Genomic DNA, 48,004 nt, shown 5'->3' with positions numbered 1-48,004 from the left:
TCTCCAAGCTCAGGCACAATGCCACGCCAAGGAGATCCCTCATTGCATTCGGGATGACGTTACCATTCCAACTACAAGAATATCGTCATCCTGAACGCAGTGAAGGATCTCCAAGCTCAGGCACAATGCCACGCCAAGGAGATCCCTCATTGCATTCGGGATGACGTTACCATTCCAACTACAAGAATATCGTCATCCTGAACGCAGTGAAGGATCTCCAAGTGCGGGCACAATGCCACTGCAAGAAGATCTCTCATTGCATTAGGGATAACGTGTTCTGGATTATTTGAAGTTACAGCAAGCCCATAAGGCCAAGGCAGCCTTATAAGCCTGAGTCTGGAGTTGTTTTACTGACGGACAATAATATTATTTTCTACAGTCTGTACCCCGGGAACCTGACGCGCTATTTGCTCCGCGGTGTCGCTTTGGCGAATTTTCTTAACATATCCACTTAAGATTACTGTGTTTTGATTGGTCACAACATGAACCTGTGCTATCAGAGGATCAGGATTACGCATTAATGCATCCTGTACTGATTGCGCCAAAGTCATACTTGACTGATAAGGGCTGAATACAGTGCCGCTGCCTGTATTATTCATACAACCAGTCAATAAAAGAAATAAGCCTGCCAATACGCCATTTACTAAAAATTTTTGCATTAGATTCTCCAATAGAGAGTAAGTACAGTTCATCCTGAACATCATGATTTACAACCCGATAAGCCCTCAAATCAGACTTATTCTATAACCACATAACACAACACTGCAAAGAAATGAAAAATACTTCCGGCTAAAACGAATAGATGCCAAAGCACATGACTGTATTTTAATCGTTCCCATGCATAAAAAATAACGCCGACAGTGTAGCATAATCCACCAGCAACAATACATGCCAAACCACCAGCAGGCAATAATTGATATATTGGCTTGATAACAACCAGACTCATCCACCCCATCAATAAATAGAGTAATGTCGATAAGAGTTCAAATCTATGTACAAAAAAAAGCTTAAAGATCACGCCTGCAACGGCAAGACACCATATAATAGTAAACATGGTCCAGCCCCAGGGGCCTCTCAGGGTGACTAACATGAATGGGGTATAGCTGCCAGCAATCAATAAATATATCGATGCATGGTCAACGATACGAAAAAAATGTTTTAACCTGGGATTTGTGATGCTGTGGTATATAGTAGAACTGACATACATCAAAATCAGGGTACAACCAAAAACAATCCCGGACAATAATTTGAATCCGTCATTTTGAGTTGCAGAAAAAACAATGAGCAAAGTAATAGCGGCAAGACTCAGTAATGCGCCCATAGCATGAGTCGTCGCATTTCCGATTTCTTCACCTCTGGTTTGAAGTTTATCAGGTTTAATCCATGGCATAACAGTCTCTTATTCTGGTTAGAACGCATCAACTCATGGGTTTACTTATTTGAAAGAATAGTAACACATGTGTCAAGAATTCTACAGTCAGGTAGTTATAATGGAATACTGCTATACTACTTTTTATAAATCAGCCCCTACAGGATGTAGTGTATGAAAAAAGAGAAGAACATCACCCAATCAGATCCGAATCAACAACAGGATACCAATGGTGATTCCAATGAGCAGGATACTATTTTTAGCATTATTGATAAACTATACCAAGCGAAGCTGGGGAAACTCACTGCTGGCATTAGTCCTGCTGCTTTGTTAACAGCTCATTATTCTTGGATTGCCCAACTGTTACAATCCCCAGGAACAATGACTCAACTGACTCTCTTCCCCCTGCTTCATGCACAGGATATGATCTCGAATCTTGTCACCCAAGATAAACCGGAAAATGGGAAAGACGTTCGATTTCATACAGAAAATTGGAGTTATTATCCGTGGCGCTTGTGGGCAGAGCTCTTTCTTCAGCTTGAAGAATGGAGTTTACAATCAACAAACAGTGTACCTGGTTTACCAGCACACGTAAAACGCACTGTATCATTTCGCTTGAGACAAATTCTGGATGCTTTATCACCATCTAACTTCGTCCTGACCAATCCTGATCTACTTCAAGAAACTATGCGTACGATGGGGGCAAATTTAATTCGTGGAACTGAGCTGGCCATACAGGATTTTACTGAAAAGTTGACGGGTTCCCCTCCTGCTGGAGTTGAGCATTTTATTCCAGGGCAACGAGTTGCTGTAACTAAAGGAAAGATAGTATTTAAAAATCATCTGATTGAGTTAATTCAGTATGAAGCTCAAACCGAGAAAGTATATAAAGAACCGATTCTTATTTTACCCGCCTGGATAATGAAATATTACATCCTTGATCTGCTTCCCGATAATTCTATGGTGAACTGGCTCACCAAACAAGGGCATACTGTTTTTATCGTATCATGGCGAAATCCAACCAAGGAAGATAGAAATCTGGGATTAGATGATTACTACCGCTTGGGTGCGATGGCAGCAATTGATGCTGTATCAAAAGCCAGACCAAATATAAAAATTCACTTAATGGGATATTGCCTGGGTGGTACCCTGGCCATGATCACCGCTGCTGCGTTGGCACAAAACCATGATGTTCGTCTTAAAAGCTTGACACTTCTCGCGGCACAGGGAGATTTTACTGAAGCAGGTGAATTGCTACTTTTTATTACTAAAAGTGAAGTATCCTTCTTAAAAAGCATGATGTGGGATCAGGGCTATCTGGATACAAAACAAATGGCAGGAACTTTTCAGATGCTACGATCCTATGATTTGATTTGGTCTAAAATGGTTCAGGATTACATGCATGGTACTCAAAGAGGAATGATAGCCCTACTTGCCTGGAACGCTGATGCAACTCGAATGCCCTATAAAATGCACAGCGAATATCTGGAACAATTATTTCTTAACAATGATTTTGCTGAAGGACGATTTTCAATTGAAGGGAAACATATAGTCGCAGAAAACATTCATTTACCCGCATTTGTAGTCAGCACAGAAAAAGATCACGTAGCGCCCTGGAAATCTGTTTATAAAACTCATCTATTAATTAATAGCGACATTACCTTTGTCTTGACCAATGGCGGTCACAATGCTGGAATCGTCAGTGAACCGGGGCATGAAGGTCGATCCTATCTGATTCGCGAAAGGAAAAAAGATTCAACCTATCTTGATCCGACAACCTGGTTAAATGAAGCGGCAACTGAAACAGGTTCATGGTGGACGGCATGGCATAATTGGTTAATACAACATTCATCGCCTCAACTCGTGACTCCTCCCAAACTCGATAAAAAACTCCCTGATGCTCCAGGAGAATATGTCTTACAGAAATGATAGAGGATAAAATGGATAACGAATTTCTTGAAAACGTCACCTTTGATGAACTCACTTTAGGACGAAAAGCGACATTAGTGAGAACTTTAACACAAAATGACATCAATTTATTTGCGGCGATGTCCGGAGATGTGAATCCCGCTCACATGGATCCTAATTACGCTCAAAGTGATATTTTTCATGGAGTAGTGGGACATGGCATGTGGTCTGGAGCACTTATATCCACTCTATTGGGCACAGTATTACCAGGGCCAGGAACAATTTATCTGGAGCAAGACATCCAATTCAAACACCCCGTACGTATTGGTGATGAATTAACCCTGACTATAGTAGTACGCGACAAGGATGACACAACAAAAATTGTCAATTTTGACTGTACGGGCGTCAATCAAAAAGGAGAAGTTAGCGTTGAAGGACTTGCTAAAGTAATTGCTCCCGTTAAAAAATTGAAAGTACCACGTATCTCCTTGCCTCATGTTGAAATCCTGAGTCACGATCATTTTAACGCCACCATAGAATCCTGTCGCGATCTCCCCCCTATCAAGACGGCTGTAGTTCACCCGGTCACTGCCAATGTATTGGAAGCAGTCGATGATTCTGTCAAAGCGGGGTTGATCACTCCTGTTTTAATCGGTCCTATAAAAAAAATAAAAATTGCCGCAAAGGAAGCCCACATAGATCTGTCTCAATGGGAGATTATTGATACAGAGCACAGTAATGCTGCGGCTATTAAAGCGGTGGAGCTTGCTTCCGCATGTAAAGTGGATGCAATAATGAAAGGAGCGCTGCATACTGATGAATTAATGTCCGCTATAGTTCCTGTAACATCCGGATTACGTACCAAGTATCGAATCAGCCATGTTTATGTGATGGATGTGCCTACCTATCACAAGCCTCTCCTGATTACCGACGCGGCAATCAATATATCTCCTAATGCCGCAGACAAAGCGGATATTTGTCAAAATGCCATCAACCTTTGGCGGATTTTGTTTGGTAATGAACATAAGCCCAAAGTCGCCATACTTGCTGCAGTTGAAACCGTAAATCCTAAAATGCAAGCTACTGTAGATGCGGCTATTCTTTGTAAAATGGCTGATCGAGGACAAATTTGTGACGGTATTTTAGATGGGCCCCTGGCTTTTGATAATGCGATTAACAAACAGGCTGCTATTGATAAAGATATACTATCCCCTGTAGCGGGTGATGCTGATATATTGCTGGTACCAGAAATTGAATCTGGAAACATCCTTGCGAAACAACTGTCCTTTCTGGGCCATGCCGATGCCGCGGGTATTGTGTTGGGAGCGCGCGTCCCGATCATCTTAGCAAGCAGGGCTGACTCATTAAGAACTCGATTGTTATCTTGCGCAGTAGCGGTTAAAATTGCAGCAGCCAGAAAAGCAGGAAAAATAAAATGACGGATTCCGTTTTATTAATCCTTAACTCAGGATCTTCCAGCGTAAAATTTCAGGTATTTACCAATACGTCAGAACTGACATCACTGGCTCATGGTAAAATATCCGACTTAGGTACAGAACCCCAATTTTCCGCTTGCAATGAAACTCAACCCGAGCAAAAAACAGTTAAATCACTTGCGATTGATTTTAACCATATACAATCAATTCAGGAAATACTCGACTGGATAAATCACCAAAACAACTGGACAGTCAGTGCTGTGGCTCACCGTGTTGTGCATGGTGGTGTTCAATTCCCCCAAAGTGTCCTGGTTACAAAGGATATATTCAACCAGTTAAAACAACTTAATCCTTTGGCACCGCTGCATCAACCGCATAACCTGGTCGCTATAGAAATTATTCATCGTATGTTCCCCCAATTACCCCAAATCGCCTGTTTTGATACAGCGTTTCACGCTCAGCACAGTCCTTTATTTACAGTATATGCCCTGCCTCAATATCTCCAGGAACAAGGGATCAGACGGTATGGATTTCATGGTCTTTCTTATGAATGGATAGCCCATACCTTAAAAAATAAACATACGCAATTGGCTCAAGGTCGGATTATAACAGCTCACTTGGGCAATGGTGCCAGCTTATGTGCCATGCATAAGGGCGTCAGTATAGATACCACTATGGGATTAACGGCACTGGATGGGCTACCCATGGGCACACGATGCGGCAGTCTGGATCCCGGCGCGATTACCTACATGATCAGGGAATTAGGTTTATCTCCTTCTGATGTTGAACAAATACTTTATAATGATTCAGGTCTGCTTGGATTATCCGGACTAACCAATAACGTCAAGGAATTACAAGAAAGTCAGGATGAAAAAGCTCAATTCGCACTGGATTATTTTTGTCTTAAAACAGCTCAATTTATGGGAATGATGGCAATTTCCCTTGGTGGTGTTGATGGTATTGTATTCACTGGTGGAATAGGTGAAAATTCAGAAATAATTAGAACGAATATCCTTGCTCGACTCGAAGTTCTGAGACCGTTTTCTGTCCTGATTATTCCGGCAAATGAAGAGAAAATGATGGCTATGCATGCATTAGACCTCTTGCGTACAATGTAAGTAAAGAGAACAATAATATGGATAAAGACTATTACAAAATTATGGGTGTAAGCCCTGATGCCTCTGATAAAGACATCAAAACAGCGTACCGAAAATTAGCTCGTAAATACCACCCTGACATCAGTAAAGAAGCTGATGCTGAAGAAAAATTTAAAGAAATGGGTGAAGCTTATGAAATTCTAAGGGATCCTGTTAAAAGAGCCGAATACGATCAATACATAAAAAATCGCGAATTCAATCAAAGATCCTATCAATCTACAGGTCATGGTGGAGCAGGAAGACAGCATCAATATCAAGATGTTCAGTTTGACAGTGATTTTTTTGAATCTTTATTCGGTCATTCCCGATACCAACATCAACCAATGACTGGTCAAAATTATCAAGGCAAAATTACTATCAGTCTGGAAGAAGCCTTTAATGGTGCGGTAAAAAGTGTGCAGGTTCCGGTAGATCAAGGTTCAGAAACCAAATTACAGACTTTAAATGTTAAAATTCCCGCAGGAATAAAATCCGGTCAGCAAATACGTCTGGCAGGACAAGGTGGCTCTGGTATCAATGGCGGTCCCAGAGGTGATCTGTTTTTAACTATAGATGTAATGAAACACTCTCTTTTTGATGTAATGGAGAATGACATTTATCTCACTCTGCCCATTACTCCCTGGGAAGCCGCTTTAGGCACTACAGTAGTAGTACCCACATTGAGTGGAAAAATTGATTTAAAAATTCCCCCAGGCTCCCAAGGTGGGCAAAAACTGAGAATTAAGAACCGTGGATTACCAGGAGCAACCCCTGGCAACCAATACGTACTATTAAAAATAATTACTCCACCAGCTACCTCAGAAGCAGCAAAAGAGATGTATAAAAAAATGGCGGAAGTAATGCCTTTCAATCCACGAGAGAAAATGGGAGCATAGCATGAGTAAAAATAATCATTTAACCGGCATGCTTATTGAAGAAACAACCACTTATACCTTCGTAGAAGTATGTCATAGATACCATATTCCTGAAGATTTGCTCATTGAGATGATTGAATATGGATTGTTTCCCGATCAACCTACAGATCCCAAAAACATCGCGATGGATCAAAAAGCCCTACGACGCATTGAATCCGCGTTCCGTTTACACCGAGATCTGGAAATTAATCTACCGGGCGTAGCACTGGCACTTGAGCTCTTGGAAAAAATTGAAAAAATGCAGAATGAACTGGATATATTACGAAAACATTTTAAATAAAAATGTTTCATCATCTGCCCGTATTATTTCACTTTAATACGGGTTATTTCCGAAGCTAACACTGACGCCTCATTATCCTTCACCAGTTCGTCACCTTCCGCCACTTCATTACTCCGCAGCCTCCCTCACCTCGTCCACCTCCGCCACTTCACTATTCCACAGCCTCCATCACCTCGTCACCCTCCGCGAAGGCGGAGGGTCCATTCCTTCGCTTTATTCTTATGCTCTCAAACATTCTATACATCATTTACTGTTATAACGTCCTTTCTTATTATTAGTTACAAAATACACTTAAGAATATAGTTCCATGTTTTTCTCTATAGAACGTACCATTCATGGACCCTCCGCCTTCGCGGAGGGTGACGAAGTAGCGAAAGGTAACGGAGTGCGAAAGGTAACGGAGTGCGAAGGGTAACAGAGTGCGAAGGGTAACAGAGTGCGAAGGGTAACAGAGTGCGGAGGGCAACAGAGTGCGAAGGGTAACAGAGTGAGGAGGGCAACAGAGTGCGGAGGGTGGCGAAGTAGCGGTGGATGACGTAGTGACTGAGTGACACGAAACGGTGGAGAGTAACGGAGTGCGAAAGATGACCGTACTGGTAGAGAGTATTATTTTTTTCTACTGCGGAATAACAGGTCGAGGCAATTATTCAACTTTTGGTTGATAATCCGGAATCTCTTTAGGTCTATACCCTTTTATCGTTCTGAAAAACTCAATAATTTTAGGGAAATCACTGTTGATATCTCCTGTAGGCCAAAAAGGTTCATGTATCCGAATTTCCCGAGTTGAATAATCTGGACCTATCATAACAATAGGTATATGTGCTTGACAGGCAATGTGATAAAAACCTTCTTTCCATCGTGTAACTGGACTGCGTGTTCCTTCTGGAGCTAAACCTAACCTAAGTTCATCGCTGGTACGAAACAATTCAACCACTTTCTCTACCTGATTTCCTTTTTTGGAACGATCAACAGGCGCTCCTCCAACGGCTTTTAAAAACAGTCCAAAAGGAAAAAAGAACAATTGGCTTTTAGCCAAAAAATTAACCTTGACACCAACAATAAAACGCGCGCACAAACAGATAAAAAAATCCCAGTTACTGGTATGGGGAGCAACGATTACCAAATATTTTTTATCCTTTGGTAATTCTCCAATAATAGTCCAACCCATTATTTTGTATATTAATTTGCACAATCTCTGCATGACAAAAATCCATTTTTGTTTTTATTTCAGTATATACAGAATAGGGCTCATTTTAATATTTTTTTCAATTAAAATTTCGACAGAAATGCTATTTTTACCGGGAGGTTTTTAATTTTTTAACAGAAATACGCTCTTTAAAGTGATCATTACATAGCCACCCTTACCTGATTAAACAACAATTGATTGACAACTCTACAATTTTCCGACATCTTGAGATCGAATCTGGATAGAGCTTACAAAGGAGTGTGTCATCATGTTTAGTAAAGAATTAAATGAACATTGTTCCTCTAAAGTGCTTCACTCTGTTTCACTCCCAAAGGACATTTGGCTGGAAATCGCATTAAACTGCACCTCGCCTAGGGATTGCTATAATGTCTTAGTCCTGAGCAAGCTCACTGCAGAACTACTTAAAGATGAAACGTTTCATAGTGAATTAAACAAAAGAAAATTAAGTTCCTTACAAGTATTCTGCGGTGGTGATGCCACCTTCCTGCTTACCCTGGTACAAGGAAGGTCTTTACTGCTTGGAACAGGAAAAAATGAGTACTATCAGCTGGGTTCACGGCATAATCGAAACCAAAAACACTACATTCCTATCACATTACCCGATGAAATGGTTCGTGTTGAAAGTGTACGGGCAAGTCATTTTCTAAGTGTCATTTGTGGTCGTGACAAGGACAATCACCCCATGGTGATTGGTTATGGAACAAATATTCAAGGACAGCTCGACACAAGTAATTCATTCAATACCACCCAGTTCACTCCAATCAAATTACCAGAACACATTGCGACATTTGACGATCTGGTCATCGGAAGTCTTCATTCTATACTCTATGGACGTACGAAAGAAAATCAATTGAGTGTGGCAGTATGTGGCTATAATGAATATGGGCAACTGGGTACCGGTGATACCGATCGAAGAAGTTATTTCACCCCGATAACTGTGCCAACAGAAATGATCTGCATCGATAAAATCTGTGCTGGTGGCTACCATAGCCTGATTAGTGGGCGGGACAAACACAATCAATTAATGGTGGCAGTATGTGGTGCAAATGGTCATGGTCAACTTGGCACCGAAGATGAACTGAACCGTAATCAATTCACCTTGATTCAATTACCAGAAGGCATAAAAAAAATTGTAGATATCCAAGCAGGAATTCGTCACAGCGTTATTTTAGGTCTGAATCAGTACAACAGGCCTATAGTATTAACTTGCGGCGCTAATAACCTGGGGCAGCTGGGTACCGGCAATCTACTAAATACTAATCGATTTACCCCTATTTCATTGCCGGAGGGCATGCAGACTGTCAAAAATATAGAGGCAGGAGGTTTTCACACCATTATTTGCGGCTGGAACCAAAATAACCAACCGATGGTAGCCTTATGTGGATATAATGAATTTGGTCAACTAGGTACTGGAGATAACATCAATCAATCCAAATTAACTGTGATTAATCTGCCTCCAGAAATGGTAACTGTTGATGATGTGGTGGCAGGAGAACGACACTCCATAATAATAGGGCGAACCAGAACCAATCAACCTGTCTTGGCTGCAAGTGGAAGGAATATTAACGGACAACTTGGTATTGGCGATTTTAAGGATAGAAATCAGTTTTGCATTATTGGTAAATTTTGGTACTTACGGGCTCAAGACTCAAATCTACTCACTTTTTTTTCCCAACCAAAGCAAAACGATGAGCAATCCCAATCAAGTTGTTTTAGTCTGAGCGGAAGATAGCTCATACTGAATAGTAGTTGTTTATCCTCACTTTTTTATACTTCATTCTCGCGAAAGTGGGGATCCATGCCAAAGGTGGCATGGTGCTAATTTTAAGGATGAATCCCCGCATTCGAGAGGATGACACGCTTATAAACTTCATACCACTAAAGAAGGGGGTTGTTAACAATTCATTCTGACAACATGCTCAAACGACTACGTACCGGGCCTTGTAGAGTAATGATTAACATCCCTTGAGAACATTGCAATTTATGCCCTGTTCTGTACACTATCCAACTGAACTATAGGAAAATAAGCCACTATGTCGAATAATCAGAGCATAATTACTGAAGAGACCTTGAATTGGGTACGTTCATTTATTATAGAACATAATATATGCCCCTTTGCTAAAGGAGCGGTTAATAAAGATCGTTTAAGAATCAGTGTCTCGAACACGACAAAAAAAGCTGACTCGCTTGAAGATTTAATGTCAGAGATTCGTTTATTAGATGAAAATCCAACTATAGAAACCACATTGCTTGTCTACCCTGACTCATTTAAAGATTTTTTTAATTATCTGGATTTTATTGATTTGGCGGAACAGCTGATCGTACTTCAGGGTTATGAAGGTATTTATCAAATCGCCAGTTTTCATCCTGATTATTTTTTTGCAGATACCGATCCCGATGATGTATCCAACTACACCAATCGCTCTCCTTATCCAATGATTCATCTGCTCAGAGAAGATTTGCTGGAAAAAGCGATTTTAGCTTATGGCGATACCACACAAATTCCAGAACAAAATATAGCCAAAATGCATCAACTTGGTTTAAAAAAAATAAAATCAAGGGATTAAAAAAAATACACCTAAACATCTCCAAATATCGGATAAATGTACTAAAATTATACATATGGAATATTCCAATATTCAGGTGCAACATGAAAAAACAGGATCCTGCCCTTTCCATGTCCAACCCACGTATACTGGCTGCGATATACTTCGGTTTATTGTCTGTGGTTGGTACTATTATCATTAATGCGTTTCTGGATTCTATAGGTGTTGATCAGATCATACCTGTTTTTCAAGCGGTCATTTTAGGTATAGTCGTTGCAGCTTGTTCTGGAGCTGTATTTGGTGAAAGTATTGTGCATTGCAAAAAACCCTATAAGTCTAAAACATTTTGGCTCGGATTTTCTATGGTAATCGCCTCATTACCTCTCTTTGATCTGGGTCTTCTGTTATTTATGAGTGAAGAAAATGCCAAATTATTTTCAATAGCCAAATTTCATGACCTGGTCTACTTCTATTTAGTTATTTTAGCCTACAGTTATATTTTATTCGGAATTGTTCTCGCAATTATCGCAGGCTTCGCTGCTATGTATTTACGAGGCCAATTAGTATACGATATCCTGCATACACAAGAACGACGCAAACGGGTGACTAAACCAACTCTGGTAAAAACAAAAGTTGCACATCCACATAAGGTACATACGACGCATCGTTAAACTTAAAATTAACAACTTAAGTAACTTGCCAATAAGTTCGGATGACGTTTTTAACGGAATTTTTAAGAAGATGCTCACTTAATAACTTTAAAATCAATATGGTTTAGCCGATGCAGGATTTAAATAATAAAAAGACACTGCTTGATTTATTAGCCCAAGGCGCGACGGTTATAACCCCTAACAATCGATTAAGTGGCGCATTACTGCAAGAATACTTCAACTATTGTCATACGAAAACCGTAACCAAACCCAAATGTTATCCATACAATACCGCATTGATAAAATCCTTTAATCAACTCATCATGCAACGCCCTGAACTGCCGCATCCTGTGTTATTAAATGAAGCTCAGTGCCAACATTTATGGCGTAAAATAATTAAAGCCGAACCAGAAATAACTTACAGCGAAGGCCTGTTAAGCGCCGTAATGCAGGCTTGGGAACATTGCCAACAATGGCAAATTGATCCTAAAAACCCTGAGTTTCAGTACACGCCGCAGACTCGTACATTTCAAAAATGGTGGCTGCATTTTAATAAGCAGTTGGACGTGTTGAATGCAATTAATGAACATCAAATAATTCCGTACATCCTGCAAGCACCGGATACTTTATTCTCACAACCGGTTATTTGGGTCTGTTTTGATGATTTTAATCCACAACAATTGACTCTGCAAAACCATCTGAGCAACAACAAAATAGCTCAATACCGTTATGATTTGAAACAACAAACAGATGTCACTCGAGTTTTTGCTGCCAAGGACATTAAAGAAGAATATCAACAGCTCATTTCATGGCTGAAATTAAAAATAGATAAAGGAGAACAAAAAATTGGGGTCGTCATTCCCAATTTGCAACAGGAGTCTCGTTCCTTAAAAAGAATCATTCAGCACCACTTTGAACCTCAATTAGTAAATATTTCCCTGGGCCAGCCATTAAGCGAATTTCCTCTTGTGGCTCATGCCCTGGTTTGGTTGCATCTGAAACCTGAGCATCTAAGCCATTTCCAGGCGGCGTTACTGCTTCAATCACCTTATCTTGGCAATGCCAAAGAAGAATTTATAAACCGATCCCAAGTACTGCAAGACAGCACGTTATTGCAAAAACCATCATTCCAGTTACAGTCATTGATCAAAGAACTCACTCACTTGGCACCTCAATTAGCGGAACGTTTAAAGACCATTAACGTATATCCTGAAAACGCATCACCTCAACACTGGATAGACCTGTTCCAAAACCGATTAAACGCGCTTGGATTTCCAGGGGATTATGGATTAAACTCCGAAAATTATCAGTGCTATAATCGTTTCAGTTCTCTTTTCGATGAATTCAGGCAACTGCATTTAATCAGTACTAATCTGAGTCAAAATGAAGCGCTTGATGCCCTGATGCAGCTTGCCGATAACACCATTTTCCAGGCTCAAAAAACTCATGCCCCAATTCACATATCTGGTTTATTGGAAGCATCCGGATGTGAATTTGACAGCTTATGGATCATGGGTTTAACAGACCAGTGTTTACCGCAGAAACCACGATTGTCTGCTTTTATTCCACCGGACATGCAACGTAAACTCCTGATGCCTCATAGCCTTCCTGCCCGTGAGTTAGTCTTTGCAAAACAAACCCTGCAACGACTCAGACAGGGAAGTGCTGAAACGGTATTCAGTTATGCACGATTTCAGGGTGATACACCCAATTTACCGTGTTCCTTAATCCTTAATTTTCCTCCTTATGACGGCATGCCAATCCCGGTTGATCCAATAAATCAAGATGAATTAATCCCTCATGATGAAACGTACATAGTTCCCCTATTAACAACGGAAAAAATATCCGGAGGCACAGCTTTACTTGCCTATCAGGCAAAATGTCCCTTTAAAGCTTTTGCAGAGCACCGGCTGAAAGCAAAGCCGTCTCAACAGACTTCAGAAGGGTTGGATGCTAAGGATAAAGGAATTATTGTTCATAAAGTCATGGAATTACTCTGGCGTCAGCTGGGAAGTCAAAAAGAATTACTGCAATTGAATGACACAATCCTGCACCAATACATTGATCAATCCATTCAAACGGCCCTGTCCAACATGAGGCAATTCCATTCCGAATCGGTGCCTGCTCTGATAAAAGATGTAGAATTCGTTCGCCTCAAACGACTGGTTCATTCACTATTAGAATGGGAAAAGCTTCGCCCTGAATTTGAGATAGCTGCCTTGGAAGAGTCATACACACTGAATCTTGCTGGGCTGGATTTTACCGTACGAGTTGATCGTCTGGATTGCGTTGAAGGTTCCAAATGGGTCATCGACTATAAAAGCAGTCTGCCTGCCAGTAAACCATGGAATGAAGAACGACCTACGGAACCACAATTATTACTGTATGCACTTCTTGATAAAGAAATTAATACTTTATTATTAATCCAATTAAAAACGGGTAAAATACTCTGCAGCGGTTTAAGCGAGAATAAACTGGATATAAAAGGCGTCAGCGCATTAAAAGCAGAAGAGTCCTGGGAGCATCGCCGTAACGAGTGGCAGCTGCAATTAACTGATTTGGCAGAAGAGTTTCAAAAAGGGTTCTGTCTACCTCAACCTGCAACCGCGGCACTCTGTGAACAATGTGATTTCCAAAATCTCTGCCGGTTCAGAGCGACTGAACACTCCAATTAAAACGGGCAAAGGTACAAAGAGAGTTTCTATTGGCAACATACCCTATAATTTAATAAACCAGGCAGGAATCATCCATGCACCATCTAATTCTTGGATACGGCTATTGCGGCTATTATTTAGCTCAGGAGCTATTAAAAAATAAACAAAACGTTACGGCTCTGTCCCGACATTTAAATCACGAGATGGCGCTTCCAGGCTTAAATCATTTAACAATTGATTTAAATCAACCCTTTAAGTGGACTGATCCTGATACAATTCTGTATTACCTGATTCCACCACCCGCTCAAGGAGACCATGATGTTTTTCTAAAACAATTTCTTGGTCACAGTTTAATAAAAGCCCGGAAGGTACTCTATTTCGGATCCAGCGGGGTATACGGTGATCATCAAGGAGCGTGGGTAAATGAAGAGTCACCCTGTCTTATCAATCATTCCCGTCAACGACGTCGTCTCGATGCAGAGCAACAGTGGCTGTCCTTTTGCACACATCAAAAAATTGACGCAGTACTGCTACGAATTGCCGGAATATATGGTCCGAATCGTTTACCCATTGATGAGGTTAAAGCCAAAACACCCGTCATGGAATTAGATAAAGCACCTTACACTAACCATATTTTTGTAAAGGATTTAGCAAAAATTGCATCACTGCTCGGCCAAAGCAAAGTGTCTCAATCCCTCTATAACATTGCTGATGGTCATCCCACGCCTATGGGCAGTTTACAACAATTGGTTGCACAATACCTGGGGGTAGAGGAAGCGCCTTATGAATCATGGGAACAAATCTGGGAAAGAGCCAGTCCAATGAAACGGGAATTTATGAAGGGATCAAAACGGCTGGACATCAAGCGTTTAAGAACAACTCTGGGATCTTCTTATGAATTAACAACGCTCAACGATGGGGTATATCAAAGCCTTCAAGATCATATTGTTTCGTAAGTCCTGATAATAATATACTGCCACTCTGGTAACGGTTCAAAAACTTCGAGGCACGTCATCCCGAGGTTATCCCGTCATTCCGAAGTGATCACGTCATCCCGAATGCAATGAGGGATCTCCTGAACGTGGTACTCTGCCTGAATGGGGAGATCATTCACTGCGTTCAGGATGACGGGATAACCTGGGGATACGTCATCCCGAGGAGACCCCGTCATCCCGAAGTGATCACGTCATCCCGAATGCAATGAGGGATCTCCTGAATGTGGTACTGTGCCAACATGGGGAGATCCTTCACTGCGTTCAGGATGACGTGATCACTTCAGGATGACGGGAGCACTTTGGGATGACGGGATAACCTCGGAATGACGTGCCTCGAAGTCATTAAAAAGTTACCCCAATGTGATTATACCCACTTAATATTTATAGAGATGAATTATGCCTTATATGAAAAATCCAATTGATCTTAAAACTCATATGGACAACTGCACTCAATGGCTCGACAGCATGTTTGCGAATTTTGAATTAAATCAATCCATCGAAGACCAATTGCGTCAGGTTAAATCGTTCTATAATCGACAATATAATAAGGCGGAAGGTAAATCAGCGAAAATCAGGGTCATTGAACACTATCAAAATTTAATTCTAATCCTGACCTCGGTCAGCGCTGGAGAACTTTCTACTGAACAAGCATTTGACAGAATAGAAGAATTAACTGAAATCAGACAGATAGAAATTATTGCCCATAATTTAATCAATGTCTGTGAATTACTCTTCTGGGCAGCAGCATCCGCTGTACTCTATATTTCCTGTGTTTCTATAGGAATTCCATTACTGCTCTGTGAACCGATCAATGGATTAATTGTTTCCATTGGTTCTGCCCTGTTAATGGCGGCTTCAATAAACAATGCATTTAATTGCTTTGAAGAATTTAAAACTTTTGATCGAGTGAATAAAGAGTCGGATCGAGAGAAAAGTCTAATCTCATTTTTTAATCCGCCCAGGGCAGGCAATGAAACCCAATCATTAAACCGTAAAAACACGCTGGATGAAACAGAAATTAATACCACCATTTTAGAACTGCATTAAAAATAAGGAATAGAAAATCGTGACTCTGGAAAACATTGATGTTCTTATTGTTGGAGCAGGACCTGTAGGGCTATTTTGTGCCAATGAACTCACGCGACATGGATTGACTTGTCGAATAATCGATAAAAAAAGCGCCTTGAGTGTACGATCCAAAGCACTGGGTCTTCATATTCGAACCCTCGATGTTTTGGAGGACTGCGGCCTTCTGGATGAAGTCATGAAACAGGGACTTCCAATCGAAGGAGTTGTCTTCAAATCCAATGGAACAATACTGGTATCCACTTCATTCGCTGGAATTGAAGCCAACAGACATTGCTTGATTGATCTTCCCCAAAACCAGACCGAAAGCATATTGTATCAAAGCCTCGAGCAAAAAGGTGTACACGTCGAATGGGATACAGAATTAACTCATGTCATTCAATCTCCTACAGAGATCACGGCCACTATCAAGAAACCCAACAATAAAATTGAGTTGCTTAACGCAAGCTGGCTCATTGCCTGTGATGGGGCTCATAGTACGGTAAGAAAACAAGTTAATGCTGAATTCAAAGGTTCCGAATACAAACAGGCCTGGTGGTTGGCTGATTTATTAATCGATTGGCATATCCCGGACACTCATATGACTGTATACATCAGTGATCGGGGACCTTTAGCCTGTTTCCCTATGAGAAACAAGCGGTATCGTCTTGTTTTAACTGCACCCCAAGAAAACACTGCCGAACCAACCCTCGACGATATAAAACGAGAATTCACACTGCGCGCCTCAGATCCCGCTATCCTTTCAAATCCCGTATGGATTAGTCAATTCAATATCCATCATCGTCAAATTCAAGAATATCGTTACGATAGAATTTTTTTCGCAGGAGACGCTGCTCACATTCATAGCCCAATGGGTGGACAGGGTTTGAACACAGGAATTCAAGACATTTATAACTTGATATGGAAATTGGCTCTGGTAGACAAAGGAAAAGCAAGACCTGATTTATTAAACAGTTATCATGAAGAGCGTTTTCCTGTAGGCCAGGGAGTCATTAATACGACCGATAAAATGACCAAACTGATGTTAATCACCAATCCAGTACTGGTGGCACTTCGTAATTTATTAATTCGTTTAATAAGTTCGATAAAGCCATTCATGAATTATATGGCTAAGAATATCGCTGAGCTTGCAATATCCTATGCCAAAAGTCCGATAGTGCATCAGTCAGGAAGCGCCAAACATCTCGCGGCGGGTGATTACTTACCTGCTTTTCAATTAATACATAATGAAACCCAACAAGCCACAAACAGTACTGTGATTACTCAGGGAGTACAACATCACGTGTTTCTATTTGAAGGCTTGAAGAATAAAAAAGTGACTGAATTGCGGCACTTTGCTAAAACTTTAGCTCAAAAATATCCCAACTCATTAAAAATTCATTGGGTCAGTTCCACTAAATCAGTACAACCCGATGATTCAATTTCACTTTGGATTGATGAGCAACAACGTGTTCATCAACATTTTGGTCTAAAAAGGCCCTCTCTTATTTTAGTAAGGCCAGATAAATACATTGGATTTATACAACAACCAATCAATATCAATAAGTTTATGAAGGAATTATATCTGTTATCTTAAATGGATTAATAATTCGTAAACCTGAAATGAAGCAGAAACCGAAGGTATCAATCCGGTTAATGACGTTTAATCGTTTAAATACAATAGAATTATTTTACATTCTGCCACTGCCAAAGTAATTATGTTGCAAGATTACCTTCAAGTTGCATTGCGAAAATTAACCAGATGCTTAATAATGATTAAATTACTGATCTAAGGAGTGGATATGTCACTCAACGCAACTAAAACACGAGTCCTCAGCATTGGATTAATGATTTGCTTATTAAGTAGTTGCTTTCATCCGCCATTTAATAATTTTCGGCCAGATCCACGCACCGCCCGTAAAACAGCCGGAGGAGCAGCAGCTGGTTCTGCAATTGGCGCTGTAGCCAGTGGAACTGTATCCGGAACGCTGCTTGGCGCGGGCATTGGCGGGGCAATCGGCGCGGCTACTGGTCTCTATAAGGATTCCAAACCTAAAATTATCAAGGATTTAAAAAAACAGGATATTGAGTTTATCGAGTACGGAGATACTAAATTACTGATCGTCCCCACGGATAAATATTTTATGTTCAATAGTCCACGAATCAATGAACTATGCTATCCCGGTTTAAATAACATCATCCGGTTATTAAAATTCTATCCGAAAAGCCGTATTTATGTAGCAGGATTTACTGACAATGTCGGATCTCGCTACCATAAAAGAATGCTTTCCCAGGCGCAGGCAGAAACCATGCTCACTTTTCTATGGGCAAATAACATACCTGCAAGTCGACTCAAAGCTGAAGGTTATGGAGACAAAAATGCCGTATCAGATAATAAACTGATACATGGAAGCGCGCAGAACAGACGCATTGAGATTCAATGGTTTAATGGATTAGTTGCACAAGCCCAACCTCCGGTGATGTATACAAAATAAGGCTGATTAATGCGTTCAAGATTTATAGGCGGCATCCTTTTAATTGTTGGTACGTCCATAGGCGGGGGCATGCTTGCCCTGCCAGTTGCCAATGCTGCTACTGGATTTTGGCAGTCGTCTATAGTCCTGTTTGTCTGCTGGGCCTTTATGACGCTTGGAGCATTTTTTATCCTTGAAGCAAATCTCTATTTACCCAGAGGGAAACACATGGTCTCTATGGCAGCGGCCACTTTGGGAAACTATGGATTATTAGCTGCCTGGATAAGTTATCTGTTTTTATTATATACCCTGCTCTCCGCCTACGTTTCTGGAGGAGCTGATGTACTCAATAGTTTGCTATTTAAAGTCGGACTACATCTCAATGAATGGCAAGCCAGCACCTTATTTACCTTGATTTTTGGTTTGATCGTTTATGGTGGCATTCATTATGTTGATTTAGCTAATCGAGCGCTTATGTTTGGTAAATTAGCCGTCTATTTTTTGCTGATTATCCTGATAGCACCCCATATTGAAATGCACCATTTTCAACATGGGGAGCTGCGATATATTGAGGGTTCAATTATGATATTGATTACCTCTTTTGGCTTTGCCATTATAGTCCCGAACTTAAGAGAATATTTTGATGATGACATCAAAACATTAAAAAAAGTTATTTTTATCGGTTCTTTAATACCATTAATATGCTATCTAGCCTGGGATGCCGTCATTATTGGTACTCTGCCCTCTGAAGGAAGTCAGGGTCTTGAAAGCTTAATGCAAAATCCCCATACAACAAGTGCTCTAGCCGGTTTATTGTCAGACAAAGTGCACAATTCAACCATTAGCGCCTTTTTTAATTTTTTCACATCCATATGCATGCTCACCGCATTTCTGGGCGTATCACTATGCTTGTACAGCTTTCTTGCTGACGGATTGAAATTGCGTGAAAAAGGAACTCATGGGGTTGGCTTGTTTCTATTAACGTTTATACCACCATTACTTATTGTTATATTTTATCCTGGCGCATACATGCATGCCTTGAGTTATGCAGGGATTTTCTGCATTATTTTACTACTACTTTTGCCTGCGCTAATGTGTTATTTTGGCAGGAAGCATTTTAGTGCGAAATTTATGGTACCAGGTGGAAGAATATCTCAATGTGCAGTGATTCTTGTATCCATAGCGTTATTGATGCATGAAATTTGGGGACTCCTGGTTTAAAAATGAACTTCATCAAACATAAAACTGATTGACTTTTATTGAAAAATAAAGTATCATTGTGTTCTATATTTGTACTGATTTGGGTAATAATTAAGTGCTAAATTCAAAATTAATAGGTGGTATTTTACTCATTGTAGGAACATCCATTGGCGGTGGAATGCTTGCTTTACCTGTATCAACAGCTGAAGTAGGTTTTGGAAACTCCATTTTCTTCCTCTTGTTTTGTTGGTTAGTTATGACTGCAGGGGCATTATTAGTACTTGAAGTGAATATGCGTCTTCCTGCTGGTAGTAATATGATATCCATGGCCAAATCGACCTTGGGTTTACCAGGACAGATCATCGCCTGGATAACATACCTGTTTCTTTTATACACTCTCCTCGCAGCATACATCTCTGGAGGCAGTGATGTATTCAACAATCTGTTGCATAAAATACACATCGATTTACCCAACTGGCTGACATCCATTATTTTCACCGCCTTATTCAGTCTAGTTGTATATAACGGGATACGTTCAGTTGATTACGTGAATCGAGGATTAATGTTTGGCAAACTGGGTGTCTACGTTTTGCTGGTAGCAATAATTAGTCCCCATGTCTCTGTTGTCGGTTTAAGTGGTGGCTCTGCACGCGCATTTACCGGAACATTGATGATACTGGTGGCATCTTTTGGATTTGCATCCATAGTACCCAGCTTACGTGATTATTTTGAAGATGATATCCGTACCTTAAGAAAAGTCATATTATTTGGTTCATTAATCCCATTGTTTTGCTACATCGTTTGGGATGCTGTGATCATGGGCGTAGTATCACGTGAAGGTGATAATGGGTTAATAGCCTTAATGAGTTCCGACCATGCCACGAGTGGCCTGACTGAAGCGCTCAATCAGTCCATTCAGAATCAGTGGATTAGTGGATTTTTTGGCTTCTTTACGTCCATCTGCATGATTACTGCATTCTTGGGTGTCTCTTTAGGTTTGTTCGATTTCCTGGCAGATGGTTTGAAACTTAAAAAATCGGGGAATCAAGGCAAATATACCCTGGCCCTTACTTTTCTTCCTCCATTAGCAGTTGTTTTAATAAATCCTGGTATTTATCTGCATGCTTTAAACTATGCTGGCATCTGCTGCGTCATTTTATTACTCCTTCTACCCGCTGTAATGGCTTGGAAGGGTCGCCAGACATGTCTATTAGCTCCGAGTGAAGGACATATGGTACCTGGTGGTAATTCAGCCTTAAGCCTCATTGGATTTATTGCTATAGGATTACTTATCATAGCGATCATGTATTGATATCGCATGCAGTTTTTGTTGTTTCGCCAAAGTGTATTGACCATTCATCCTTCATGGCTTCCAAGTCGCTGAAATGAATGGTTAACGTACCGAATTTAAAATCAGACTTTTTTCTGTTTTTTAGCTTTAAAATAAGCGATACTTCAAGCAAATAAATATGAATAGACTCCATGACAAAAATAAGACCCTTTCTTAAATGGGCTGGAAGCAAATACAATTGCCTTGATCAAGTCATCCATTCTCTCCCATCCGGCAGGCGTTTAATTGAGCCATTTTCCGGATCGGGAGTTATTTTTATGAATACGAATTACTCATCCTATGTTTTAGCCGAAAGCAACCCGGATCTTGTTCATCTATTTACAACCCTGCAAAAAAAGGGAGAGTTATTTATTGAGTATTGCAGAAATTACTTTAAACCCGAAATGAATTGCAAAGAAAAGTATTACGAGCTTCGTGAAGACTTTAATAAACTCAATAATTCTCAAAAAAAATCCGCGATGTTTCTGTATCTCAATCGTCATGGCTACAACGGTCTTTGTCGATACAATTCTAAAGGAATTTATAATGTTCCCTTTGGACTGTATACGAAGCCCTATTTCCCATATGAAGAAATGCTTCTATTCCATAAAAAAAGCATTCAAGCGCATTTTATCCATAATGACTTCAGAAAAACATTCGAGCTTGCCGAAAAAGGAGATGTCATATATTGTGACCCACCCTATGTGCCAGTAACCGATTACACCAAACCGCTGCCTTATACTCAAAGGAAATTTTCTAATGATGATCAGATTGAACTGGCTGAATTAGCCAGAGAAACGGCATCCAGAGGCATTCCAGTAATCATATCCAATCATGACACAGAATTTACTCGCAAACAGTACCAGGAAGCTCAAATTAGAAGTTTTCCTGTCTCAAGATGGATTAATTGTCAGTCCAACCTGCGACAACCTGTTAATGAGTTGATTGCTGTTTTTAAGTGACTGATTTACGCATCAGAAATGCCTCATTTCCAACAGATTGGAGATGCTGCTTGAAATGACTCAAACCCTGATTCAGGAGATCCCTCGTTTCACTCGGGATGACGAGGCAACACTCGGGATAACAAGGCAACACTCGGGATAACAAGGCAATATTCGGGATAACAAGGCAATATTCGGGATAACAAGGCAATATTCGGGATAAAAAGGCAATATTCGGGATAAAAAGGCAATATTCAGGATAGCAAGGCAATATTCAGGGTGTCGAGGTGCCATTCGAGAGGATGGTTTATTATTCGTCATCCTGAACGAAGTGAAGGATCTTCCGAAGGCAACACAATATTCGATTTCCAACTACATCAGTAAGATCCCTCATGATGTTCGGAAAGACGTCATCCCGAATGAAACGAGGGATCTCCTGAATGTGGCAGGGATTCAAATAGATTGCCATTTAAAAGATAATCCCTCACGATATTCGTTCGGAATTGACGTTTTTCCCCCAATTTATTGGAATGCTACGCCTTCACGAATTAACTGAATGATCTTTAATAAAAAAAGCAAGAATGGTTACTAGCAATAATGAAATAGGAAGTATGGATAAAGCAACCTGATAATCTTCCACGGTATATATATGTTCACCACCTACTATGCCACTGTCGCCAAAAGTATCCAGCAATTTACCCACTAAAGGTTGAAATACAACTCCACCTAAAGTAACGATCATGTTGGTTGCGGCAAATACTGTTCCAGATAATTTAGCTCCACTGCATTCTTTTGCCATAATGAAGACAATGATTTCTGTAGCGCTAAACACACCGTATAAAAACAATAAGATATTTAAACTCAGATAAGATAATCCAGGACAATAGAGCACCAGACTAATGCAAATCAAAGATAAAATTGCACCGATAACCAATGGTAAAACCCGTCTGCCAGTGCTGTCTGATAAATAACCGGCTATAGGAGCACCAACCGCCCAACCCAGGAATACAGCAGATACTGTCTTAGCCGCTTCAACTTTGGTTAAATGATGCGCTTGTTCCAAATAGGTTTTACCCCACAATTCACCGAAAACCGATAACGAGGTATAGAGACATGCCCCTACAAAACCAATTAACCAAACCTCAGGAGACATTAACACTTTTAGTACGTTATGAAAAAACTCAGGTAAAGGATATTTGTTGGGCTGGAACCCTTCGGGACCATCTCTAACAACAAAAAACATGAGTAGGCTTAGTGCTGAACCAATAACAGCGATCAATATTAAAACATGTTCCCAACCCATGCTCATCGACCATTCGGTTATTTTTACTTCGCCGTATACTAAACCTAGCATACCCAACGTAGTAATTAATCCTGCGACTAGTGAGAAATATCGTCTTGGCAACCAATGTAAGGTCAGGGATAAAACACCCACAAAAGCAAACGACGATCCAAAGCCTACCAGAAATCGGCCACATCCTACTAAAAACATGGACGAAGTCAGTGTGAACATCCAAGAACCCAAAGTACAACAAAGGCAAGCAAAGGTTAACAACCTTCTGGGTCCAAATCTGTCCATCAACATCCCTACTGGCATCTGCATTGGCGAATAAGCAAAGTAATACAATGCTGAAATCTGACCAAAAGTAGTTGCAGAAATATGTCCCAGAGCAGTACTCAACTCAGTCTGTAGGGCTCCTGGAATAATCCGGAGTATAAACTCATAGCAGTAAAATATAGCTCCGACGAAACAGACCAGAATACCGAACATCATTTGTCTTCTATTAATCATTTTATTTGTGAGCATGAGCGTGCGTTTCTTTTAAAAAGAAGGTCAATATGGCCGCAATTAGTATGCCTAAAGGTATAATAGACAATGCAAATTGATAGTCATCCACTGTGTACATCTTCTGTAAATTATCTACTGCTACTCCTGCAATGGCAGCATCCCCAACATGAGCTGATAAACTAAAGTCCAACAGATGTCCTACTAAAGGCTGCAACAACATTGCTCCTAACATCACAATCATGTTAGTTACTGCCATTGCTGTACCTGCGGCTTCTCCGGGACTTAATTCCCTGCCCACTGCAAATACAATAGCTTGAGAACTGTATAACAAACCCAATAAAAACATCAAAGATTGTATGTTTGATTCATTTAATCCGGGAAGATACAGAATCATCATCATAACAATTGCTGCGCCGCCAGCGCCTATCAGCATTGGAAATTTTCGACGATATAGTTTGTCAGAAATATACCCCATTAATGGTGCGCCCAGAATAAACCCTAAAAAGAGTAATGAATTGGCCAGACCAGCTCCCTGAGCGGATAACCCATGCGCATGTCTTAAATAAGGGATACCCCAGAGTTCTGCAAAAACCGTCGTAGGAAGATAAACCAAGCATCCATACATCCCATTGACCCAAATTTGTTTATTCCTGATAATTATTCCCAGATCGATCATGCCTTTCTTAAGGCTGGGAACAGTTCCACTGTTTCTATGATGGCCTTTTCTATCATGAATCCCAAACCATAATACAAACGTCAGCGCGATACCGAATATAGCGGTAACGTTTAGTGTCTTAATCCAACCCATCTGCTCTACGAATATTTCAAGAAAATTATCACCCAGCATGGCTCCTATGGGACCAAGTGCTGAAGTCATACCCGAAACCATTGCCAGCCTGTTTTCTGGTAACCAAATCGTGGCAAGTTTCAATACTCCCACAAAAGCAAAGGCCGAACCAAATCCAACTAAAAATCGGCCAAACGCAGCCACCCAAAATATTGAAGTACCTGTAAACAAGAAAGTGCCAATGACACAGATCAAACAAGCAAAGGTTAATAAGCGTTTGGGACCATATCTATCCAGCATTACTCCTACAGGCAATTGCATGGGCACATAGGCAAAATAATATACGGAAGAAAGCAGACCGAATCCTGAAGCGGATAAATTAAAATGACCACGTAATGAATGTTCCATGACACTGGGGGCTATGCGCAATAAATATTCATAGCTGTAAAATACAGCACCTAGTCCACAAATAAGCCATCCAATGATTGCGTAATTATTACGGTTTTCTGAATGCAAAGTTATCTCCTTAACGATCGGGTTAAGCAAGAGCACACACCTCTAGTAAAAGAGGTAACCTGTGACTCTTTTTACTTTAAATTATTTATTTGACTCACACCACTGGCAATTGCAGCTTTCGCAACAGCAGCAGGAACCCTCTCTTTCAAACGAGGATCTATAGGCTTAGGAATGATGTAGTCAGGACCAAACTCCCAATTTGTAACTCCGGGGTAATTATCCTTCACTACCTGAGGAACCGCTTCATGCACCAGTTGACGAATTGCTTCAACTGCCGCAATTTGCATTGCTTGATTAATACACGTAGCACGTACATCTAACGCGCCGCGAAATATATAAGGAAAACATAACACATTATTAACCTGATTTGGATAGTCACTTCGTCCTGTGGCTATTACCAGATCATTACGTACCTGATGAGCATGCTCTGGTCTGATTTCAGGATCAGGATTCGATAGAGCAAAAATAACAGGGTTTGGAGCCATTAAATTTAATAAATCTGCATTTAATAAATCAGGCTTGGCTACTCCGATAAATACATCAGCATCTGCAAGAGCATCTTCCAATGTGCGACAATGCGTCGTTTGCGCAAATGCGGATTTATACGCATTTAAATCTTCGCGACCGGAATGGATCACTCCTTTAGTATCCAGAAGCAGCATATTTCTCTTGTCAGCACCTAAAGCTACAAGCAGACGCATGGATGCAATTCCGGCAGCTCCTGCGCCAATACAGACAATTTTAACATCTGATAATTGTTTTTTTTGCAACTCAAGAGCATTGAGGAGACCTGCAGCAACAACTATAGCTGTGCCGTGCTGATCATCATGAAACACTGGAATATTAAGTTGCTCTATCAATGCTTGTTCGATTTCAAAACACTCTGGTGCCTTTATGTCTTCCAGATTGATGCCACCAAAAGTTGGTGATATTCGTTTGGTAGTTTCTATAAATGTTTGTGAATCATCTGCATCAATCTCAATATCAAACACATCAAGATTTGCAAACTGTTTAAATAATACGGCCTTACCCTCCATTACTGGTTTACTGGCCAGAGGACCGACATCTCCCAGACCAAGTACTGCAGTACCATTTGTAATGACAGCAATCAGATTGCCTTTATTAGTATAACGATAGGCATCCTCAGGTGTTTCTTCAATAGCTAACACCGGTGCAGCCACACCGGGCGTATAAGCCAGGGATAAATCATCCTGGGAATTAGTTGGTTTTGTAACGTGTACACCAAGTTTTCCTGGAACAGGAAATTCATGATAGTCCAACGCACGCTGCTTTAATACGTCATTATTCAAAGTGCTTCTCTCTATATCAGACCACACGAAATAAAAATTTCATCTAAAAAAATGAAACAGGGTCTATTGCTAATTCACTTGTTTAATTATCCACAAACCTCTGCGTACTGCAGCTTTTGCGTGGTACGTAGAAGTTATAGAGAAATTGTAAACATACCCTGGTTATTTACTAAAAAGGCACATCAATACTGTGCCTTTTCAAACTAACTTAACAACAAACTACTTATATTATTCTTTTGATGTTGCTTGCGCTGAACGCATATTATAACGATCACGGAATTTCTGAACACGACCTCCGGTATCGACTAATTTTTGTTTACCAGTATAAAAAGGATGGCATTGTGAACATACTTCAATGCTCAGATCTTTACATAAGGTTGAACGGGTCTCAAATACTTCACCGCAACTGCAAGTAACTTTAACTGTTTTATAATCAGGATGAACAGATGCTTTCATAATACCACTCTCTTATAGTTCTAAATGAATATCGCCACCTGGACTCTCTGCCAAGCACCATACTCTACACAAATGACGCAAAACAATAGCAGAAATGAATTTATAAATCAATTTATTCTGGAAGCATCACTTTAAAGGGATAGCACACCAATTTAAATTCATTGCGCCTGTTTTTCAGCCTTTTTATTTATTCATAAGGATATGAATAATACAGATATCAGGATCAAAAACAATCTAAACAATAGCACAAAGTGTTGTTATTTTGCAACACAAGATTGTTTTTGGTACAATTCTGATTTTTTGGAGAGACTATGAACTACTTTAAAACCGTATCAATTGCTTTTTTTTGCTTACTAAGTACCAGTGTTTTCGCTAATGACGTCTATACTAAAGTACCCCAAATTGCTTCTGAATCAGCAGTTAATTCATTAGATGGTGGTTTACAATTTATTTATAATAAATCGAATAAAACGGTAATTATTGAACTTGGTGATTTTTTTCCAACACCTTATAAACTGGCACCAGGAGAATCTACAATCGCGCTAGTGAGTAGTAACAGACAAGCCATCACCATTCGTTCCGCAGAATAAATTCTGGGTGCAATTTAATGCACCCTGCCAACTATAATTCTAAAAACGCAATTGAATCTACTCTGTTTTTTAGAATTATAATTCCAGCTCCACCCAAACTGGAGCATGATCTGAAGGTCGTTCTGCTTTTCTTGGTTCTTTATCAATTCTGGATTGCCTGCACAATTGATTTAATTCATGGCTCAACAATACATGATCAATGCGTAATCCACGATTTCTTCTAAATCCGGCAGCCCGATAGTCCCACCAGCTGAACACGTTCTCTTCCTGTTCAAAATTTCTAAAACTATCATGCAATCCGGAGGCTAACAGTTCTGCAAATGCCCGTCGTTCCGCAGGACTGACCAACACGCATCCCTCCCACTCAACTGGATCATGGACGTCTCTATCTTCTGGTGCAATATTAAAGTCGCCAACTACGGCCATTTTAGGATATTGAAGCAATTGCTGTTGAATAAACGAAGTCACTTTCTGTAACCAGCCGAGTTTATATTGATATTTATCAGAAGTAAGCTCTGCCCCATTGGGAACATATAAATTAATTAACCTAAGTTCACCAATAGTAACAGCCAGAATTCTTCTTTGAGGATCTTCCAGACCGGGTATATCAGTCATCACTTCGGTAATAGGTTGACGGCTTACTACAGCGACTCCGTTGTAGGTTTTCTGTCCTGAAAAAACGACATGGTAGCCTTTTTCAATAAAGGCGGCTGCAGGAAAATTCTCATCAATTAATTTGGTTTCCTGCATGGCAAGAACATCCGTTTGAGTTGACTCAAGCCAATCCAAAACTTGTTCCAACCTGACTTTCAAAGAATTAACATTCCAACTTGCCAATTTAAACACACCAATCCCCCTTGTATTCAATCATTAAAGGAGCATGATCCGATAACCGGGCTTCCCGAAAAATTCGACTGTCAATGACATGTTCTGTGAGTCCTGGAGTAATAACTTGATAATCAATTCTCCACCCTACATTTTTTTCCCATGCTCGACTACGATAAGACCACCAGGTATATTGTTCTTCTTCCTGATTATGAACTCGAAATGCGTCAATAAACCCCATAGTTCCAAATAGTTCATCCATCCAGGCACGCTCTTCTGGCAAAAATCCTGAATTTTTTTGATTTCCCCGCCAGTTTTTTAAATCGATTTTCTTATGAGCTATATTGTAATCCCCACAAATAATTAATTCTCGTCCTTCATTTTTTAAATTGATTAAATGCGAAGCGAACTTCTCCAGAAAATCATATTTAACTTCCTGTCGCCCATCCCCGCTGGTACCCGAAGGCAAATAAAGAGAAATAACACTTAATTTGGGGTAATCAAATTGAATGTATCGCCCTTCATTATCACAATAGTCAAACCCCATACCTTTAATAATGCGATTCGGTTTTTTCCTGGCATAGATCGCTACACCGCTATAACCTTTCTTTTGGGCATCAAAATAATCACAAAAATAATCTCTCGGATAATAGAGTTCTTCGGGTAATAACTGATCGACTTGTGCTTTTGTTTCCTGGATGCAGACAAAATCAGCATCTTGTCCAGCAAGCCACTCATAAAATCCGTTACGTGCTGAAGCACGAATACCATTCGCATTAAAACTGATTACCTTCATACTGTTTTTCACTCCTAATCGCCATAATGTAATTCCCTTCACTTACATCAAAATAAGACCCAGCCCCTAAAGTTCAAAACGAATTCTTAATTCAAAAATTTGAACAATCAGGGTGTAATGACAATCATCAAATGATACTTAACTTCGCGGGAAGTTTTAATCGAAATGGTCAACACACCCTGGTGAGTTCACTTCTTTTCGATATTTAAAGCAACTCGCCCCAATCGTTCACCCAAATGACGTGCCAAGGTGATTTCATCCTGGCTCACCGGATGATCATTTGCGACGCCAGAGACATGCGTCACCCCATAAGGAGTTCCGCCTGTAACTGTATTATTCAATGCGGGCTCAGTATAAGGAACTCCCAAAATTAACATACCATGATGCATTAGAGGCAGCATCATGGAAATCAGAGTGCTTTCCTGTCCCCCATGCATGCTGGCAGAAGAAGAAAACACACAAGCGGGTTTGTCTACCAAGTCACCAGCCAACCATAAAGCAGAAGTTCCATCCAGAAAATACTTTAAAGGAGCGGCCATATTGCCAAAACGAGTAGGACTACCCAAAGCCAGGCCATGACAATGCCGTAAATCATCCAAAGTAGCATAAGGAGCCCCACTGTCAGGGATCGGCTTATCAGTTGCTTCACAAGTAGTAGAAACGGGAGGAACGGTACGTAATCTGGCTTCAATTCCAGCCACACTCTCAACACCCCGAGCAATGTATTGCGCCAATTGAGCAGTAGAACCTGTTCGGGAATAATATAAAACCAGGATATAGGGTTCTGACATTGAGTAACTCCGCAGGATTTTTGTTCACGAAGTATATAGCAGGTAGAAAAGCTACGCGAGAACATTTACCGTTCCCAGAAAACAAAAAAGACTCTGCAGGTTGGTTAACCTGCAGAGTCAAAAACGGTTTAGTGTCCCATTACCAGTACATTAGCGGCAAGCATATGATTTATAAGCTCAGCGGAATCTGATGTTCCATAAACAGAGACCACATCAACACCACTTAATACTATTGTTTCTGGTGACGCATTAAAATGAGCGCCTCCAGTTGGATCAGTTTTGATCACCGTATCTGTTTGATTCGTTGCCTCATTACGAACTGTGCTAATTTGCAACAAGCTATCCAAAGAATTGGAACTTAGAGTAGAATCTTTAAACAGATCAGTTAAATCCAAAGTACTTTTATCTCCGGAAGCATCTCCTCCGTTACCTAATTTAAAATCAGTTATGGTATCAATTGCAGGTTCATTGCCAATATCGGCTTTATCAAAAACGAAGATATCGTTTCCACCGCCGCCTGTCATCGTGTCATTACCCATGCCACCACGAATCACATCATCTCCGGTACCACCAATAATCGTATCATCACCTTTACCACCATAAAGATGATCATTACCTTCATTACCAAAGATCAGATCATTGCCATCTCCACCATAAATGAAGTCGTTTCCAGTACTGCCATGAAGTTCCAAACCGCCCATTGATGAGGACAGATCGTGAGTGATTTCATTGGTGTTAACCTCATGAGCGATCACGCCTTCATCCCCAGAATTCAAATCAGTTAATGTATTGACCTGTTGATCATCCACAGGTTGTTGATAATCAATAGGATTAGCTGCATAAAGATCATGAGTTGAAATAAAATTATTCACAACAGTATCAATTTCATGAACAAAATCATTGGTGTAATTGTGTTCCGCATCAACTATTGGAATTCCTGAGGAGGTATTCATCCATTGATTAACTACATCTGTATATTGGGCATTAAAGTCTTTCAGTTCATCATAAGTAATGATTGAACTACTGAAAGCAAGAATAATAACGCTGATATCACTTAACACATGAGAAGGCAAATAACCGTTCATATAGGATTCGAGCGTTTGAGCATAGCTTCCTTGAGTAAGATGCTGTACTTCACTGATTGCGGCAAGTGCATTCTCTCCTGGAACCAGTGTATCAATACTGGTTTGCAATGCCCGTTGACTGGCAGCCATAAAGTCAATGACATCCTGATTGACCAGATCGCCCAAATCAAGATGCGAAGCAATATTCTGCAAAAAGGCTTTATCAGTGAAATCAGCAACAACACCTTCAGGGAGATCAAGTAAAGCCTTGCTGATCGCATCAAATACGGAGAAGGAAACATGACCTTCATCAGTAGAATAACGAATTGCAGCAATTTCCGCGAACTGAACAGCAGCAGTCATTACTGAAGCATTTTGAGCAAGAATTTCATTGGTACCCGTAATTGGATTGAGACTAATTAACTCAGTGCCTTCTGGTAATCCCAAATGAGCTACGATATTGGCATTCGCTGTTTTATAATCAAATCCTGATTCCAACTGAGCCTGCAAGAGGCTGGTAAGCGGTGAAACAACTGCTGATCCTACCGGGCCAAAGAGATTAATGTCATAACTCAGACCTGTATCAATATCAAAGCCGCCTGTTTGGACTGCTCGAGCTTCGCCCAATGTATATTGACCATCACCATTTACATCCAGTTTGGTCAGATCCAATACCCATTCGACATGACCGTATTGATCAGTAATACCAAGACGCTCACCCGCATCTTCCTGATTATTTGCATTAATATCCAGATAAAGGATAGCACCCACAATAGTTCCATCAATAGTGGCAGTTCCACCACTGACAACAACCCCAGTTAGCTGGTTATCTCCAGAGTCGTTCAAAGTAGCGCCATTTGACAAAGTCACTTTAAAGTACTCAGTAGGAGCACCTCCGGAATAATTTACGATAATAATATAGGTATTGGATACTGGCGTAGAAACTGCCACCCCTATAATATTAGTGCCTTTTATCACTATAGAATCTACATTAACCGTAAAATCAGTAACTGTATCTATTGGAGCTGCTGCTGCACTGGCGCCACCTTGTCCTTTAAGCAGAACAACCTGATCATTACCTGTTCCAGTGGTAATGGTATCATTTCCTAATCCACCGATGATCACATCATTACCACTACCAGCATTGAGTATGTCATTGCCCTCTTTACCTTCCAGCCATTCATCAGCGCTGGTACCCGTAATGGTCTCAGGAGCATAGGCACCAATGATATCCAGTTGAACTGTAGTTGTTTGTAATGCTGAATCCGCATTACTGGACTCCGTAGCGCTTATACTGGCTGTTATAGCATTGATCTGTGCGGCTGTTAGTGCTGTTGTTGATGTTATTCTAATGTCATGTCCAGGAATTACCGTCGCAGAACTCGCACTTACTGGAATGGATGTATTGGTCACTGTATCGAATAAAGTAACCCCTGCAGGTATGCCTTTTAATGATATATTACCAAGTGTCTCACTGCCATCAACATCCTTGAGGTACGCCTCAGTCTGTAAGATATATTGATAAATGGAAGGCTGATTAATATTAATATTATCCCATCGAACTTCTGAATCATTATCATAAGAATACAGCCCTAAAGTATTTAAGGCGGGAGCAGCAACTGCTGCGCCACTTATACTACCGTAAAGATAATCTAAATTTGCCACAACGCTAGGATCACTTGTATCTACTGCGGAAATAGAAATACCAAGATTACTGACATTAATCACTACATTAAACCAATCATCAGCATTAAAAGTAGTTCTTGCCAAATCAATAGGTACACCATTTACGATTTGAACCAAGGATAATTCTTGATATTGACCTGGATGCATATTAAAGAAAACGCCATTCGGAGAATATTCAATACTTGGATTTTCCCAACGAACCAAAAAATAATTCGAAGAATTTTGATAGCCAAAAACAAGACCAATTCCATTTACTCGCGGTGAATTTGCATCAGCAAACATGTCAGCAGAAATTACATAATTTGTTAAAGCACGTTCAGCAACAGACAGCTGACTGCTATTTAACAATAGAATACCTTGGGCATCATCGGAAAGGTCATTAGTGTTATAAACAATAGCTCCACCTGATTTACTCCATCTGTTATTAAAGTTAGTAACCTCTGTGGCATTAGTACCTGTTTCACCTGCCCATGAAATATCATTGAACAAAGCAGCTTCAGTGGATGTTTTGCCATTTCCACCTTGTATTTCAGCAAAAGTATTGCTGAATAAAGCAACTTTACTCCAATTACTAAAATTATTTTCATTATTATTGCTATCAAAATTTGCGGCAATAACTTCTGTACCAGCTACCAATGTAGGCAGGCTTAGATGAGCATAAATTACCGGCGCGTCTGCAACTGCCGTTACGTTGACGGTCATAACATTAGAAGTTGGATCCAAATCAATACCACCATTGGCTGTACCACCACTGTCCTGAACCTGGAATCCAAAAGTAACTGAACCATGAAGATCACTAGCTGGAGTAAATACCAACAAACCCGCAGCTATATCAGTTGCTAATATAGTTTGACCTACAGTTACCGCAACGCCGTTTAAAGTCAATGAGCCAGTAGCAGGCAAGGAAGTAATTTTTACAGCTTGTAACGTATTTGCTGGACTGTCAGAAGAATCTGTAAATGCAAAATTGCTAGTAGTAAATACTTTAGCAGTATCTTCCAAGGTAGTTACACTAGAATTTGTGTTGGTTGGGGCGTCATTAACCGGATTCACTGTCAGGTTCACCGTAGCGGTTTCAGTCACTCCACCAGAAGTTACCGTATAGGTAAAGCTGGTACTGCCGTTGTAATTGGCGGTTGGGGTAAAGCTTAAGGTGCCGTCGGCATTCAAAAGCACCGTGCCATTGGCCACACCCACTGTGCCGCCCACGGCAATGGCTGTTCCATTAATCGCGGTGATGGTATGGCCTGCGTTTTCAAAGGTATCATTGGCATTGACGTCAAGATTAGCCACTGTGTCTTCATTGAAGGTAGCTGTATCATTGACAATATCGGCCACAGGGGTAACCGTGATGGCGATGCTGTCCGTATCGCTTAAGGTTCCGTCACTGGTGACTACCGTTAAGCTGTCAGAGCCATTGTAATCCGCAACAGGAGTGTAGCTTAAACCATCCAAAGCCGCGGTAATTGCAGCAGGAGATCCCGTTAAGGTCACACTGCCCGTACCGTTATTCGTAATGGTAACCCCTGCTGTTGCCAGTGCCGTTAAGCTGCCGTGTGCCACAGAAATCGTGGTGGTCACAGAAGCGCTGTCAATATCAGTCAGGCTGATGGCATTGCCATTAGCAGTGCTAAAGACCTGAGCTGTGGCGCCAACCAGAGTCAGATTACCCGTGCCATTATTGCTGATGGTAACTCCTGCAGCTGCTGCAGCAGCCACGCCAGCGGCTGAAATAGATAACGTGCCATGAATCACAGAAACTGTTGTGGTAACCGAAGCACTGTCAATATCAGTCAGGCTGATGGCATTGCCATTGGCCGTACTGAATACCAGGGCAACGTCTTCATTGATGTTTTGAGCTACTGGTACCGTATTTATCGGCGCATCATTAACTGGGGTAACATTAATAGTCAGGGTATTAGGAGTTGGATCGAGATCCACACCACCATTCAAAGTTCCCCCACTGTCCTGAACCTGGAAAGTAAAGGTAATAGCACCATTCATATTGGTCGCAGGTATAAATACCAGTGAACCCGCATTAATATCCGCAGCGCTAATAATTTGTCCAGCAGTTACTGCGGCCCCATGTAAGAAAAGAGTTCCTTCAAGAGGTAATGTGTTAATTTTTACCGCTTGAAGACTGTCAGCAGGATTATCATTAGGATCAGTGAAACCAAAATCAGTCGTTTTAATAACTACAGGTGTATCTTCCGTAGTCGTTACATTTTTATCAGTACCTTCTGGCGCATCATTAACTGAGCGAATGTTCAAGGAAAAAGTAGTACTGTTTTCCATAGTACCATCAGACATCGTATAAGTTGTAGTGGGTATCGGACCATTGTAATTAGGTGAAGGAGTAAAGCTAAAGTCTCCATTAGCTTTAATAGCTAATTCACCTTTACCATTAATCGTAACGGTCTGTCCTGCTTGATATACAGTAGGATCACCCTCTAGTCTAAAGGTCGTAATGAATATGGGATCGCCTTCAGGATCTTTATCATTAGTTAATAGATTACCTGTCAATGTGTTATCTTCAAGGACGACACTATTTTCTGGCATTGCATTGGGAGCATCATTTGTGCCATGAATATTGACTGTTATCGTTTGTGTAGTGCCATCTACCGCAACAGCATCAAAGGTCACAACTCGTACTTCACCTTCTCTAAGTGCATCAACAATGGGACTTTTACCATGTAGTTCATAGCTCCAATTTCCGGAAGCATCCATAGTAAATGTACCTAATGGCCCGATTTTCCCACCTGGAACAAAGCCATCAACACTTGTTATTTGAGCTGAAAATTTTGGTGCTCCGGGTATTGAGTTATTTAAACCGCCTGGTTCAGTGACATCTCCAAGAAAAATTCCACTAATGACTGATGGGGGGATAACGATATCGGGTATAACAACTGTATCAGTGGGGGCTGATGTCACAGCTTCTTCTATAGTTTCTGAAATTGGTCTGAATACGATTCCTTGAGGATCCAGTTCTGATCTGTAATTATCAAATGATAGAGGTAGGGTATTGTATCCGGAGAAGACCAGTCCTGAGCCATACATAGGATCCAAATAAAAAGATTCGCTGCCTGATCCTAACACCTCAACACCAGCTGCAGTAGCTCCAAGAATATCAAGAACCAGAGAGGGATCTATGCCTTTTGCCAGTGCTTCCTGAATGATTTCCTCATTGGCGTTTAAGGCTCCAAATTTTAATGCCGGGGAAATTCCATCAAGAGGAAAAGGTTTATTCAAAGCCAATGCTTCCGGGAATCCTTGAATAAATTGGATATATGCCTCACCACTTAATAATGTAAGAATATCGCCTTGATGCAGTGGAGCACCTGACTTAACGATATGCGCTTCTCCATGCGCATTGACTTTTTCAAGTATTCCATTTAGAGCTCTTACAACACCGATGACTGCTTGAGTTAACATCTTCTGTCCCCATCAAATTGTAACTACCCAAGTTAATCATAGGACAAATATTAGGCATATTGATCAATATATTGTAACAAAACCGTTAAAATTTGAATCATCATGGATCAGTTCAAAAGTACCATTATAAGGTGTTTCATATTAACGAATTTGATATACATTTTAGCGTGGTTGATGCATTTACAGCCTATAGAATCACTAATTGTAAAATTAATGAATATCAATTTATTCCTAAATTATTAATTACAAGTATGTAAAGGAACTTTGATTTCGAGGAGGTTTATTACCGGAACTACTTTTTTAAATAATCCGTGGGAACTACTAACAATTGTCCCTCCGAGAGAAGATATATTCTCCCCGCTTACTCGACTGGTATCAGAAAAAACTTTAGAACGACTAACTGGAATATGATAAATAACGCATTTTCTGCTAGCATATTCAACATCATATAAAAAAGCATTGCAGACAACCTGCATAAATAAGAGATTAAGCTAAATAGAACAAGTACTATGAAAAAAAATCCCAAAAGAATATTAAGCTGGAAAGAGCGATTAATTTATCGATATTATGCTTGCGATCGGTTTATACGTTTCGTTATTCAACATTTTATTCAGGATGAATGTGCTTATATCGCATCCGCTTTATCGTTCACAACACTACTTGCCATTGTGCCATTGATGTCTGTGGGTCTGGCAATATTCTCTACCTTCCCTATTTTTCAAAATTTGGCAGATCCTGTGCAGAACTTCATCTTTGATAATTTTGTTCCTGCTACGGGGAAGGTAGTGCAAACCTATTTACAACAATTTGCTTCCCAAGTATCTAAATTGTCAATTTGGGGCATTGCTTTTCTGATTATTACCGCTCTGCTGGTCATGTTTACCATTGAACGGGCATTGAATAAAATTTGGCGCGTCACTTCATCACGTCATGGTGTACCCGCGTTCTTGATTTATTGGGCGATTATTTCATTGGCACCAGTCATTTTAGGATTGAGTCTGGCAGCCAGTTCTTATTTATTTTCCATGCCGATGTTCGTCGAACATCAACCGCCATTTATCCTCTTGCATTACTCACCAATAATTCTTTCCCTGATAGGGTTCACTTTTTTATATATTATCGTTCCCAATTGTCCGGTTAATATAATGCATGCCTTTTGGGGTGGTTTAGTGGCAGCAATTTTATTTGAATCGGCAAAACAGGCCTTTGCCTATTATTTGATTCGGTTTAATACTTACGAATTGCTTTATGGCGCTTTTGCTACAGTACCTATATTTTTTATCTGGGTATACTGGGTTTGGCTCATCACACTGTTAGGAGCAGAAATCAGTTATGCGTTTTCTGTCCATCATCAACGACGAGACGGAAAATCCCTGGATGGATTTTCACACGCACTACTCTGGTTGCACCAACTTTGGGTAGCTCAACAGAATGGCAAGGGTCTGAGTTTTAACGAATTGGTCGATGCCAGCAGTCAGCCGTTTACAGTAGACGTTGATGAAATGATAAATGCCCTCATTCATCTCGAACTGATCCATGCGACAGCAGAAGGTCATTACATGCTAAGCAGAGATCTGAGTCATATTACCTTATACGATTTGACTCAACTGTTACCTTATCGCCTCCCTACTCACATGGAACTTGACTATTCAAAATCATCTCTGGCAGAACAATGGCGTGCTGCATTCAGGAAAAATGATGAGGATTTGCAAAAATCTCTAAACATTAATTTAGAAGAATTGTTTAACAAAAGTGTCAATTAAAGAGTAATGGGTATTATTTAGTAAACGATGCATTGGCAACTAATGCATCGGTTTCTATAAATTCATAAGATAATCTGAATTGCTTGATTAAAGCCAGAACCTCAGGAACAAATACATAAACCTCGGGTATTTTATTAGGTCCTTTACCGTACACATAATCCAAGTAATCCTGCTCTATGAATGAGAGTCTCAGTAAAAAATTTAATGGACACGTTTGATTGCTTTTGCCATTTTCAAAGCGTTGTAAAATATTAGCCATGATCCAATAAATAAATTTCTCATCCGCCTCTATTGCAGGAACTTTAGAACAGGCGGATCGAACAGAGGAATAGGAATTATCGGTAAATTCAGTTAATAGTCCTAATTTATAAAAGGCTTTATTAATATCCTCATAGCCGTAACGAATAAACAGCTTTCTCATAGCATAATCAATTCTGTCTAAAGTACCATAATCTTCACGTATGGCGGTTTTGATCAATTTCTTCCATTTGGGCATTTCATCGCTAATCTGCGAAAAACTTTTGATTTCAACTTGCAAATCTTTAGATAAAACATAAGTTGGGTTGGTAATGAGTAATTTTGCCAATCTAAAAATACGGACAGGATCGTGTTCAAACGCGCTGCCAGGCTCTTTAATACTGGATATTATTTTTTTATTTCTTAAGTTCATCGCGTTACCGAAACTAAAAATCAAAAAATTAATTTCGGTAGTTATCTCACAATATAACGCATTTAAATTAAAATCGCGTTTTTCAAAATCAGCATTCAATAGATGCTGAACTGATTCCTTCAGCTGATTTTCATTTACGGTAAAATCCAAGGTAATACCATTACCCATATCGCAAAATATAATGGGATACTTCGTGCTTCTAATTTCTGTATATAACTGTCTGCTGTGGAGAAAATCGTTAACCAAGGACATACTTATATTAATAATCAATATGTCGTAATCATTAGGCTTAATCCCATCCAGAATATTTGAAGTAGCTGCGCCGGTTAAAAAGAATCTTGCTTCTGGAAATTGAGTTCTTAACTCGTCCAACAACTGCATCATCGGCAGTGGAAATTGGTTCCTGTTAAGATATTGAACATTAAGTGCCGCCCTCTGAGATAAAGGAACGAAGAATGCTGGGGATTGACTCATTAAGGAAGCTGATTTAGCTGCCGCAATATCCGTTGAATAGGTGGTTACTACAGCCTGTTCAGCAGATAAAGGCTTCTGTTGTTCAATAGTTTGACATTCAGTCAGGGGAACAGATTCAATAACTGGTGTTATCTTTTGAACTGGCGTTAATTTGACTATTGGCTTTAATAATAAAGTAGTATCGTGTTGAGCACTTAATTTGTCAACTGGATGTGCTACTTGAGTTGTTTCAGGGTTTGCGTGAGCACCAGAGATGTTTTTTGTTCCACTGCCTTGTTTTGAATCATGTTCCGTTATCGAATGTTCTGAGAGTACAGACAGATTCACCACAGCAGATCTTGAAGCTGGTTTAGTCGTTTTTTTATTCTTTGTTTTCGCTTTGGTTTTCGATACTGATTCAGCTGCTGAAATCGATTGTGTTCCTGCATGTCCTTTAGACGATTGTTGGATAACTGGCGCTGTTTTTTGCTTCGCTCTGGCCGTTAAAGCTCCTTCTGTATGGGAGGTAGCCTGAGGCTTGGCTTTTCCGGTACTAATGTCTGAATTAACTGATTCTGTTTGTCCTGTCGTCATGTGTTCCATTGATGAAACGTTATGATTTACTACTTCATTCCGACTGCCAAAATAATAATTAAATAAAGTGCCAAAATAATTTATAACTTGTGACAAAAAGCCAAACATCTGTTTTTTCCTCAATTTCCACTTACAACGCATTCTTTATTCGAATAAATTTCTCCTTTTTATAGTTAATTCCTTGAATCTTCTTTTTTAAATAAACCTGAGTGGTGTGAGCGAAGAGTGAATATTTATTAATTCAGTTCATCGGCTAATGAGTAACGTTGCATACTGAACCAAACTCTAAAGAGCGCATATTATACATAATAATTAATTAATGTACAATGCGGTGAATTAAAAGTAAGAAGTGTGTGTCGTTCACCAATAATAAATCAAGATAGTCTATTCCGATGACAGGTCAATTACTGATTTAATCGATTAAATCAGTTTGAGTTGAAGTCCAATATCGTTACATATTGCATCTGCTATTAACTATGCTACGCTCTCCATTTGGATTTTCACGTTCATATTTAGTCGAAGATTCAATTTCCATAATCACATGATCATTCGTTTTCTCTGTAGTTAATTCTTCTTTTAGCGTCGCATGTTCAGACAGTATCTGCTCAGCACTCTGTGTTTTTAGTGAATTTAAATAATCCAGTAATCGGTTAATGGCCTTTAATCGGGCATCAATTCCTTTTAAATTTTCCGCAGATTGTTCGTATTTGGACTTAAAAAATGAAACTACCGTACCGGTAGCTGATAATTCAACTTTATTCAATATTCTATTTTTCATTAAGGAGAGATCATTTTCAAGATGGTGTAAATAGCTATTGTTTGTAAAATGGTTGTATTTAAAAGCAGTAAGAACGCTTAAAAAACCATTTACTCTAGCCCAGGTGCAATTTTGACAAGCAATTTTAAAAGTCTCAACTAATGTTGATAATTCTAGATGGTTATAGTCTGGTATAAGCTTGTTAAGATTGACACTGTCTGTAAACAAGTCATTAAATAATGTTAAATAAATTTCAACCAAATTCTTTGCTCTTAAACTCGGAGACTCCAGCATTTTGGTCCAGATGGATCTCACATCGCCCAGAATTCGAGTATCATTTAAAGTCTTTTTGGGATTTACGCCACCAATCATCCAATACAATAGAAACTCATAAGCCTTATCACCGTCGAATCGTTGGAAACCAATGGATATTGAGTACATATCTTTTCTATCTAAAAAATCAGTGAGTGATTTATATGCGGCGGTTTGTTGTTCTGAAAGGAGTGAATCACTATTTAAGATAAAGATGATTCTCATACAGGTTGATACTTTTACAACATCGCAATTTTTTTCAATTAAGGATAGAGGATCTTGCTCCCCTCGAGGTTTAGAATAATTATATAAATGCAGAACAACTAATTTATTAAGGTTAAATTGAGGCATAAATTGCACTAATTAAACAACGTGTAAAACAAATAATACATAAATAAGCCATGGTGGACAATAACAAAAACCCTGGATCATAACTTTTTCGTTAAATAATATTAAAGTCATGATCCAAAAGTCGTTATTCCAACCATTAAAGAATATAGCGAGCTAAATCCTCATCCGCGACCAACTGACCAAGATTTTTATCCACATAGGCTCTGTCTACATGAACAGATTCTCCTGATTTATCAGTTGCCTCAAATGAGACCACTTCTAACAAACGCTCCATCACTGTATACAATCGACGCGCGCCAATGTTTTCCATACGCTCATTAACTTGCCAAGCTACCTCGGCAATACGACGAATACCGGTTTCATCGAATGTCAGGGTTAAACCTTCGGTTTCCATCAAAGCAGCGTATTGCAGAGTCAATGAAGAACTCGGCTCAGTCAGAATGCGAACAAAATCCTCAACAGTCAGTGCCGATAATTCCACTCGAATGGGTAAGCGTCCTTGTAATTCAGCAATTAAATCTGAAGGTTTGGCAACATGGAACGCCCCAGAGGCAATAAATAAAATGTGATCTGATTTTACCATACCGTATTTAGTGGATACGGTAGTCCCTTCAACCAATGGAAGTAAGTCACGTTGAACTCCTTCGCGTGAGACATCCCCACCACCCCCTTCGGAACGTTTGGCCACTTTATCTAATTCATCAATAAAGACGATTCCGTTCTGCTCAACACTTTCTATTGCTCTAACCTTAATGTCTTCTTCATTAATCAGTTTTGCAGCTTCTTCTTCACGCAATATTTTCATCGCCTTGGCAATAGTCATTTTACGTGTTTTAGTACGATGACTGCCGACTTGTTGAAACATGGATTGCAGTTGACTGGTCATTTCTTCCATACCAGGAGGCGCCATTATTTCAATGCCAACGGGAGCGACGGCAAGATCTATTTCAATTTCATTATCATTAAGAGTACCTTCTCTTAATTGCTTGCGGAATACCTGTCTTGCCGTGGTGTCTCGTTCCCCAGGAGTCAATGTGCCGCGCGCTGGTGGCAACAACACATCCAGAACACGCTCTTCAGCAGCATCTTCAGCCAAATGTTCCACTTTCTTCATAGCAGATTCACGTTCCTGCTTAATCGCTATATCTGTTAGATCACGAAGGATGGAATCAACATCACGCCCCACATAGCCCACTTCAGTAAATTTGGTTGCTTCAACCTTGATAAAAGGAGCTTGAGCCAATTTTGCCAGACGTCGGGCAATTTCTGTTTTACCTACGCCAGTTGGACCAATCATCAAAATATTCTTAGGCATTATTTCACTGCGTAAAACAGGATCTTTAATCTTCATTCGACGCCAGCGATTACGCAAAGCAATAGCTACCGCTCTCTTTGCATCATCCTGACCTATAATATGTTTATCAAGTTCCTGAACGATTTCTCTTGGAGTCATTACTACACTATTATTTGCTGTCATTATTCAATTCTTCTATGGTTAAATTATTATTGGTATAAATACAAATGTCACCAGCAATAGTTAATGCTTTACGCACTATATCTACAGCGGATAATTTAGTATTTTCCATCAATGCTCTTGCTGCCGCCTGGGCAAAAGGACCACCGGAACCTATAGCGATTAAACTTTCTTCAGGTTCTATAACATCGCCGTTACCAGTGATAATTAAAGAGGATTTACTGTCTGCTACGGCGAGGACTGCTTCTAGTCGTCTTAACATTCGGTCGGTTCGCCAGTCTTTAGCCAATTCAACTGCTGCTCTGACCAAATGACCTTGATGCATTTCCAACTTGCTTTCAAAACGTTCAAAGAGAGTGAATGCATCAGCAGTACCCCCTGCAAATCCGGCAATTACTTTATCTTTATATAATCGCCTTACTTTGCGGGCATTGCCCTTCATTACAGTATTACCTAAAGTAACCTGACCATCACCACCGATAACAACCTGATTACCACGTCGTACGGATAGTATTGTTGTCCCACGAAATTGTTCCAAAATTAAATCCTCACATCATGCAGAAAATCTACACATGGGGATGATAATTAAAAATTCAATGGGAATGAGGTTAAAAAAATGAAATGCCATGAGACAAAGGTTCAATTTCAAGATGTTCTGCAAGACTTTGTCCAATATCCGCAAAACTATCGCGTCGGCCAATAAAGCTACCAGTTAACTTGGGACCATAGGCTAAAACAGGAATATGTTCACGCGTATGATCTGAGCCTGGAAAAGTAGGATCGCATCCATGATCTGCTGCGATAATCACAATATCGTCTGGATTCAACAATGAAGACAATTCGGGTAATCGGGCATCAAACTGTTCCAGGGCATGCGCATAACCGGCAACATCGCGTCTATGTCCGTAGGAGGAATCAAAATCAACGAAATTAGTAAAAATCAAACTGCCTTGAGGAGCAGTCTTCATGGCCTTGAGAGTTGCGTCAAATAAAGCCATATTGCCATCGGCTTTAATTTCTTGAGTTACACCTTGGTGAGCATAAATATCGGCAATTTTTCCTATTGAAATAACCTCTCTACCCGCATCGTTCAGAAAATCCAGTAAGGTTTTTTCAGGAGGTAAAGTAGCATAATCCTTACGATTTGCAGTGCGCTTAAAGGATCCCGGCTTACCAATAAAAGGTCTGGCAATCACTCGCCCAATCTGATACTCATCCACTAGATCTCGAGCAATGTCACAAATATCATACAGGCGTTGTAAACCGAACGATTCCTCATGTGCTGCTATTTGAAAAACGCTGTCAGCAGAAGTATATACTATCGGTTTACCCGTACGGATATGTTCTTCTCCCAACTCATCGAGTATGGTGGTTCCAGAAGCATGTTTTTCCCCTAAAACCCCGGGTATTCCTGCTTGTTTTATAAAAGAATCAATCAGTTTTTTTTGAAAACAATGAGGCTTGTCAGGAAAATAACCCCATTCAAAAGATACAGGAACACCGGCTAGTTCCCAATGTCCACTTGGAGTATCCTTCCCTAAACTTTGCTCAACAGCATAGCCATAATAGCCTTCAGGCTCAGTCATCGTCGCCAAATCCACAAACTGCAATCCAGAACTGGCTACCGCAGCATGATAAAGTCCCAGCCTGGCCAAATTTGGTAACTTTAAAGGTCCTTGACGAACACCGTTAATATCGCCAGAGCCACGTTCACAGGCTTCATGAATATGAACAAAAGTATTGGCACCTTCATCACCATAACGCGATGCGTCCAGGCTGGCGCCTATACCAAAGGAATCCATCAATAAGATACAAACTCGTCCTGTCACTATTTATACTCGGCTTGATTACAGTTAGTTTCTTTCAATCCAAATAATAACAGAAAAGCGATCGCTAATCCCGCAGGCAATATAATAGCTGCATGTTGATAGGCTTCTAACAGGTAGACAGGCACTCCATTAATCAGGTGCATACCGCCATAATTCGTTAAAAGGGAACTAAACAGGTTTTGATATACGAGGTAACCACCCTGGGTCAGTATGGAAATAACACTTACAGCAGTTGCGGTCATCATGGGGGAACTGCTTTCAGCCACCAGAGCATAACTGATAACTTGAGCGGATGTAAAAAACCCAAGAAGGAAAAACAAGACTGCCATAGTATTTAAAGAAACAGGAAGATACAGTACAGCCAATAAAGTCAACATCGACGCAAGTACACCTACTTTCATCGGAAGAATCCGCAATCCTACTCTATCAGATAGCCAGCCAACCAAAGGCGCGCCGACAATTGCCCCAAAAAACAACATACCATTAACCATAGAGGCCTGTTCTGGACTAACACTCAAACGTTGCTCCAGATATAAGGTACCCATCATGGCACCAAATACTGCAATCGCCATGTTCATCAGACTGGTATAAAGCGCGGCACGTAAATATTGAGGATTCAAATAGGCTTGTCTTGCAGCAGCAAAAATTTTAATGGGTTGTCCTTCTTTTTTGATAGCAACTTGTGGTCTTTCTTTTATCCAAAAAAACATAACGACCAACATGGCAAATCCAAGTATTCCAACGTCTTGAACGGCCTGACGCCATCCTACATAAGCTACCAGTTTAGTTAATGGATATTGAGCCAGCATTCCGCCAGTCATTGCCATAGTGACTATAGCTCCGGTTACCAAAGCCATCCGTTTTGGAGGAAACCAGTGAGAAGCCAATCGAACAGGCCCCAGAAAACAAAACGCGCTTCCAATGCCCGTTATAAATCGACAAAATAAAGCCACATAAAAAGAATGTGAATAGGCAAGAATAAAAGTACTGACTACACAAAGCAGCATTGCTATAAGAATGGTATTTTTAATAGAAAATCTATCAAGTATCATTCCTGCTATGAATAGAAAAAGTACATTTGATAAATAATAAATGCTGGATAAATAGGCCATTTTATCAGCCTGAATATGATAATCCTGCATGATGTTCGCTGCTATCGAAGCAAACATATTTCCTTGAATAAACTCATAGAAGAAAAACAGAGTTGCGGCAAAGCATACAATCCAGGGTAATAAAGATGATCTCATATCATCATATCCTCTAAACTCATCCACGATCTGCATTATTACTCCTCTACGTTATTATCGTTTGCAGTATGTTTCACGGGTCATTAATACAGCAATTAAAGCCGCAATGGCCGCTATGGGGAACATCCACATGGCAAATTGAAAATCTGCAACCGTATATTCAGTGACTGTTGTGCCCGCATGGTGTGACATAAGCCAGCCAAACAATACCTGTCCAACACCACCTCCGCCCATAATAATCACAGAGGCAATTCCGGTTGCTGCGCCTGTATTTTCAGATTGATTGCTTTCAGCAACCAGAGGATAAGAGATGACCTGGGTGCTGGTAAAAAATCCCAGAGCAAAAAAGATAATACCAAGAAGGGTTTGAGAAAGGACAACATGCATAAATAATGGAATAACCGTAAACAAAGTCGCAACTGCCCCAACAATCATCAAAGGCTTGCGACGTCCTTGTGAATCAGATAGCCAGCCAACCAACGGGCAGCCAATAACACTACCCATAAAGATTAAACTCACAACATTACTGGCTGCGATGTCAGGCAGATGATGTACTACTTGAAGATAACTGGCTCCCCACAATGCACACAAAACCATAATGGGTAAATTAAGCAGTGAAGTAAATAATCCGGCCAACCAGTTTTGTCGATTAGACAATGCCTTGATAAAACTGGATAGAACTTCTCCCTGATTGGTACGAACTCGAACTGGTGAATCTGTTGGTTTGTCCTGAACAACACAATAAATCCAGATTAATAAAACCGCCCCAACCGCTCCATCAATTAATAAAGCACGCCGCCATCCAAACAGTTCATAAAGATAAGCGAAAGGAGTATGAGCCATCATTCCGCCTATAAAGGCCATAGTCACTAATGAACCGATAACCAGTGCTTGTCTGCGCGGGGGGAACCAGTGAGAAACTAATACGACACAGGAGAGAAAACAAAACGCGTTACCAATACCGGAAAGGAAATGAAAAAAGGAGGCAAGAAGAAATGAGTCAGTCGTCGCAAAACCAACAGTTCCAACCACACAAACCAGCATGGCAGTCAGAATAACCCGACGTGTAGAAAAACGATCCAGGATAATACCGGCCGGTAACAGAAAGAGTATGTCAGCCCATAGATAGGCACTGGACATCCAGCTCAATTGGGTGGCATCAATGTGAAAATCTTCGCGTAAAGGTTGATTAATTACGTCAAAAATATTCAGTTGAAAAAACTCATAGAGAAAGAATAGGCCTGCAGATAAGCAGACGATCCAAGCCATTAAGTCACCACGAGGTACAAAAGTTCTCGAATCTACTGCGACAGAATGCGACACTGTTACTCCTTATCAAGGCCTAAAAGTTGCGGCAAATTATAACAAAACCTAAAGAGGATTGGTATCTTTATTGAACAATTTATTGTTAATCTCTAAAACTCCCGCTTCTTTACGTTTAAAATGCAACCTGCAGGTTGAGACATAAGACTCATTTCCACCAATTAAAACCTGTTCCCCTTCCACTACGGCGTTACCCTCAGCATCAATTCTCATGTTCATAATTGCTTTACGACCGCAATGACAAATGGTCTTTAACTCAATCAATTCATCTGCCCAGGCAAGTAAATATTGGCTTCCAGGAAATAACTCACCTCTAAAATCAGTTCTTAAACCATAGGCTAATACGGGTATGGACAATTTATCAGTAATTTCTGTTAATTGATGAACCTGTTGTCGGGTTAGAAATTGTGCTTCATCAATAAGCACACAGGCGTATTGTGCACCCAGCTGTTGTGATTCACAGGTAATTGCGTGCAGATCATCTGTTTCATTAAATGCAAAGGCCTGCTCTGATAACCCTATTCGAGAACTTATAGTCCCAAACTGATAACGAGTATCGATTAGGGGCGTGAATAACAACGTCTGCATTCCCCGCTCTCTATAGTTATGGCTGGATTGAAGCAATACGGTACTTTTACCCGCGTTCATCGCGGCATAATAGAAATATAATTTTGCCATGGAGTAGGTAATTAATCAGGGATGCGGCTACTTTACTATGACTTGATTGGAGAAACTACCACTAATGAAAATTAAATTGTGATTTCCTGCAATGGAATACGTCATCTCAAACGCAGTGAGAGATCTCCTGAAAACAGTAATGTGCCAGAACTTGGAGATCCTTCACTACGTTCAGGATGACGTGATACCCAAGGATGACACTATACCCAAGGAACACGTCATCCCGAGTGAAAACGAGGGATCTCCTGAATGTGGAACAGTGCCAGTATTTGGAGATCCTTCACTATGCTCAGGATGACGTGATACCCAAGGATGACGCTATACCCAAGGAACACGTCATCCCGAGTGACACGTCATCCCGAGTGAAAACGAGGGATCTCCTGAA

38 protein-coding genes are annotated in these 48,004 nt (G+C 40.3%); 18 read left to right on the top strand and 20 right to left on the bottom strand.

Annotated elements, in window-relative coordinates:
- Nucleotides 1–347 precede the first annotated feature (347 nt).
- Together IZU94_RS10850 and trhA are read right to left on the bottom strand one after the other, a co-directional pair.
- Nucleotides 348–659 carry a BON domain-containing protein gene (locus IZU94_RS10850; protein ID WP_203110560.1) on the bottom strand — a complete coding sequence of 104 codons (312 nt, stop codon included), beginning with the start codon at nt 657–659 and terminating at the stop codon, nt 348–350.
- A gap of 77 nt (nt 660–736) precedes the next feature.
- Nucleotides 737–1,390, bottom strand: coding sequence for a PAQR family membrane homeostasis protein TrhA (gene trhA / locus IZU94_RS10845; protein ID WP_203110559.1), 654 nt, complete (start codon nt 1,388–1,390; stop codon nt 737–739).
- Between the two features lie 153 nt (nt 1,391–1,543).
- On the opposite strand from trhA, the gene IZU94_RS10840 reads away from it, so the two are divergent.
- From IZU94_RS10840 to IZU94_RS10820, 5 genes are read left to right on the top strand one after another with little or no spacing between them, the layout of a single operon-like run.
- Nucleotides 1,544–3,298, top strand: a complete 1,755-nt coding sequence (locus tag IZU94_RS10840; protein ID WP_203110557.1) for a PHA/PHB synthase family protein — start codon at nt 1,544–1,546, stop codon at nt 3,296–3,298.
- A gap of 11 nt (nt 3,299–3,309) precedes the next feature.
- Nucleotides 3,310–4,716, top strand: a complete 1,407-nt coding sequence (locus IZU94_RS10835) for a bifunctional enoyl-CoA hydratase/phosphate acetyltransferase (protein WP_203110555.1) — start codon at nt 3,310–3,312, stop codon at nt 4,714–4,716.
- Nucleotides 4,713–5,831, top strand: a complete 1,119-nt coding sequence (locus IZU94_RS10830; RefSeq protein ID WP_203110553.1) for an acetate/propionate family kinase — start codon at nt 4,713–4,715, stop codon at nt 5,829–5,831. Before IZU94_RS10835 ends, IZU94_RS10830 begins: the two co-directional genes overlap by 4 nt.
- A gap of 17 nt (nt 5,832–5,848) precedes the next feature.
- The gene (locus IZU94_RS10825; RefSeq protein WP_203110551.1) at nt 5,849–6,745 is read left to right on the top strand and encodes a DnaJ C-terminal domain-containing protein; all 897 of its coding nucleotides are present in this window, start codon (nt 5,849–5,851) and stop codon (nt 6,743–6,745) included.
- Between the two features lies 1 nt (nt 6,746).
- Nucleotides 6,747–7,064 (top strand): chaperone modulator CbpM, encoded by a 318-nt coding sequence (locus IZU94_RS10820; protein ID WP_203110549.1) that lies wholly within the window; start codon nt 6,747–6,749, stop codon nt 7,062–7,064.
- A gap of 643 nt (nt 7,065–7,707) precedes the next feature.
- Here IZU94_RS10820 and IZU94_RS10815 read toward each other — a convergent pair.
- Nucleotides 7,708–8,265: a 1-acyl-sn-glycerol-3-phosphate acyltransferase gene (locus IZU94_RS10815; protein WP_203110548.1), complete on the bottom strand. Its 558-nt coding sequence runs from the start codon at nt 8,263–8,265 to the stop codon at nt 7,708–7,710.
- 253 nt (nt 8,266–8,518) lie between these two features.
- Between IZU94_RS10815 and IZU94_RS10810 the strand changes: the two genes are divergently transcribed.
- From IZU94_RS10810 to IZU94_RS10765, 10 genes are all read left to right on the top strand, one after another.
- A complete protein-coding gene (locus tag IZU94_RS10810) occupies nt 8,519–10,003 on the top strand; it encodes an RCC1 domain-containing protein (protein ID WP_203110547.1) in 1,485 nt (494 codons plus the stop codon).
- A gap of 301 nt (nt 10,004–10,304) precedes the next feature.
- Nucleotides 10,305–10,838: a DUF1415 domain-containing protein gene (locus IZU94_RS10805; RefSeq protein ID WP_203110546.1), complete on the top strand. Its 534-nt coding sequence runs from the start codon at nt 10,305–10,307 to the stop codon at nt 10,836–10,838.
- 83 nt (nt 10,839–10,921) lie between these two features.
- Nucleotides 10,922–11,488, top strand: coding sequence for a hypothetical protein (locus IZU94_RS10800; protein WP_203110545.1), 567 nt, complete (start codon nt 10,922–10,924; stop codon nt 11,486–11,488).
- A 110-nt stretch (nt 11,489–11,598) separates the two neighbouring features.
- Entirely contained in the window at nt 11,599–14,142 is a 2,544-nt protein-coding gene (locus IZU94_RS10795; RefSeq protein WP_203110544.1) for a PD-(D/E)XK nuclease family protein, read from the top strand.
- A 74-nt stretch (nt 14,143–14,216) separates the two neighbouring features.
- On the top strand, nt 14,217–15,077 hold the full coding sequence (locus IZU94_RS10790; protein WP_203110543.1) for an SDR family oxidoreductase: 861 nt from the start codon (nt 14,217–14,219) through the stop codon (nt 15,075–15,077).
- 435 nt (nt 15,078–15,512) lie between these two features.
- Nucleotides 15,513–16,163 carry a DUF5638 domain-containing protein gene (locus IZU94_RS10785; RefSeq protein WP_203110541.1) on the top strand — a complete coding sequence of 217 codons (651 nt, stop codon included), beginning with the start codon at nt 15,513–15,515 and terminating at the stop codon, nt 16,161–16,163.
- Between the two features lie 19 nt (nt 16,164–16,182).
- The gene (locus tag IZU94_RS10780; RefSeq protein WP_203110539.1) at nt 16,183–17,778 is read left to right on the top strand and encodes an FAD-dependent monooxygenase; all 1,596 of its coding nucleotides are present in this window, start codon (nt 16,183–16,185) and stop codon (nt 17,776–17,778) included.
- A 205-nt stretch (nt 17,779–17,983) separates the two neighbouring features.
- Nucleotides 17,984–18,676 (top strand): C-OmpA-like family protein CmpA, encoded by a 693-nt coding sequence (gene cmpA, locus IZU94_RS10775; protein WP_203110537.1) that lies wholly within the window; start codon nt 17,984–17,986, stop codon nt 18,674–18,676.
- Nucleotides 18,677–18,685: 9 nt separating this feature from the next.
- Nucleotides 18,686–19,876, top strand: a complete 1,191-nt coding sequence (locus tag IZU94_RS10770) for an amino acid permease (RefSeq protein ID WP_203110536.1) — start codon at nt 18,686–18,688, stop codon at nt 19,874–19,876.
- Between the two features lie 94 nt (nt 19,877–19,970).
- Nucleotides 19,971–21,167 (top strand): amino acid permease, encoded by a 1,197-nt coding sequence (locus tag IZU94_RS10765; protein ID WP_203110534.1) that lies wholly within the window; start codon nt 19,971–19,973, stop codon nt 21,165–21,167.
- Here IZU94_RS10765 and IZU94_RS10760 read toward each other — a convergent pair.
- Complete coding sequence (locus IZU94_RS10760; protein WP_203110532.1) at nt 21,157–21,339, bottom strand: hypothetical protein; 183 nt, start codon at nt 21,337–21,339, stop codon at nt 21,157–21,159. The genes IZU94_RS10765 and IZU94_RS10760 overlap by 11 nt on opposite strands.
- On the opposite strand from IZU94_RS10760, the gene IZU94_RS10755 reads away from it, so the two are divergent.
- A complete protein-coding gene (locus IZU94_RS10755) occupies nt 21,338–22,147 on the top strand; it encodes a Dam family site-specific DNA-(adenine-N6)-methyltransferase (protein WP_203110531.1) in 810 nt (269 codons plus the stop codon). The genes IZU94_RS10760 and IZU94_RS10755 overlap by 2 nt on opposite strands.
- Before the next feature lie 520 nt (nt 22,148–22,667).
- On the opposite strand, the gene IZU94_RS10750 is transcribed toward IZU94_RS10755, so the two are convergent.
- The 4 genes from IZU94_RS10750 to rpmE all read right to left on the bottom strand — a co-directional run bounded on the left by IZU94_RS10750 (nt 22,668) and on the right by rpmE (nt 26,984).
- Complete coding sequence (locus IZU94_RS10750; protein WP_203110530.1) at nt 22,668–23,933, bottom strand: MFS transporter; 1,266 nt, start codon at nt 23,931–23,933, stop codon at nt 22,668–22,670.
- On the bottom strand, nt 23,920–25,218 hold the full coding sequence (locus tag IZU94_RS10745) for an MFS transporter (protein WP_203110529.1): 1,299 nt from the start codon (nt 25,216–25,218) through the stop codon (nt 23,920–23,922). The genes IZU94_RS10750 and IZU94_RS10745 overlap by 14 nt, the downstream gene beginning before the upstream one ends.
- A gap of 71 nt (nt 25,219–25,289) precedes the next feature.
- Nucleotides 25,290–26,528 (bottom strand): malic enzyme-like NAD(P)-binding protein, encoded by a 1,239-nt coding sequence (locus tag IZU94_RS10740; protein WP_203110528.1) that lies wholly within the window; start codon nt 26,526–26,528, stop codon nt 25,290–25,292.
- Between the two features lie 228 nt (nt 26,529–26,756).
- The gene (gene rpmE, locus IZU94_RS10735) at nt 26,757–26,984 is read right to left on the bottom strand and encodes a 50S ribosomal protein L31 (RefSeq protein WP_203110527.1); all 228 of its coding nucleotides are present in this window, start codon (nt 26,982–26,984) and stop codon (nt 26,757–26,759) included.
- A 311-nt stretch (nt 26,985–27,295) separates the two neighbouring features.
- On the opposite strand from rpmE, the gene IZU94_RS10730 reads away from it, so the two are divergent.
- The gene (locus IZU94_RS10730) at nt 27,296–27,574 is read left to right on the top strand and encodes a hypothetical protein (RefSeq protein WP_203110526.1); all 279 of its coding nucleotides are present in this window, start codon (nt 27,296–27,298) and stop codon (nt 27,572–27,574) included.
- A gap of 75 nt (nt 27,575–27,649) precedes the next feature.
- Here the strand turns inward: IZU94_RS10730 and xth are convergent, their stop codons facing one another.
- The 4 genes from xth to IZU94_RS10710 form a co-directional block, all read right to left on the bottom strand.
- On the bottom strand, nt 27,650–28,420 hold the full coding sequence (xth, locus tag IZU94_RS10725) for an exodeoxyribonuclease III (RefSeq protein WP_203110525.1): 771 nt from the start codon (nt 28,418–28,420) through the stop codon (nt 27,650–27,652).
- Nucleotides 28,413–29,195 carry an exodeoxyribonuclease III gene (locus IZU94_RS10720; RefSeq protein ID WP_203110524.1) on the bottom strand — a complete coding sequence of 261 codons (783 nt, stop codon included), beginning with the start codon at nt 29,193–29,195 and terminating at the stop codon, nt 28,413–28,415. Before IZU94_RS10720 ends, xth begins: the two co-directional genes overlap by 8 nt.
- 188 nt (nt 29,196–29,383) lie before the next feature.
- Nucleotides 29,384–29,986 (bottom strand): NAD(P)H:quinone oxidoreductase, encoded by a 603-nt coding sequence (gene wrbA / locus IZU94_RS10715; protein ID WP_203110523.1) that lies wholly within the window; start codon nt 29,984–29,986, stop codon nt 29,384–29,386.
- Between the two features lie 128 nt (nt 29,987–30,114).
- On the bottom strand, nt 30,115–36,168 hold the full coding sequence (locus tag IZU94_RS10710) for a tandem-95 repeat protein (RefSeq protein WP_203110522.1): 6,054 nt from the start codon (nt 36,166–36,168) through the stop codon (nt 30,115–30,117).
- 509 nt (nt 36,169–36,677) lie between these two features.
- Between IZU94_RS10710 and IZU94_RS10705 the strand changes: the two genes are divergently transcribed.
- On the top strand, nt 36,678–37,931 hold the full coding sequence (locus IZU94_RS10705) for a YihY family inner membrane protein (RefSeq protein WP_203110520.1): 1,254 nt from the start codon (nt 36,678–36,680) through the stop codon (nt 37,929–37,931).
- A 13-nt stretch (nt 37,932–37,944) separates the two neighbouring features.
- On the opposite strand, the gene IZU94_RS10700 is transcribed toward IZU94_RS10705, so the two are convergent.
- From IZU94_RS10700 to IZU94_RS10665, 8 genes are all read right to left on the bottom strand, one after another.
- Nucleotides 37,945–39,756 (bottom strand): hypothetical protein, encoded by a 1,812-nt coding sequence (locus IZU94_RS10700; protein WP_203110518.1) that lies wholly within the window; start codon nt 39,754–39,756, stop codon nt 37,945–37,947.
- 343 nt (nt 39,757–40,099) lie between these two features.
- Nucleotides 40,100–41,068 (bottom strand): hypothetical protein, encoded by a 969-nt coding sequence (locus IZU94_RS10695; protein ID WP_203110516.1) that lies wholly within the window; start codon nt 41,066–41,068, stop codon nt 40,100–40,102.
- A gap of 136 nt (nt 41,069–41,204) precedes the next feature.
- Nucleotides 41,205–42,545: an ATP-dependent protease ATPase subunit HslU gene (gene hslU, locus IZU94_RS10690; protein ID WP_203110514.1), complete on the bottom strand. Its 1,341-nt coding sequence runs from the start codon at nt 42,543–42,545 to the stop codon at nt 41,205–41,207.
- Nucleotides 42,532–43,080, bottom strand: coding sequence for an ATP-dependent protease subunit HslV (gene hslV / locus IZU94_RS10685; protein WP_203110512.1), 549 nt, complete (start codon nt 43,078–43,080; stop codon nt 42,532–42,534). The genes hslU and hslV overlap by 14 nt, the downstream gene beginning before the upstream one ends.
- Nucleotides 43,081–43,150: 70 nt before the next feature.
- Nucleotides 43,151–44,371, bottom strand: coding sequence for a phosphopentomutase (locus IZU94_RS10680; protein WP_203110510.1), 1,221 nt, complete (start codon nt 44,369–44,371; stop codon nt 43,151–43,153).
- Nucleotides 44,371–45,654, bottom strand: a complete 1,284-nt coding sequence (locus IZU94_RS10675) for an MFS transporter (protein WP_203110508.1) — start codon at nt 45,652–45,654, stop codon at nt 44,371–44,373. Before IZU94_RS10675 ends, IZU94_RS10680 begins: the two co-directional genes overlap by 1 nt.
- Nucleotides 45,655–45,672: 18 nt before the next feature.
- Nucleotides 45,673–46,941, bottom strand: a complete 1,269-nt coding sequence (locus tag IZU94_RS10670) for an MFS transporter (protein WP_203110506.1) — start codon at nt 46,939–46,941, stop codon at nt 45,673–45,675.
- A gap of 48 nt (nt 46,942–46,989) precedes the next feature.
- Entirely contained in the window at nt 46,990–47,619 is a 630-nt protein-coding gene (locus tag IZU94_RS10665) for a thymidine kinase (RefSeq protein ID WP_203110504.1), read from the bottom strand.
- Nucleotides 47,620–48,004: the final 385 nt, after the last annotated feature.

The organism is Legionella bononiensis (assembly GCF_016786215.1).
GTDB classification, from domain to species: Bacteria; Pseudomonadota; Gammaproteobacteria; order Legionellales; family Legionellaceae; genus Legionella; species Legionella bononiensis.
The sequence above is the reverse complement of the archived record's forward strand: the minus strand, read 5'-3'. Positions and strand labels throughout refer to the sequence as shown.

Coding starts and splice junctions, on each gene's coding strand:
- IZU94_RS10815 (WP_203110548.1), bottom strand. CDS start 8,265: ATGCAGAGATTGTGCAAATTAATATACAAAATAATGGGTTGGACTATT.
- IZU94_RS10750 (WP_203110530.1), bottom strand. CDS start 23,933: ATGCTCACAAATAAAATGATTAATAGAAGACAAATGATGTTCGGTATT.
- IZU94_RS10795 (WP_203110544.1), top strand. CDS start 11,599: ATGCAGGATTTAAATAATAAAAAGACACTGCTTGATTTATTAGCCCAA.
- IZU94_RS10695 (WP_203110516.1), bottom strand. CDS start 41,068: ATGCCTCAATTTAACCTTAATAAATTAGTTGTTCTGCATTTATATAAT.
- IZU94_RS10710 (WP_203110522.1), bottom strand. CDS start 36,168: ATGTTAACTCAAGCAGTCATCGGTGTTGTAAGAGCTCTAAATGGAATA.
- IZU94_RS10665 (WP_203110504.1), bottom strand. CDS start 47,619: ATGGCAAAATTATATTTCTATTATGCCGCGATGAACGCGGGTAAAAGT.
- IZU94_RS10705 (WP_203110520.1), top strand. CDS start 36,678: ATGAAAAAAAATCCCAAAAGAATATTAAGCTGGAAAGAGCGATTAATT.
- IZU94_RS10840 (WP_203110557.1), top strand. CDS start 1,544: ATGAAAAAAGAGAAGAACATCACCCAATCAGATCCGAATCAACAACAG.
- IZU94_RS10825 (WP_203110551.1), top strand. CDS start 5,849: ATGGATAAAGACTATTACAAAATTATGGGTGTAAGCCCTGATGCCTCT.
- IZU94_RS10850 (WP_203110560.1), bottom strand. CDS start 659: ATGCAAAAATTTTTAGTAAATGGCGTATTGGCAGGCTTATTTCTTTTA.
- IZU94_RS10805 (WP_203110546.1), top strand. CDS start 10,305: ATGTCGAATAATCAGAGCATAATTACTGAAGAGACCTTGAATTGGGTA.
- cmpA (WP_203110537.1), top strand. CDS start 17,984: ATGTCACTCAACGCAACTAAAACACGAGTCCTCAGCATTGGATTAATG.
- IZU94_RS10790 (WP_203110543.1), top strand. CDS start 14,217: ATGCACCATCTAATTCTTGGATACGGCTATTGCGGCTATTATTTAGCT.
- IZU94_RS10810 (WP_203110547.1), top strand. CDS start 8,519: ATGTTTAGTAAAGAATTAAATGAACATTGTTCCTCTAAAGTGCTTCAC.
- wrbA (WP_203110523.1), bottom strand. CDS start 29,986: ATGTCAGAACCCTATATCCTGGTTTTATATTATTCCCGAACAGGTTCT.
- IZU94_RS10800 (WP_203110545.1), top strand. CDS start 10,922: ATGAAAAAACAGGATCCTGCCCTTTCCATGTCCAACCCACGTATACTG.
- IZU94_RS10835 (WP_203110555.1), top strand. CDS start 3,310: ATGGATAACGAATTTCTTGAAAACGTCACCTTTGATGAACTCACTTTA.
- IZU94_RS10675 (WP_203110508.1), bottom strand. CDS start 45,654: ATGCAGATCGTGGATGAGTTTAGAGGATATGATGATATGAGATCATCT.
- IZU94_RS10755 (WP_203110531.1), top strand. CDS start 21,338: ATGACAAAAATAAGACCCTTTCTTAAATGGGCTGGAAGCAAATACAAT.
- IZU94_RS10830 (WP_203110553.1), top strand. CDS start 4,713: ATGACGGATTCCGTTTTATTAATCCTTAACTCAGGATCTTCCAGCGTA.
- IZU94_RS10700 (WP_203110518.1), bottom strand. CDS start 39,756: ATGTTTGGCTTTTTGTCACAAGTTATAAATTATTTTGGCACTTTATTT.
- IZU94_RS10730 (WP_203110526.1), top strand. CDS start 27,296: ATGAACTACTTTAAAACCGTATCAATTGCTTTTTTTTGCTTACTAAGT.
- IZU94_RS10720 (WP_203110524.1), bottom strand. CDS start 29,195: ATGAAGGTAATCAGTTTTAATGCGAATGGTATTCGTGCTTCAGCACGT.
- IZU94_RS10760 (WP_203110532.1), bottom strand. CDS start 21,339: ATGGAGTCTATTCATATTTATTTGCTTGAAGTATCGCTTATTTTAAAG.
- hslU (WP_203110514.1), bottom strand. CDS start 42,545: ATGACAGCAAATAATAGTGTAGTAATGACTCCAAGAGAAATCGTTCAG.
- IZU94_RS10770 (WP_203110536.1), top strand. CDS start 18,686: ATGCGTTCAAGATTTATAGGCGGCATCCTTTTAATTGTTGGTACGTCC.
- IZU94_RS10820 (WP_203110549.1), top strand. CDS start 6,747: ATGAGTAAAAATAATCATTTAACCGGCATGCTTATTGAAGAAACAACC.
- trhA (WP_203110559.1), bottom strand. CDS start 1,390: ATGCCATGGATTAAACCTGATAAACTTCAAACCAGAGGTGAAGAAATC.
- rpmE (WP_203110527.1), bottom strand. CDS start 26,984: ATGAAAGCATCTGTTCATCCTGATTATAAAACAGTTAAAGTTACTTGC.
- IZU94_RS10785 (WP_203110541.1), top strand. CDS start 15,513: ATGCCTTATATGAAAAATCCAATTGATCTTAAAACTCATATGGACAAC.